48 protein-coding genes and 1 tRNA gene (1 of these 49 cut by a window edge) are annotated in these 57,671 nt (G+C 66.4%); 25 read left to right on the top strand and 24 right to left on the bottom strand.

What is annotated here, in order from left to right:
- Positions 1-5,431 carry the 5' portion of a PAS domain S-box protein gene (locus ACFR9U_RS02235; protein WP_247377121.1) on the bottom strand. 344 nt of this gene lie to the left of the window's left edge, so only the first 5,431 of its 5,775 coding nucleotides appear in the window; its start codon is at positions 5,429-5,431; its stop codon lies off the left edge, out of view.
- A gap of 695 nt (positions 5,432-6,126) precedes the next feature.
- Between ACFR9U_RS02235 and ACFR9U_RS02230 the strand changes: the two genes are divergently transcribed.
- Together ACFR9U_RS02230 and ACFR9U_RS02225 are read left to right on the top strand one after the other, a co-directional pair.
- Positions 6,127-6,387 carry a HalOD1 output domain-containing protein gene (locus tag ACFR9U_RS02230; RefSeq protein WP_247377123.1) on the top strand — a complete coding sequence of 87 codons (261 nt, stop codon included), beginning with the start codon at positions 6,127-6,129 and terminating at the stop codon, positions 6,385-6,387.
- 10 nt (positions 6,388-6,397) lie between these two features.
- Positions 6,398-6,541 (top strand): hypothetical protein, encoded by a 144-nt coding sequence (locus ACFR9U_RS02225; RefSeq protein WP_247377125.1) that lies wholly within the window; start codon positions 6,398-6,400, stop codon positions 6,539-6,541.
- Between the two features lie 45 nt (positions 6,542-6,586).
- On the opposite strand, the gene ACFR9U_RS02220 is transcribed toward ACFR9U_RS02225, so the two are convergent.
- Both ACFR9U_RS02220 and ACFR9U_RS02215 read right to left on the bottom strand, forming a co-directional pair.
- Positions 6,587-7,390 carry a TrmB family transcriptional regulator gene (locus ACFR9U_RS02220; RefSeq protein WP_247377127.1) on the bottom strand — a complete coding sequence of 268 codons (804 nt, stop codon included), beginning with the start codon at positions 7,388-7,390 and terminating at the stop codon, positions 6,587-6,589.
- Between the two features lie 303 nt (positions 7,391-7,693).
- Positions 7,694-9,322, bottom strand: a complete 1,629-nt coding sequence (locus tag ACFR9U_RS02215; protein WP_247377129.1) for a DUF255 domain-containing protein — start codon at positions 9,320-9,322, stop codon at positions 7,694-7,696.
- 748 nt (positions 9,323-10,070) lie between these two features.
- Between ACFR9U_RS02215 and ACFR9U_RS02210 the strand changes: the two genes are divergently transcribed.
- The 3 genes from ACFR9U_RS02210 (at position 10,071) to ACFR9U_RS02200 (ending at position 11,936) form a co-directional block, all read left to right on the top strand.
- Positions 10,071-10,595, top strand: coding sequence for an FxsA family protein (locus ACFR9U_RS02210; protein ID WP_247377131.1), 525 nt, complete (start codon positions 10,071-10,073; stop codon positions 10,593-10,595).
- Positions 10,596-10,710: 115 nt separating this feature from the next.
- Positions 10,711-10,784: transfer RNA gene (locus ACFR9U_RS02205), tRNA-Ile, on the top strand.
- A gap of 381 nt (positions 10,785-11,165) precedes the next feature.
- A complete protein-coding gene (locus ACFR9U_RS02200) occupies positions 11,166-11,936 on the top strand; it encodes an enoyl-CoA hydratase/isomerase family protein (RefSeq protein WP_247377133.1) in 771 nt (256 codons plus the stop codon).
- 28 nt (positions 11,937-11,964) lie between these two features.
- Here ACFR9U_RS02200 and ACFR9U_RS02195 read toward each other — a convergent pair whose 3' ends face one another.
- Positions 11,965-12,375 (bottom strand): GIY-YIG nuclease family protein, encoded by a 411-nt coding sequence (locus tag ACFR9U_RS02195; RefSeq protein ID WP_247377135.1) that lies wholly within the window; start codon positions 12,373-12,375, stop codon positions 11,965-11,967.
- A gap of 142 nt (positions 12,376-12,517) precedes the next feature.
- Here ACFR9U_RS02195 and psmA point away from each other — a divergent pair, with 142 nt between their 5' ends.
- Complete coding sequence (psmA, locus tag ACFR9U_RS02190) at positions 12,518-13,258, top strand: archaeal proteasome endopeptidase complex subunit alpha (RefSeq protein ID WP_247377137.1); 741 nt, start codon at positions 12,518-12,520, stop codon at positions 13,256-13,258.
- A 17-nt stretch (positions 13,259-13,275) separates the two neighbouring features.
- On the top strand, positions 13,276-13,977 hold the full coding sequence (gene psmB / locus ACFR9U_RS02185; RefSeq protein WP_247377567.1) for an archaeal proteasome endopeptidase complex subunit beta: 702 nt from the start codon (positions 13,276-13,278) through the stop codon (positions 13,975-13,977).
- A 182-nt stretch (positions 13,978-14,159) separates the two neighbouring features.
- On the opposite strand, the gene trmB is transcribed toward psmB, so the two are convergent.
- Together trmB and gfcR are read right to left on the bottom strand one after the other, a co-directional pair.
- The gene (trmB, locus tag ACFR9U_RS02180) at positions 14,160-15,209 is read right to left on the bottom strand and encodes an HTH-type sugar sensing transcriptional regulator TrmB (RefSeq protein WP_379813676.1); all 1,050 of its coding nucleotides are present in this window, start codon (positions 15,207-15,209) and stop codon (positions 14,160-14,162) included.
- A 39-nt stretch (positions 15,210-15,248) separates the two neighbouring features.
- Positions 15,249-15,887, bottom strand: a complete 639-nt coding sequence (gene gfcR / locus ACFR9U_RS02175) for a transcriptional regulator GfcR (protein ID WP_247377141.1) — start codon at positions 15,885-15,887, stop codon at positions 15,249-15,251.
- Between the two features lie 303 nt (positions 15,888-16,190).
- Here gfcR and ACFR9U_RS02170 point away from each other — a divergent pair, with 303 nt between their 5' ends.
- Entirely contained in the window at positions 16,191-17,447 is a 1,257-nt protein-coding gene (locus ACFR9U_RS02170; RefSeq protein ID WP_247377143.1) for an HAD family hydrolase, read from the top strand.
- Positions 17,448-17,498: 51 nt separating this feature from the next.
- Here ACFR9U_RS02170 and ACFR9U_RS02165 read toward each other — a convergent pair whose 3' ends face one another.
- Positions 17,499-17,792, bottom strand: a complete 294-nt coding sequence (locus ACFR9U_RS02165; RefSeq protein ID WP_247377145.1) for a ubiquitin family protein — start codon at positions 17,790-17,792, stop codon at positions 17,499-17,501.
- Between the two features lie 105 nt (positions 17,793-17,897).
- On the opposite strand from ACFR9U_RS02165, the gene ACFR9U_RS02160 reads away from it, so the two are divergent.
- The 6 genes from ACFR9U_RS02160 (at position 17,898) to ACFR9U_RS02135 (ending at position 24,898) form a co-directional block, all read left to right on the top strand.
- Positions 17,898-18,815 carry a dihydrodipicolinate synthase family protein gene (locus ACFR9U_RS02160; RefSeq protein WP_247377147.1) on the top strand — a complete coding sequence of 306 codons (918 nt, stop codon included), beginning with the start codon at positions 17,898-17,900 and terminating at the stop codon, positions 18,813-18,815.
- A 76-nt stretch (positions 18,816-18,891) separates the two neighbouring features.
- Positions 18,892-19,161: a hypothetical protein gene (locus ACFR9U_RS02155; RefSeq protein WP_247377149.1), complete on the top strand. Its 270-nt coding sequence runs from the start codon at positions 18,892-18,894 to the stop codon at positions 19,159-19,161.
- A gap of 72 nt (positions 19,162-19,233) precedes the next feature.
- On the top strand, positions 19,234-20,472 hold the full coding sequence (locus ACFR9U_RS02150) for a mandelate racemase/muconate lactonizing enzyme family protein (RefSeq protein ID WP_247377153.1): 1,239 nt from the start codon (positions 19,234-19,236) through the stop codon (positions 20,470-20,472).
- Between the two features lie 381 nt (positions 20,473-20,853).
- Positions 20,854-21,915 (top strand): chemotaxis-specific protein-glutamate methyltransferase CheB, encoded by a 1,062-nt coding sequence (gene cheB, locus ACFR9U_RS02145; protein WP_247377155.1) that lies wholly within the window; start codon positions 20,854-20,856, stop codon positions 21,913-21,915.
- Complete coding sequence (locus tag ACFR9U_RS02140) at positions 21,915-22,328, top strand: response regulator (RefSeq protein WP_247377157.1); 414 nt, start codon at positions 21,915-21,917, stop codon at positions 22,326-22,328. The genes cheB and ACFR9U_RS02140 overlap by 1 nt, the downstream gene beginning before the upstream one ends.
- The gene (locus tag ACFR9U_RS02135) at positions 22,325-24,898 is read left to right on the top strand and encodes a PAS domain S-box protein (protein ID WP_247377159.1); all 2,574 of its coding nucleotides are present in this window, start codon (positions 22,325-22,327) and stop codon (positions 24,896-24,898) included. Before ACFR9U_RS02140 ends, ACFR9U_RS02135 begins: the two co-directional genes overlap by 4 nt.
- Before the next feature lie 12 nt (positions 24,899-24,910).
- On the opposite strand, the gene gfo6 is transcribed toward ACFR9U_RS02135, so the two are convergent.
- Positions 24,911-25,993 (bottom strand): D-xylose 1-dehydrogenase Gfo6, encoded by a 1,083-nt coding sequence (gene gfo6 / locus ACFR9U_RS02130; RefSeq protein WP_247377161.1) that lies wholly within the window; start codon positions 25,991-25,993, stop codon positions 24,911-24,913.
- 50 nt (positions 25,994-26,043) lie between these two features.
- A complete protein-coding gene (locus ACFR9U_RS02125; RefSeq protein ID WP_247377163.1) occupies positions 26,044-26,622 on the bottom strand; it encodes a hypothetical protein in 579 nt (192 codons plus the stop codon).
- A gap of 243 nt (positions 26,623-26,865) precedes the next feature.
- Here ACFR9U_RS02125 and ppc point away from each other — a divergent pair, with 243 nt between their 5' ends.
- The gene (gene ppc, locus ACFR9U_RS02120; protein ID WP_247377165.1) at positions 26,866-29,562 is read left to right on the top strand and encodes a phosphoenolpyruvate carboxylase; all 2,697 of its coding nucleotides are present in this window, start codon (positions 26,866-26,868) and stop codon (positions 29,560-29,562) included.
- Between the two features lie 80 nt (positions 29,563-29,642).
- Positions 29,643-30,473 carry an aldo/keto reductase gene (locus ACFR9U_RS02115; RefSeq protein ID WP_247377166.1) on the top strand — a complete coding sequence of 277 codons (831 nt, stop codon included), beginning with the start codon at positions 29,643-29,645 and terminating at the stop codon, positions 30,471-30,473.
- Between the two features lie 31 nt (positions 30,474-30,504).
- Here the strand turns inward: ACFR9U_RS02115 and ACFR9U_RS02110 are convergent, their stop codons facing one another.
- From ACFR9U_RS02110 to glpA, 3 genes are read right to left on the bottom strand one after another with little or no spacing between them, the layout of a single operon-like run.
- On the bottom strand, positions 30,505-31,833 hold the full coding sequence (locus ACFR9U_RS02110) for an anaerobic glycerol-3-phosphate dehydrogenase subunit C (RefSeq protein WP_247377168.1): 1,329 nt from the start codon (positions 31,831-31,833) through the stop codon (positions 30,505-30,507).
- Positions 31,830-33,104, bottom strand: coding sequence for a glycerol-3-phosphate dehydrogenase subunit GlpB (gene glpB, locus ACFR9U_RS02105; RefSeq protein ID WP_247377170.1), 1,275 nt, complete (start codon positions 33,102-33,104; stop codon positions 31,830-31,832). The genes ACFR9U_RS02110 and glpB overlap by 4 nt, the downstream gene beginning before the upstream one ends.
- Positions 33,094-34,827: an anaerobic glycerol-3-phosphate dehydrogenase subunit GlpA gene (gene glpA / locus ACFR9U_RS02100; protein WP_247377172.1), complete on the bottom strand. Its 1,734-nt coding sequence runs from the start codon at positions 34,825-34,827 to the stop codon at positions 33,094-33,096. Before glpA ends, glpB begins: the two co-directional genes overlap by 11 nt.
- Positions 34,828-35,303: 476 nt before the next feature.
- On the opposite strand from glpA, the gene glpK reads away from it, so the two are divergent.
- The 3 genes from glpK to ACFR9U_RS02085 all read left to right on the top strand — a co-directional run bounded on the left by glpK (position 35,304) and on the right by ACFR9U_RS02085 (position 39,219).
- Complete coding sequence (gene glpK, locus ACFR9U_RS02095) at positions 35,304-36,842, top strand: glycerol kinase GlpK (RefSeq protein WP_247377174.1); 1,539 nt, start codon at positions 35,304-35,306, stop codon at positions 36,840-36,842.
- 2 nt (positions 36,843-36,844) lie between these two features.
- Positions 36,845-37,945, top strand: a complete 1,101-nt coding sequence (locus tag ACFR9U_RS02090) for a DUF7973 family transport facilitator (RefSeq protein ID WP_247377176.1) — start codon at positions 36,845-36,847, stop codon at positions 37,943-37,945.
- Between the two features lie 95 nt (positions 37,946-38,040).
- Positions 38,041-39,219: a Cdc6/Cdc18 family protein gene (locus tag ACFR9U_RS02085; RefSeq protein ID WP_247377178.1), complete on the top strand. Its 1,179-nt coding sequence runs from the start codon at positions 38,041-38,043 to the stop codon at positions 39,217-39,219.
- Positions 39,220-39,234: 15 nt separating this feature from the next.
- Here the strand turns inward: ACFR9U_RS02085 and ACFR9U_RS02080 are convergent, their stop codons facing one another.
- The 7 genes from ACFR9U_RS02080 to ACFR9U_RS02050 form a co-directional block, all read right to left on the bottom strand.
- The gene (locus ACFR9U_RS02080; protein ID WP_247377569.1) at positions 39,235-40,596 is read right to left on the bottom strand and encodes an NAD-dependent succinate-semialdehyde dehydrogenase; all 1,362 of its coding nucleotides are present in this window, start codon (positions 40,594-40,596) and stop codon (positions 39,235-39,237) included.
- Positions 40,597-40,934: 338 nt separating this feature from the next.
- Positions 40,935-41,903 (bottom strand): ROK family protein, encoded by a 969-nt coding sequence (locus ACFR9U_RS02075; protein WP_247377180.1) that lies wholly within the window; start codon positions 41,901-41,903, stop codon positions 40,935-40,937.
- A gap of 72 nt (positions 41,904-41,975) precedes the next feature.
- Positions 41,976-43,730, bottom strand: coding sequence for a pyruvate kinase (pyk, locus tag ACFR9U_RS02070; RefSeq protein ID WP_247377182.1), 1,755 nt, complete (start codon positions 43,728-43,730; stop codon positions 41,976-41,978).
- 113 nt (positions 43,731-43,843) lie between these two features.
- Positions 43,844-45,268 (bottom strand): aldehyde dehydrogenase family protein, encoded by a 1,425-nt coding sequence (locus ACFR9U_RS02065; protein WP_247377184.1) that lies wholly within the window; start codon positions 45,266-45,268, stop codon positions 43,844-43,846.
- A gap of 248 nt (positions 45,269-45,516) precedes the next feature.
- Positions 45,517-46,470: a bifunctional 2-dehydro-3-deoxygluconokinase/2-dehydro-3-deoxygalactonokinase gene (kdgK1, locus tag ACFR9U_RS02060; RefSeq protein ID WP_247377187.1), complete on the bottom strand. Its 954-nt coding sequence runs from the start codon at positions 46,468-46,470 to the stop codon at positions 45,517-45,519.
- Between the two features lie 120 nt (positions 46,471-46,590).
- Positions 46,591-46,761, bottom strand: a complete 171-nt coding sequence (locus ACFR9U_RS02055) for a DUF7331 family protein (protein WP_247377189.1) — start codon at positions 46,759-46,761, stop codon at positions 46,591-46,593.
- 107 nt (positions 46,762-46,868) lie between these two features.
- Entirely contained in the window at positions 46,869-47,111 is a 243-nt protein-coding gene (locus ACFR9U_RS02050) for a hypothetical protein (RefSeq protein WP_247377191.1), read from the bottom strand.
- A 121-nt stretch (positions 47,112-47,232) separates the two neighbouring features.
- Between ACFR9U_RS02050 and ACFR9U_RS02045 the strand changes: the two genes are divergently transcribed.
- Both ACFR9U_RS02045 and ACFR9U_RS02040 read left to right on the top strand, forming a co-directional pair.
- Positions 47,233-48,633, top strand: a complete 1,401-nt coding sequence (locus tag ACFR9U_RS02045) for an FAD-dependent oxidoreductase (protein WP_247377192.1) — start codon at positions 47,233-47,235, stop codon at positions 48,631-48,633.
- Positions 48,634-48,764: 131 nt separating this feature from the next.
- On the top strand, positions 48,765-49,280 hold the full coding sequence (locus tag ACFR9U_RS02040) for an HTH domain-containing protein (protein WP_247377195.1): 516 nt from the start codon (positions 48,765-48,767) through the stop codon (positions 49,278-49,280).
- Here the strand turns inward: ACFR9U_RS02040 and ACFR9U_RS02035 are convergent, their stop codons facing one another.
- Entirely contained in the window at positions 49,281-49,655 is a 375-nt protein-coding gene (locus tag ACFR9U_RS02035) for a winged helix-turn-helix transcriptional regulator (RefSeq protein WP_247377196.1), read from the bottom strand.
- A gap of 348 nt (positions 49,656-50,003) precedes the next feature.
- Between ACFR9U_RS02035 and ACFR9U_RS02030 the strand changes: the two genes are divergently transcribed.
- Entirely contained in the window at positions 50,004-50,411 is a 408-nt protein-coding gene (locus ACFR9U_RS02030) for a universal stress protein (RefSeq protein WP_247377198.1), read from the top strand.
- Between the two features lie 240 nt (positions 50,412-50,651).
- Here ACFR9U_RS02030 and ACFR9U_RS02025 read toward each other — a convergent pair whose 3' ends face one another.
- From ACFR9U_RS02025 to ACFR9U_RS02015, 3 genes are all read right to left on the bottom strand, one after another.
- Positions 50,652-53,114, bottom strand: coding sequence for an efflux RND transporter permease subunit (locus ACFR9U_RS02025; RefSeq protein WP_247377200.1), 2,463 nt, complete (start codon positions 53,112-53,114; stop codon positions 50,652-50,654).
- 117 nt (positions 53,115-53,231) lie between these two features.
- Positions 53,232-53,813, bottom strand: coding sequence for a response regulator (locus ACFR9U_RS02020; RefSeq protein ID WP_247377201.1), 582 nt, complete (start codon positions 53,811-53,813; stop codon positions 53,232-53,234).
- A gap of 93 nt (positions 53,814-53,906) precedes the next feature.
- Positions 53,907-54,482, bottom strand: a complete 576-nt coding sequence (locus ACFR9U_RS02015) for a response regulator (RefSeq protein WP_247377204.1) — start codon at positions 54,480-54,482, stop codon at positions 53,907-53,909.
- A gap of 168 nt (positions 54,483-54,650) precedes the next feature.
- Between ACFR9U_RS02015 and ACFR9U_RS02010 the strand changes: the two genes are divergently transcribed.
- The gene (locus ACFR9U_RS02010) at positions 54,651-54,848 is read left to right on the top strand and encodes a hypothetical protein (protein WP_247377570.1); all 198 of its coding nucleotides are present in this window, start codon (positions 54,651-54,653) and stop codon (positions 54,846-54,848) included.
- Between the two features lie 79 nt (positions 54,849-54,927).
- Positions 54,928-55,188 (top strand): hypothetical protein, encoded by a 261-nt coding sequence (locus tag ACFR9U_RS02005; RefSeq protein ID WP_247377206.1) that lies wholly within the window; start codon positions 54,928-54,930, stop codon positions 55,186-55,188.
- Here the strand turns inward: ACFR9U_RS02005 and ACFR9U_RS02000 are convergent, their stop codons facing one another.
- Positions 55,189-56,031, bottom strand: coding sequence for an NAD(+)/NADH kinase (locus tag ACFR9U_RS02000; RefSeq protein WP_247377207.1), 843 nt, complete (start codon positions 56,029-56,031; stop codon positions 55,189-55,191).
- 180 nt (positions 56,032-56,211) lie between these two features.
- On the opposite strand from ACFR9U_RS02000, the gene ACFR9U_RS01995 reads away from it, so the two are divergent.
- A complete protein-coding gene (locus ACFR9U_RS01995) occupies positions 56,212-57,444 on the top strand; it encodes a KaiC domain-containing protein (protein ID WP_247377209.1) in 1,233 nt (410 codons plus the stop codon).
- Positions 57,445-57,671 lie beyond the last annotated feature (227 nt).

The following is a 57,671-nucleotide window of genomic DNA, read 5'->3' as shown; positions in this document are numbered from 1 at the left end:
CGACGATGACGTCCAGTTCCCCGTTCTCGGCGATCATCGAGCGCGGCCGGACGCCGTGTGAGACGAGCGTCGAGGCGACGAGCCCTTCCGAGATGGTGGCCTCGAAGTGGTCGCCGTCGTCGGTCGTGCTGATGATCCGGTACTCGGACACTGTCACGAACCGGTCCAGAAGCGCTGTAATCTCCGCCGCGCGCGCGTCAGTCACGGTGAAAAACAGCCGCGTCGTCTCGCCGCTGTCGGCCGAGAGGCCGTCGAACTCGACGCGACAGTCGGCCTCGGTCGCGAGTTTCAACAGGAGCGACTCCTCGTTGAAAAAGCGGAGCTTCAGCTCCGTGGCAGTGTCCATGTAGAGCGCCTGCTTCGTCTGGACGGCGCTGATGGCGTTCCCGACGGTCTCACCGAGTTCGACGAACACGGACCGTTCGAGATCGCCGAACGCGTTCGGTTCGTCTGCGTAGACGGCCAGCACGCCGTAGGTGTACTCGTCGTGTCTGACCGGGACGCTCATGACCGACTGGAAGTCGTGTTCGAGGGCCGTTCTGCGCCACGGCTCGGAGCGCAGTCGCTCCAGGACGCTTCCGACGACCGTCGGCGACTCCGCGTCGGCAGTCTGCCAGGCGGGTTCGCTGTCCTCGCCCGTCAGGGCGACGCTGTCGAGGTAGCGCTGGCCCTGCCCAGCCCACGTCTGGGGGACGACGGCTTCGTCGGTGTTGTCGTGGCTGCCGATCCAGGCGAACGAAATCACGTCGCTTTCGGCGAGCTGCTCACAGACGGCGGTCTCGATCTCGGAGCGGGACGTCGCGTCGATCAGCGACTGGTCGACGTTCCGGATGATGTCGGTGATCTCGACCTGGCGCCTGAGGCGCTTGTTCTGTGCCTGGAGCTGTTCGTCTCGCTCTCGCAGGCTCGACTCGCTTTCGAGGCGGTCGAACGCCGCTTCCGTCGTCGCGACGAGCGTCTCGACGAGCTGTCGCGTCCGGCTGTCAACCGACTCGTCGGCCGATACCACCGTCACGACGCCGTGGTCTCCGACTGGCACGACCAGACCACTCTGTGTGGTCGCGTCGGATTCCGTCGCGGTCTCGGAGCGGTCTCCACGGCTCGTGTGGAAACGGTCCGGTTGCGTCTCGTCGTGGAGCAGCCACTGAAGCGATGCGCGGTCGTCGAGCGAGACGGTCTCCCCGTCGACGAACGCCTGCCAGGCCGCTGATTCGTCGTCCCCCATCGGGAGCGGCTGCACGCCGTCACACAGGCTGCCGTATCCCGTCGTCATCGCGATCGGCGCGAACGCGTTGGCCTCGCTGTCGAGCAGGTAGACGCCGACTCCGGGTACGTCGATGATCTCCTCGGCGATGTCGACGACGGTCTCAGAGATCGCGGCTTCGGACTCCGCGTGGAGCAACTCCCGGGTCGCGTCGTGGAGCGATTCGAGCGCTAGCTCGTACTGTTTGCGGTCAGTGACGTCCTGGAGGACGCCCTGGTACTTGACGACCTCGCCGTCCGCACGGACGGGCTCGCCCGAGGATCGCACCCATCGCTCGACGCCGTCCGCGCGTATGAGTCGGCACTCGAAGCTGTACGGTTCGCCCGCTTCGAGCGCGCCCTCGACGAGTTCGCGAAGCTCCTGCTGGTCGTCCGGGTGCGCGAACTCGATCCCCTTCTCCAGGTCGAACGACTCCTCGAGCGGGACGCCGTAGATGCGCTTGAGCTCGTCCGTGAACTGGAGGTCGTACGGCGGTCCCGCTGTGAGGTCGAGTTCCCAGCCGCCGACGCCGGCGAGTTGCTGGGCCTGTTCGAGGAGGTAGCGCTGCCGCTCGAGTTCCCGTTCGTGCTCCTTGCGCTCGGTGACGTCGAAGGAAACGCCGATGACCTCCGTGACCTCGCCGTCCTCGGATACCGGCTGATAGGTGCTCTCGAAGACGACGCCGTCGATCTCGCGGACCGAGTTGACGGTCTCGCCGTCGAGCGCCCGCGCGACGTCTTCGAGGATCTCGTCTCGCCCCTCGTAGACGTCCTCCACGGACTCGCCGACGACTTCGCCGGGTTCGAGGTCGAGCTTCTCCAGCCCTTTGCCGGAAGACAGCGTGAACGTGCCGTCATCGTCGAGTGCGTACAGGATCACGGGGATGTTCGACACGACGGAGTCGAGGCGCTCGGTCGTTGCCTCCAGTTCGCGCTCGCGCTCTTTGCGCTCGGTGATCTCCTGGAGTGCGCCTCGGAGCTTGACGACGTCTCCGTCCTCGTACACCGGCTCCCCGGCGGACCGTACCCATCGCTGGACGCCATCGGCGCCGATGAGGCGCGATTCCTCGGTGTACGGTTCTCCCTCCTCGATCGCGCGCGTGACGACTTCGCGAACGCCCGCCTGATCTTCGGGATGGTACATCTCGATCCCCGTCTCCAGGTCGAAGTTCTCGCCCGGAGAGAGTCCGTGGATGCGGTAGAGTTCGTCGGTGAGCGACACTTCGTACGGTGGTTCCCCCGCGAGGTCGACTTCCCAGCCGCCGACGCCGGCGAGTTCCTGGGCCTGTTCGAGGAGGGAGCGCTGGCGTTCGAGTTCCTGTTCGCGCTCCTTGCGCTCGGTGATGTCCTGGAGTGAGCCCCGGAGCTTGATGATCTCGCCGTCTTCGAGGACTGGTTCGCTGGTCGTCCGGACCCACCGTTCGTTGCCCTCGGCGGTGATGAAGCGTGCTTCGATGTCGTAGGGCTCGCCGTCCTCGATGGCACGCTCGATCGCGTCGCGGACGCGGGGGCGGTCCTCGGGATGGTAGAACTCGATCCCCCGCTCCATGTCGAACGACTCGTCGAGCGGAACCTCGTGAATGCGTTTGAGTTCGTCAGTGAGCTGGACTTCGTACGGCGGCTCTCCGCGGAAATCGAGTTCCCAGCCGCCGACGTGGGCGATCTCCTGGGCCTGTTCGAGGAGGGAGCGCTGGCGCTGGAGTTCGTCCTCGCGCTCTTTGCGCTCGGTGATGTTCCGCGTCGCCCCGACGATCTGTTCGACGGTGTCGTCGATAACGACGGGTGCGAGCCGGGTCTCCCAGCACGTCTCCGAGTCGCGGATCGACAGCTGGACTTCGTATTTGTGCGGGTCCCGCTGGGCGACGCACTCTCTGTAGTGCGCCAAGAGGGTCTCGCCGTCTTCGTCGCCGAAGACCGCTCGAGGGGTCTCTCCGCGGACCTCCTCGTTCGGGAACCCAGTGGTCGCTTCGTACGCTGGGTTCACGCGTTTGAACCGGAACTCGTCGGCGTCCTCGTCGACGTCGATCACGAAGAGCGCGTCCTGGGTGTTCTCGAACAGGGTCTCGGCGATTTCGAGTTCCTGTTCGCGCTGTTTGCGCTCGGTGATGTCGCGACTGAGTCCCATGACGCCGATGATCTCGCCGTCCGCGTCGCGGTAGGGGAACTTGTTGTCGAGGAACGTGATCTTCTCGCCGTCGATGAACCGAACCGCCTCGGCGTTGATCTGCTTGCCGGTCTCCACGAGCCGCCTGTCCTGTTCACGGAGTGCAGCCGCAGTCTCCTCGTCGAAGAGCTCCTCGTCGCGCTTCCCGACCACGTCTTCGGGTTCGAGGTCGAAGAGCCCGGCCGCGGCCTCGTTCATCAGTTCGTACTCGCCGGCTCTGTTCTTGATGTAGACGGCTTCAGCGGTGTTCTCGATGAGCGCGTTGAGCTGCCGGTTCGTCTTCCGGAGCTCCCGCTCGTGGCGTTTGCGCTCGGTGACGTCGAAGGCGACGCCGATGACCTCCGTGACCACGCCGTCCTCGAACACCGGCTGATAGGTGCTCTCGAAGACGATGTCGCCGATCTCGACGGTTTTGCTCACTCGCTCCCCGTCGAGTGCGCGCTCGATGGCCTCGACGACGTCCGTGTTGTCCGCGTAGACGTCTGTCACCGACTCGCCGACGACCTCGCCGGGGTCGAGGCCCAGTTTCTTCAGTCCGTTTCCTTCCGAGAGGGTGAACGTCCCGTCGTCGTCGACCGCGAACAGGATCACGGGGATGTTCGACACGATGGAATCGAGGCGCTCGGTCGCCGCTTCCAGTTCCCGCTCGCGCTGTTTGCGCTCGGTGACGTCCTGGAGCGTCCCTCGCAGCTTGACGACCGCTCCGTCGTCGATGACGGGTTCGCAGGTGGTCCGCACCCACCGTTCGTTCCCCTCGGCGGTGACGAGCCGCACTTCGATGTCGTAGGGCTCGCCGTCCTCGATGGCGCGCTCGACCGCGTCGCGGACGCGGGGGCGGTCCTCGGGATGGTAGAACTCGATCCCCCGCTCCATGTCGAACGACTCGTCGAGCGGAACCTCGTGAATGCGTTTGAGCTCGTCGGTGAGGGTTCCTTCGTACGGTGGGTCTCCACCGAGGTCGAGTTCCCAGCCGCCAACGTGGGCGAGTTCCTGGGTCTGTGTGAGGAGGGAGCGCTGGCGCTCGAGTTCTTCTTCGCGCCGCTTGCGCTCGGTGATGTTGCGCGTGGCCCCGACGACCCGCTCGACGGTGCCGTCGGTGACGACGGGTGCCATCCGCGTCTCCCAGTACGTCCCTTCCTCGGGGACTGCGACCTGTTCGACGAGTTCGATGGGTTCCTGCTGCTCGATACACGTGCGATGGTTTTCGATCATCGCGCTGGCTTCTTCCTCGCTGAAGACAGCTCGCAGATCTCGGCCCCGAATGTCCGCGTTCGAGAGGCCAGTCTCCTCCTCGAACGCGGGATTCACCCGTTCGAACCGGAACTCGTCGCTCTCCTCGTCGACGTCGATCACGTAGAGGACGTCCTGCGTGCTCTCGAACAGCTTGTCGGCGATTTCCAGTTCCTGTTCGCGCTGTTTGCGCTCGGTGATGTCGCGGACGACGCCGGCGGTTCCACGGAACTGGCCGTCCTCCGCCGGAAGCAGCGCCATGTGGTTTTCCGTCAGCACCTCGCCGCCGTCGGCAGTCTGGACCGCCATCTCGAAGGTGAGATACGGCGCTTCGCCGCGTTGGAGCACGTCCCGGATCAGTTCCTGTGCCGTCGCCAGGTCCGCCTCCGTCATCACCGTCGAGACGTGCTCGCCGACCAACTCGCTGGGGTCGTAGCCGGCCAGCTGTTCGATGGCGTCGTTGACGAACAGGAAGTTCCCGTCCGCATCGAGTGCGTACATGGGATCGCCGACCGCCTGGATGATCCCCTCGTAGCGCTCTAACTGCTGGGCCTTCTCCGACAGGTCGGTGATGGCCGTCGCCGCGTCCCGTCCGAGAGAGTACCCGACGAGCGCGACGAGTCCAACGCCGAGGAACGTCGCTGCGACCCCGTATCGGGCGCCGACGCTGAACGCCGCGCCGACTCCGAGCGCCGCTACCACGACCGCCAGGACGACCAGTGCCACCGTGAACTTCAACGCGAACCGCTCCCTGAGAACGTCGGGAACGAGCCACCGCAAAGCGGACCGAGCCATATCTTCAATTCGAAACGGTTCTGGCGGTAAAGAGCCCAACGGTAAAGTTTAGCCTACTTTCGGCGGGTGTGAGCGCTCCTCTTTCGCGCGGGCGTCGCCGGTCGTTGCGGCCGCTTCGTCCCTGTGGCGTTCGTTTTTAGTGCCTCTTCACAGGGTACTCCGCTGAGTAAGACGGACTTACGTCGCTGTGCGGTGCGGATCTCTCGATCCACAGGTAGCAATTGGGACGTGAAACGCACCACCTGTCCTCCGGCAAGCCGTGCTGGGAAGCTCCCCGACGCGGTGGTTTCGGGTGTTCTCTCACGGGTCGATCGCCACCGGCCAGTCGCGACAATCGCGTCCGGCGCCAGGACCGTTGCTGTGTCCCGTCTGAACCGAATGCCGTCGTGGCTCGGTTGCCAGTTGCTCGATTCCGATCCCGATCTTGCCTCCGACGACAGACATCGTTGTGGCGGCGGGCTTCGACTGGGGACCGTCCGCGCGCGAGCGACGAAGACGGAGTGCCGATGTGATCACCGCGACCACTGTCTGCCTGTTACCCCAGCCACACGGGCGGGCTCAGACTGCCAGTTCGGCGCCTGGGACGCTGCTGACGCCGTCGAGACCGGGCGGTGAATACAGTTACACCGCTAGCTGGCGGCTGTTTATACATATAGCGGGCAACCCCAGGCCGTTCTCTCCCCTGGGTTAGCGTAATGAACACGATAAAAGAACGGCAGCGTCCCGTCCAGCCAACCGATGCAGTCGTGCGCGCGGTCGCGTCGGTGCGCGACGTCGATCCAGTCGACCTCAACAGGCCGCTGTTCATGGCGGTCGATCCCGACGCACTGGATCGCCTGTTCGAATCACGGGCCGACGGTCTGTCCGTGACGTTCCGCTACCACGGGCACGACGTGGAAGTCCGCTCGGACCTGACCGTCGTCGTCGACGGTACTGCTGTCGAACCTGAGAGGTAGACCCCAGCAAATGAATACGGCCGACACGACCCCCGCGATCCGCGAACTGTACGAAGAATTCCCGATCGGTGCACAGACCGTCTCGATGATCTCCGACCCGGAGAACCCGAACGCGTGGATACAGTCGAACCAGGCGCTCCCGATCGAACAGTAGCGTTCTTTTCCCCTGCGAAACGGCTCGACCGACAGCGAGCAGCGCCTAGAGGTTCAGCGGCTCGGCGTCTTCCCACTTGGGGTCGAACTCAGACCTGACGTTCGCGGCGAACTCCCGGTCCTTGAGGTCGATCATGGCGAACGTCTCCTCGGCGTTGAGCGGGTGCGGCACCTCGATGCACACTTCGGCGTTGTCGATGAGTTCGAAGGTCCCCGTGACGTTCCCGGAGGTCCGCAGCGAGAACTGGTCGTGGCGGGCGAGATGTGTCCGGTAGTGCTCGCCGACGCTCTCGGGCAGTTCGCCGACCAGTTCCGGCCGCATCAGCAGCGACACGTCCACGCCGCGGTCGAGTGCGTCGCCCAGTTCCTCGACGATCAGGTCGCCGACCATGTCGATGTCGAACTGCTGGGAGAGCGTCGACGCGACCATGATGATCCGTTCGTCCGCGGCCGCCAGCCGCTCGACGAGCAGGTCGACCGTCTCCTCGGGGCCGACGGCAGCGGTCCAGAACGTCTCCTCGACCGGCTCGGCCGTCTCGAGTTCGCCCACGAGCTCGTCGACGATGTTCTCGTACTGACTCGCCTTCTCGTCGAGTTCCCGCTTTTTGTCTTCGAGCAGCCGGTCGAGCGCCGTCTGTGGCTCGACGGCGACGTACTTCTTCGGCCGGCTCGCGCTCTGACTCCGGACGAGGTTGTACGTCTCGATGCTGTTGAGGACGTCGTAGATCCGACCCATCGGCACGTCGCTCACACGTGACAACTCTTTGGCAGTCGTCGGCCCAGTCTTCAGCAGCGCGCGGTAGGCGCGCGCCTCGTATTCGGACAACCCCAAATCTCTCAGACTTGCCATTATTACGTTAGGTTGGTTCGGGGGCTTATAAACGCATCGCAGGTTTACCACTGTGTATTATGGTACTCGGGTCCGTCACGGCGGGAATTACCCGGGTATGCCGGGTTCTGTGCGCAGGTCCGATTCGGAAACCTGTCCGTCGGTTCGAGGCGGCGCCGACGGGTGTCGGTCTCCCCGACGACGCGGGGAGTGTCTGCCGAATGACCTGTCGATACTGTACGTTCACACAGTGATGTGTATATGCCCTGCGATTTCGCTGGTTTCAGCGAGGGACCGATGCGTGCGTTGGCGCGTCCACCGGACTCAGGCGTCGGTAGCGAGGTCCGCCAGCGAATCCGGGGTGTCGGCGGTGCCCACCTGTTCGCCGCCCTCGAAGAGGTGGACTTCGCCGTCCGGGACGTCGGCGCCCGGCACGACGACGGCCTCGTGATCGGCGATGCGGAGCGCTGCGCGGTGGAGGTCGCTGCCCGCTCGCGTTCCGACCCGGAAGGTTCGCGGGGACTGGAGTCGCGACGTGACCGCCGCGTAGCCGGCCACTTCGACGCCCATGCGGTCGGCCGCGCCGGCGAACGCAGCGACCGCGTCCCGGGCTGCATCGCGGTACCGCTCCTCGCCAGTCAGGGCTGCCAGGTCTAGCAGCGCGTCCGCGAGCTCGACGTTCGTATCCAACGGATAGAGGGCGCGATCACAGAGGCCTGCGCCCGCGGCCGGCCCGTCGCGGAACGCGCCGTCGGCGTCCTGTAATTCGTCGAGCGTGTAGTCCGCGATCGCGCGTGCGTCCTCGGCGTGGTCACCGGTGACCTGCCAGGCCGTGGTCAGTCCCTCCAGCACGCGGGCCTGGTCGAGCAGGAGTCCCGCCTCGCCGACCTCGCCGGTCTCGGGGTCCGCGAAGTGCAGCACTTCGCCGTCGTCGACGAGTTCGGTCAGCACGTGGTCGAGCGCTCGCTCGGCGTAGCGCCGCGCTCGCTCGTCGTCCGTGTACGCGTGGAGGGCGAGCAGTGCCCCCGCGGCCAGCCCGTTCCGGTCGGCCAGGACGGTTTCGTCGACGTGGGGCGCGTCGGCGTCCTCGCGGTCGGTCGGTTCGAGCTGGTAGTACTCCTCGGACCCGGCCTGGCTGGCGGCGAAGGCGTCGCCGGTCCACAGCGTCGTCGTGAGGTAGTCGACGGTCTGCTCGGCGGGCTCGCGATACCCCTCGTCGCCGGTGTAGCGGTACGCGCGAGCGAACGCGCGGATCAGCCCCGCGTTCTCGTCGAGCAGCTTCTCCCGACTGGCGCCACCCCAGTTCCGTTCCAGGGCGTAGCGGTAGAAGCCGCCGTCGTAGGTGTCGAGCAGGTGGGTCCGGATGGCTTCCAGCGTCCGGGTGGCCTGGTCGCGCGCCCGAACGAGGGCGAATTCGACGGTCCGGGGGAGCGGGAACTTCGTGTCCGTTCCCCAGCCGCCGAACTCGTCGTCGAACGCCGCGAGCAACTGTTCGACCATGTGCTCCTCGATGCGCGGCGTGACCTCGCCGGCCGGTGGCGTGCCGTCACGGAGCGCGCGCGGGACGCGGCCGCTCTCGGTGCCCTTCGCGTCCCAGGTCTGGCGCACCGACGTGAGGATGTCCCGGAACCCGTCGATACCCAGATAGCCCGCGCCAGTGATGATCTCGCCCTCGGGCGTGACGAACACGGTCGAGGGGAACCCGCCCATGTTGTAGCGTTCGCGGACGCGCGGGTGGCGGTCCACGTCGACGCGGACGGGGACGAACCCGTCGTTGACGTTGGCCGCGATGCGCGGTTCCGAGTACGTCGTCGCGTCCATCTCGTGACAGTGGGTACACCACGGGGCCGACAGCGAGAGCAAGACGGGTTTGCCACTGCGGTCGGCCACCGCGAAGGCCTCTTCGCCCCATTCGCGCCACTCCACTTTGGTGTCCGCCGCGTGTTCGTCCATACCGGGCGGTGGCCGTCGCCGGACAAGTATTCTGCCATCCCATCTTTTTCTTCTGCACCAGATACCGCCGGTTTCTGGTTGGCTCACGAGCGGTTCGCTCTCGCGAGCGCCGGGTCGCTGGCGGCGACCGCCCCGCGAACGGATAACCCAAAAAGAACGACGAGCCGACTTTCACCCTCACTGAGTTCGGGCGAATGCGCTGGTCAGTACCGCTCCCCCACTCGCCGAAGTGGCGTCATCCTTCGATAATCTCGTGAATACACCAGCTACATGCCCTCACGTCCTCGTCGCTGGTTGTCCCTGCTCGTGGGCCAGCCGTGATTGCCGCACGCGGGAGCGATTGCAGTTGATCGACTGCGTTTCCACACCGCGGACACCGAACCATGACACCAGTTACCACGCGGAGCGTACTAAGACTTTCTGACCGATAACTACGGTCAAAATCCGGAGCGGTCGACGTGCCGATCTATTCCCCGCAGGCGCTGTCGCTCGCAACTGTGCGGGTCAGCTGTTTGCTCTCTGCAATGGCGATCACGCACGTTCGGCCAGCGTGCATCGCTGTTGAGCACACTCGCATCCGCCGACCGGAGGGAGGCGGTTCACCGACAGCTTCGCCGTCGGCCTTTTTAGTCCGGGTTTTCGCTTCAGGGGGTACCCACAGCGAGCCCCCGGCTCGCGAGGATACCCCCTGACGAAAAAGTGGTGGCGAAGCGGTTCTATTTTGGGTGCGCGGCCACTAAAGGCGGGTATGCTGCGCATCATTGCGCTGTTGTTGCTCATTCCCCTGTTCGACGTCATGCTGCTCGTGGCGGTGGCAGCGTGGTTCGGGACTCTCGAGACGGTCCTCATCGTCGTCCTGACCGCACTGATCGGGATGCTGCTGGTCCGCGCCGAAGGCCGCCACACCATCCGGAAGATACAGCGCAAACTCGGTCAGGGTGAGCCCCCGACGAACGAACTCGTCGACGGTGGCCTCCTGCTGGTCTCCGGTGCCATGCTGCTGACGCCCGGCCTGGTCACCGACCTCATCGGCCTCCTCCTGGTGGTTCCGGTGACGCGCTATCCGATCCGGGTCGCGACGAAAAAGTGGGTCGTCTCCCCGTACGTCGACGCCAAGACGGGCGGATTCGCCTCCGGCAACGTCTACGTCGGCGGGTTCCCGGGTGGCGACTCGGCCGGCGGTACGGCCGACGACAGCTACGAGATGGACGACGACGTCTACGACATCGATCCCGACGGCGGCTCGAGTCGAGACGACGAGACCGACCGGTAACGGGCGAGTTCTGTCGACGCCAGCACGTCTTTTGGGGGATGTGAGTCACCCACAGCCCTCTGGTGAAAAGAAACGCTTAACATAACCAGGGGGATACACCCTAATGCGCTCACCTGGGCCAATAGCTCAGTCAGGTTGAGCGCTCGGCTGATAACCGGGAGGCCTCCGGTTCAAATCCGGATTGGCCCACCTGACTTTCGGGCGGTCTTTGACCGCTCGAAGACTGGGGCCTTATCTCCCCAGCCACCTAATTTCCGGCGATACTACTCATCCTGGAGCCACCGCTCAAAACGGAGTTGAGTTTGTTTCAAACCACACCCCGCTACCATCTGGTGATTCTACCGGCTGGTCCCCACGTACCTACCGGTCATGTCCACGTTCGTCGTTGGATTCGGTGTCTGGCTGGCTTGGTGACTGACGCATCCAACGGAGGAGAGAGCCGATGGTTCGGTGTCTCGGCTGTAAGAAGGGGTCCGAGACCTTCGAGGCGACCGTCCCGAACTGTCTCTGCATCGAGGCCTTCCATCCGAGGCAACAACTCTCTCCGGCTCCAGTACATCGGTGAGTGCAATGACAACCATCGACGTGACGCGAGAGGCAGACTACGCAACGATCACCATCTCGAACCCGGAGCGCAAGAACGCGATCAGCGCCGAGGCCTGCCAGGAGATGGCCGCGGAGCTCCGCTCGCTGGCGACCGACGACGGCGTCCGGTGTGTCGTCGTCACGGGCGCGGGTGAGGACTTCTGCTCCGGCCTCGATCTCACGGAGGGCATCGCCGGTGCGAGCGTGAGCCAGGAACTCGAAACCGGACTGAACGCCATCGCGACGGCCCTCCTTCGGATGGCGAAACCGACCGTCGCCCGCGTGAGGGGCGCGTGCGTGGGTGCGGGGGCGTCGATCGCGACGGCGTGTGACTTCGTCTACGCCGAAGCCGGTGCCCAGTTCGGCTGGGGCTTTACCGACATCGGCCTCGCGCCGGACACCGGTGCCACGTACGTCCTCCCGCGGTTGGTGGGCGTTCGGCGGGCACTCGATCTGCTGATGACGGGACGGCGGGTCGACGCCGCGGAGGCGGTCGAGCTGGGGATCGCCACCGAGGCGATCTCGAGCGAGGAGTTCGAGGACGCGGTCGCCGAGCGCGTGGCGACGCTCGCCTCGCGACCGACGCTGGCGCTGGGCGAGACCAAGCGGCTGGTGCAACGCAACAGTCACCGCCCGCTGGAGGAGGCACTGCGGGCGGAAGCCCGCGCGCAGGAGCGAATCATCACGACCGAGGACTTCAGCGAGGGCGTCCAGGCGTTCCTTCAGGATCGCGAGCCGGAGTTCGAGGGGCGGTAAGCCGGGCGGGCCCCGCTCAAACGAAGCGTCACTCGTGGGCACTACGTACTGCAGTCAACAACCTGTCTTTGGCAGTCGCGTGGTGGAGGTGGGTGTCACAGTCGCAATCGGACGCACCGAACCCCGTGACGACGGTCTCGCCCACGTCGGCGACAGCTCGGGCGACCGCGCACTCGACGTCGACCTCGGGCGAGCGGACGACTGTCTCGATCCGTGCGGGGGTATCACCGAGGAGGTAGTCGACGTGCCAGTGGCGGGCGTCGCGGTCGCCGGCGGCGATTTCCACGTGGCGATCGACGCGTGCGAACCCGCCGGGACCGAACGCGCTGCCCGTGTACGCGTAGTAGCCGGCTGGGAACGTTTGCTCGCCGAGTGCACCGACGGTGACAGTCGCCGCTTCCGGAAGATTCACGAGTATTGTGTACGTGCCCTTGACCACAACCGGGACTCCACCTCCTGCCACAATCGACCTTACGGTCTCGTCGACACGCGATCACGGTGTCACTTGCTACCATAAATGGGTTTAAATACGGGTGGCACTAACCGGAGGTGAAGGCCACTCCCGGCTTTCGATGCAAATCATGCAGGGAAACTCACAACAGCAGGCGTACGACCGGGGGATCACTATCTTCTCCCCGGACGGACGTCTCTATCAGGTCGAGTACGCCCGCGAGGCCGTCAAGCGCGGGACAGCCAGCGTCGGCGTCCGCACGACTGACGGCGTCGTTCTCGCGGCCGACACGCGCGTTCGCTCTCCACTTCTGGAGCGGTCGAGCGTCGAGAAACTCCACAAGATCGACGACCACGTCGGCATCGCCAGCGCCGGCCACGTCGCCGACGCCCGCCAGCTCATCGACTTCGCCCGGCGGGACGCGCAGGTCAACCAACTGCGCTACGAGGAGCCGATCGACGTCGAGTCGCTGACCAAGGACATCACCGACCAGATCCAGCAGTACACCCAGACGGGCGGCGCACGCCCGTTCGGTGTCGCGCTGATCGTCGGCGGCATCCAGAACGGCGAGCCGCGCCTGTTCGAGACCGACCCGTCGGGGACGCCCTACGAGTGGCAGGCACTCGCCGTGGGTGGCAATCGTGAAGATCTCCTCAGCTACTTCGAAGAGGAGTACCGCGAGGACCTGGATCTCGACGGCGGGATCGATCTCGCGCTGTCCGCCCTCGCCGAGGTCGGCGACAGCGAAGTCACTCCCGAGGGCGTCGCCCTGGGGACCATCGACGTCGAGACCGAGCAGTATCGCCAGCACACCGACGAGGAGATCGCAACGTACCTCGAAGACGTAGACACCGAAGGTGAGGAAGAATGACTGACTGGAACCACGGCATGGACCCGACGCAACAGCCCAGATTGGACGACGGCCTGCAGAGCCCCTACGAACCGGAACTCGGCACGCTGCCGTCCACGAGTGGCAAGGACAACGAGAAGGTGAACAAGACCGGGACGACGACCGTCGGCATCGCGAACGACGACGGCGTCATCGTCGCGACCGATCGCCGCGCCTCGCTCGGCGGCCGCTTCGTCTCGAACAAGAACGTCCAGAAGGTCGAGCAGATCCACCCGACGGCAGCTCTCACGCTCGTGGGCTCGGTCGGTGGTGCCCAGTCCTTTATCCGCTCGCTTCGCGCCGAGGTCAACCTCTACGAGGTCCGCCGCGGCGAGGACATCTCGATTCCCGCACTGGCCACGCTCGCCGGCAACTTCGCCCGCGGCGGCCCCTTCTTCGCCATCAACCCGATCCTGGGCGGCGTCGACGACGAGGGCAGCCACGTGTTCAGCATCGACCCGGCTGGCGGCGTCATGAAAGACGACTACACCGTCACCGGCTCCGGGCTCACCGTCGCGTACGGGACCCTGGAGAGTCGCTACGAGGACGACCTCTCGATGGACGAGGCGCGCGTCGTCGCCGCCGACGCGGTCAACGCCGCAGCCGAGCGCGACACCGGCTCCGGGAACGGACTGGTCGTCGCCGAGGTCACCGAGGAAGGCGTCGAGATCGACACCTACGAGTACGACGACATCCTGTAGCCGGGGACCCGAGTCGCGATTCGTTTTCCGTTTTCTTTCCGTCTGCTGACCAGCGACTGGTGCGCGCTCGACGCGTGAGCGTCGCTCGACGGACTGGATACCGCACTCCGCGAAAACGGCGGCGGTCAGAATCGCGACCGACTCGTGGACCTCCGACGCGCTCCCTGGTGTCTCGCGCGTCGTTACACGCCCGGGGGCTGGTCTTTCCCGACGCGGATCTCGTGGGCTTCGATGTCTTCTAAGGCGGCGACCTGGCCGCCGACTTCGACGGGGCCGTCGTCGGTCTCGACGATGAGGGTCGCGGTCTCGCGGCCGGCGCCGAAGGTCGCGTCGTCGATCGGTCCTTCGACGACCTCGCGGTCTCCCGAGCGCACGTCCCGGCCCTCGATGGAGGCGTAGAAGTCGCCCTCGGCGTGGCGCAGGTCGGATATGCACCGGCGGATGGTCGCGTAGCGGCGCGGGAACGGCCGGTCGTCCGGTCCCTCGGCGATGGTTTCGGCGGTCGTCCAGAGGACTGTGTTGAGGAACCCGGAGACGAGAAACCCCAGTTCCGAGCGGTTGAAGATGACGCCGTAGCGGTCGCGATCGCCGCGGAGGGCCTCCTGGGTGGCGTAGACGGAGTAGTCGCCGTCGGCGACGGCGACGATGGGGGTCGTGATTCCGCGGCGGGCGCGCACGGTCGTGGCGACCTCGAGGTAGTCGAACGACTCGGGGTCGGGCACCTCGGCGGCCGGCGACAGCAGGAGTTCGATGGCGACGCCGTCCTCGTGCTGGGCGATCAGCTCGTCCTCGAACCGTTCGAGGAGTTCGGGCGACAGCGAGGGGATGAGTTCGTACTCCGCGCCGGTGATGACCTCTTCGAGGTACCGGAGGATGGTCGAGCGGGACTTGATGAGCGAGACGGCCTCCGTGTCGCGGGCGGGGGCGGTGTAGCGCTGTTCGAGCCCGTCGACGAGGTCGTCCAGCGAGGACTGGATGTCGTCGAACGCTTCCTCGGGGTCGATCGCGAGGACGCGCATCGGCCGGGTCTCCTGGAGTTCGACGAGGCCGGCGTCGGCGAGGCCGCGGACGGTGTCGTAGACGCGCGGCTGGGGAATGTCGGTGTGGTCGGCGATCTCGGAGGCGGTCAGTTGTCCGTGTTCGAGAATCGAGAGATACGCCTGCGCCTCGTACTCGCCGAAGTCGAACCGCTCGGCGACGCGCTCGAGTGCGGCGTACAGGTCGTCGGCCATGTCGGAGGTGAGTCCGACGAGTCAAATCAACCCTTCCTTTCAGTCGTCGTTGCCGACGCGGATGACCTGAACGAGCGAGTAGACGGGGACGCCCTCGATCTCCTCGGTCCCCTTCTTGTCGACCAGCACGACGCAGGCCACCGGCTCGCCGCCCTGCTCGCGGATCGCCTGGACGGTCTCGGTCATCGTCGTCCCGCTGGTGATGGTGTCGTCGACGACGTAGCACTCCCGATCGCGAATCTTCGCGAAGTTGCGCGAGAACGTCCCGCCCAGTTCGTCCATGTCGTCGTCGTCCCACTGGTGTTTCCGCGGCGCGTAGGTTCCCAGGTCCGTATCCAGTTCGCGAGCGACGGCCGTCGCCAGCGGTGCACCCGCCTTCTCGATGCCGATGGTCAGGTCCACTTCTTCGCCCTGTTTCGAGAGCAGGTCGGCCAGGGCAGCACTGATGTGCCACATGCGGTTCGAGTCGCGACCGATCGTGTTCCAGTCGACGTGGATGTCGTCCGGGCCGCCGGTGGACTGCTGTGTCTGGGTCGTGGTCGTGCTCTTGCCGCTGCGCTCGACCAGCCAGCTCGCCGTCTCACGGGAGACGTTCAGCTCGTCAGCGATCTCCCCCTTCGAGAGCCCCCGATCCGCCAGCTCCGCCGCGCTAGTCATCAGGTCGTCGATATTCTTCATAGGTAGCCCGTTCGACGGCGTTCGTTATTGTCCTTTCCCCGGCCGCTCTGGACGACGGCCCGGGACTGGCGTCTGCCAGCTGTCCGCACCGTGCTCACCACACACCGAATAATTTATTTGGTAATGAGTAAATATTCGGATCGCAGGGTCGATACCGGCTGACTTGGACAGAAAGCACGGACAGATTCTCCCTGCATTCCCGGACCGCTCTCTCCGTCACTGCGAGTGGATTCGCCGGTCCGTCGTACTCGTCCCACCCCGCGGCCCCCGCAGTCTTTTGGTCTGACGCGTCCACACGGAGATATGGAACGCTACGACCAGCTCTACCGCCTCTACGACGAGTTCGACACCGGTCGACTCCGGGCCTATCAGGACTTCGTCGATCTCTTTCCGCCGGTCGACTCGCGGGTCGCCCTGGAACACTGGCAGAACGCCAGCGACGAACTCGCCGAAGGGAAAGACGAGATCCGCGACGCCTTCCCCAGCACCGGCGAGACCTTCGCCGCCATCGCGTCGAAGGCCACCCGGGAACAGGCGTTCACGGCGCTCGATCTGCTCTCGAAACACGGCCAGCCCGTCAACGCGCTGGTACTGGACGTCGACGAGACGCTCCGGTCGGCCGGCCAGACCGACAACGAGATCCCCCGCGACACGCTGCACCTCCTGACGGAGTTCTACGAGGACGGCATCCCCATCGTCGTCTGTACCGGCCAGACCCTGGAAAACGTCAAGGGGTTCCTCATCCAGGGCCTGGGTAACGAACTCGTCCACTCGGGGGACGTGAGCATCGTCTACGAGGCCGGCACCGGCGTGTTCACGCCCGGCCACGGTGGCGACACCAAACAACTGCTGTACGAGGACCTGGGCGCGGAAATCAGGAACGTCTTCGACGCCGTCCGCTCACGGGTCCTCTCGGACGCCCCGGACGACCTTCGACGGGGCTGTCACCTCCAGGGCAACGAGTTCAACGTCACGATGAAACCCAACTTCGAGACGGGAAGCAGCGACGCCCGGGCCGTCATCGACGAGGCGCTGATCTACGAACTCGACTTGCTCGGCGACACCGTCTGCGAGGAACTCGGGTCTGACGCCGACGCCGAGCTGGCCGGCCAGTGGGCGCGGGCCTTCTACGCGGCCCAGGACCCCGAGATTCGGACCGTCCTCGAAGAGCACGGCGAGTACCCGGACGCGACGGCCGACGACGTGCCCGCCGACGTCCGGGACGTGTTCGAGCGGATCGACGTCGCCTACTACGAGGCCGACGCCGCCGAGATCGGCAGCCTCGAACTCAACAAGGTCGTCGGCGTCGAGGCGGCCTTCGACGTACTGGACATCGACGAGCCGTTCAGCGTGGTGATGGGCGACAGCAAGAGCGACCTCCGGGTGATGCGGTGGGTCCAGGAGCACGACTACGGACTGGCGGCCGCGCCCGAACACGCCTCACGCGACGTGCTCGATCACGTGATGAACACGGACGAACTCGTCTTCGATCCCGGGAAGGCGACCGACGTGCTCCAGACCGTCTACGCGCTCAACAGGCTCGCGCGGTTGGAAGGCTGAGAAGACGCCGAGAAACGGCGAACAGGTGGAGAGCAGGAGAGTCAGCGGCGTTCAGGCGTGCGTGACCTTGTCGTGTTCGGAGGTCAGGTGGAACTCGAGCGTGTCACCGGGGGTGAGCGGCGAGGCCGCAGTGACCGGTTCGTGGTCGGCGTCGGGATTCCTGACTGCGATGACGTCCGAGCGGAGGCGCTCGCCGTCGAGCATCCCCGTCTGGACCTGCGTTCCGTACTCGGCCGAGAGCCGTTCGATGACGTCCTGTACCGTGTCTCCGTCACGGACGGCGACGTGCGCTTCGTGGGTCCCCACCCGTGCGGCCAGCGACCGGCTGATTTCTATCTGGCACATAGGTATCCATACCAATGCACTCTGGGTTCAAAAAGTTAACTCACTCTCGAAAAACCATTGGCTGATGGGAGAAACTATTACCGCCAGCCCGTGGCAAGCCAGGATATGGTGAACGCTGCTCCCGCGCCAGGGCGAGACGATCCGCTCTCCCTGCACGGCGTCGTCCCGCCGACCGTGACCGCCTTCGACGACGAGGAATCGGTCGACTACGAGGCGACGGCCGCGCACGCCGAGTTCGTCGTCGAGCACGGCTGCCACGGCGTGTTTCCGCTCGGGACCAACGGTGAGGTTCCGCTGCTAACGCCCGAGGAGCGCCACGGCGTCGTCGAGGCCGTCGTCGATGCCGTCGACGAGGTCCCCGTCGTCGCGGGGGTGGGCGCGCCGAGCACCTACGAGACGGTGCAACACGCCGAACACGCGGCAGCCGCCGGCGCCGACGGCGTCATCGTCGTCACGCCGTACTACTACCCGCTGGACCACGACGGGGCCGTCGAGCACTACCGCCGGGTCGCCGACGCTGTCGACGTCCCGGTGTACGTCTATCACATCCCGAGCAAGACGGGCAACTCTCTCTCGCTGGACACGCTGGCCGACCTCGCTGCCATCGACGGGCTGGCCGGCGTGAAAGACTCCAGCAAGAACGTCCCGTGGCTCGGGCAGGCCATCGACGCCCTCCCCGAGTTGACCTTCCTCTCGGGGTCGGACTCGCTCCTCTTCGCGGGCCTCGAAATCGGCTGTCCCGGGATGGTCAGCGCCGTCGCGAACGTGTTCCCGGAGCTCGTCGTCGACCTCTACGACGCCTACGACGCTGGCGACGAAGCGCGCGCTCGCGAGCTTCAGAGCACCGTCTACGACGTTCGCGACGCGCTCAAGCGCGGCCCCTACATGGCCGGCGTCAAGACCGCGCTCTCCCTCCGCGACGTGGCCTTCGACGTCGGGTCGCTCCGGAGTCCGCTGCGGACGATGGACGCGGACGACCGCGCGGCGCTGGAGACCGATCTCCGGGACCTGGACCTGTTGTAGTCCGGGTCACAGCGGGGCGCTGTTAGCGGCCGAAGCCGTCCCAACGTTGATAGCGGTGCCACGGTGAGAGTGAGGTATGCTGGGGTCGTTCACGGAGTACGTGGGGTTTCCGTCGGTCGTCGCGCTGGTGCTGGGCGGGATCGCGATCCTCGTGTGGGCGGCGACGCTCGGCGGTCGGCTGGGCCAGCTGGTCGCCGGCTTCGTCGGCGTCCTCGTCGTGCTCGGTGGGCTCGTGTTGATGTTTTTCGTCTGGCTCAAGCGGATGAACGCCGACATCGGCGGGAACCGTCACGACATCGAACGCGACTTGGACGACATTCTCGACGAGCGGGAGTCCGAGAAGTGAGCGACCGACGGCGCTGACGTCGGGCCCGCGCCGCGCTCAACCTTTACTGTCTGCTGGGTGCTAGAGCCGGGCATGCGTATCGACTATGCCGGCCTCCACGACCCGAACGCGGAGTACACGATGCGGGACCTCTCCGGGGAGACGATGGGCGTCGACGGCGCTCGCGGAGGCGGGCGCGACGTGGAAATCACGGACGTGCAGACGACGATGGTCGACGGGAACTTCCCCTGGACGCTCGTGCGCGTCTACACCGACGCGGGCGTCGTCGGCACCGGCGAGGCCTACTGGGGCGCTGGCGTCCCCGAACTCATCGAGCGAATGAAACCCTTCGTCGTGGGCGAGAACCCGCTCGACATCGACCGACTGTTCGAGCACCTCGTCCAGAAGATGTCCGGCGAGGGCTCCATCGAGGGCGTGACGGTCACCGCGATCTCCGGGATCGAAGTCGCGCTGCACGACGTGGCGGGGAAACTCCTGGACGTGCCCGCCTACCAGCTGCTCGGCGGGAAGTACCGCGACAGCGTCCGCGTCTACTGTGACTGCCACACTGAGGAGGAGGCCGATCCGGAGGCCTGTGCAGACGAGGCCGAGCGCGTCGTCGAGGAACTGGGCTACGACGCGCTCAAGTTCGACCTGGACGTGCCCTCCGGCCACGAGAAAGACCGCGCGAACCGCCACCTCCGGCCCGGCGAGGTCCGCCACAAGGTAGAGATCGTCGAGGCAGTGACCGAACGCGTGCGCGACCGCGCGGACGTCGCCTTCGACTGCCACTGGACGTACACGCCCAACAGCGCCGAGCGACTGGCGAGTGCGATCGAGGAGTACGACGTCTGGTGGCTGGAAGACCCCGTCCCGCCGGAGAACCACGACGTTCAGCGGAAGGTCACCCACGGTACAACGACGCCGATCACGGCCGGCGAGAACGTCTACCGCAAGCACGGCCACCGCCGCCTCCTCGAAGAACAGGCCGTCGACATCGTCGCACCGGACCTCCCGAAGGTCGGCGGGATGCGGGAAACCCGGAAGATCGCCGACTTCGCGGACACCTACTACATCCCCGTGGCGATGCACAACGTCTCCTCGCCCGTCGCGACGATGGCCAGCGCCCACGTCGGCGCTGCCATCCCGAACGCGCTGGCCGTCGAGTACCACTCCTACGAGCTGGGTTGGTGGGCGGACCTGGTGGAAGAGACGGTCATCGAGGACGGCTACATCGAGATCCCTGAAGAACCGGGGCTGGGGCTGACGCTCGACATGGACGCCGTCGCCGACCACATGGTCGAGGGCGAAACCCTCTTCGACGACGCGTGAGGCTCACGGGTCGCTGACTCCCCGTCCGCACCACGGCGCTCACTCCGGCCGCCCTCGCCCCCTCGCGACGGCTCGGTTCCGCCAGTAGCGGTCAGTACCCCTCTCGTTAGGTATCGCGCTTTTATATGCGAGTTGTGTTGGATCAGACACTGAACGCGTTCGTTCGCCGTGGCTCGCTGGGGTCCGCTGCGGGCGCTGTCGGGCCATGGACGCATCGGGATTCCCCCAACCCATGAGACAGACTCCGATCCGAGACGCCGTTCCAGGCGTGACTCGCATGCGCCTCCCACACCCTCACAGCAACAGATCGACCCGAATTCGCAGCGTCACGCAGCTACCAGCATTCGCTGGCAGTCTCCGAACGCCCAGACAGGATACCTTATGATACGAGTTCTCGTCGTCGACGATTCGCACTTCACGCAGTCACAGGTCGCCAGCTACCTCGAGGAGGCGGGCCACGAGGTCGTCGGCAAAGCGCGAAACGGTAAGCAGGCCATCAGCATGGTCGACGACCACGAACCGGACGTGGTGACGATGGACGTGAAGATGCCGGGAATGGACGGCATCGAGGCCGTCGAGCGCATCATGACCACTCGGCCCACGCCGGTCGTCATGCTCAGCCGCTACACCGAGGACGGGGCCGAGACCACCCTCTCGGCGCTGGAAGCCGGTGCCGTGGACTACTTCCACAAACCCGGTGAGGAGCCGTCGCTGGATCTCTACGAGTACAAGGCGGAACTGATCGACACCATCGAGGACGCCGCCAAGGTCCAGCCGGAACCGCTCGCCCCAGACGAAGACGAGCAGACAGATCGGGACGCGACGGCGGCGTCGGCACCCACCGCGATGCCGGACGCGAACCCGGTCGTCGTCATCGCGAGTTCGACCGGCGGGCCGCGGTTGCTCAAACAGCACCTCGCGTCCCTTCCGCGGGAGGCTGGCTTTCGCGTGCTCGTCGTCCAGCACCTCCGAGAGCGGTTCACCGCCCAGTTCGCCCGCAACCTCGACGCGATCAGCGAGTACACGGTCCGGGAATCCATGGACGGCGCGAGCCTCGGCCCGGGCGAGATCGTCGTCGCCAACGGCGGCTCACACCTCGCCGTCGCGGCCGACGACGGGACGGAACTCACGCTCGGCCACGTCGAGGCTGACGGGGACGTGACCGTGCAGCCGTCGGCCGACGTGACGATGCAGTCGGCAGCTGAAACCGTCGACGGACCGCTCGTGGGCGTCGTGATGACGGGACTCGGAACGGACGGGACCGCCGGCGTGGAGGCGATCAAGCGCGCGGGCGGGACGACCGTCGCGCAAGACGACGAATCGAGTCCGGCCCACTGGATGCCATCGAACGCCCGCGAGAGCGGATACGTCGACCACGTCACGCCCGCGGACGAACTGGTCGAGACGCTCCTCGGCGCCACGCGCCCGGAGGTCGGCCCGTAATGCTGGTGTCGTTCGACGCGACCGACCGTCCGATCAGAGTCCTGCACCTCGACGACGAGCGCGGTTCACTGGCGACGACGGAGAACTACTTCGAGCGGTTCTGGGAGGGCATCCGCATCGAGACGACGACCGATCCGAACGGCGCGCTCGACCGCCTACGGGACGACCCCGACGGCTTCGATCTGCTGCTCTGTGACTTCGAGATGCCCGCGATGGACGGGTTGTCCGTCCTCGCCCGCGTCAGGGACGCCGGCCTCGACATCCCCTTCATCCTCTACACCGGGAAGGGGAGTAACGCGGTCGAAAGCGAGGCCATCGACGCCGGCGTGACGGCCTACGTCGAGAAAGGCGAGGGGATGGATCACCTCGAATCGCTCGCCGAGCAGATCGAGGAGGTCGTTGCCGACACGTGACGCCGTACTCGGGATCGCCGGGGCCGACCGACGAGCCCCCGGCCGCGACCGCGGACGTCGAAGCGGTGTTCGAGCGCATCGACGACGGCGTCTTCGCCCTCGACGCCGACGACCGGTTCACGTTCCTGAACTCACACGCCGAGGAGTTGCTCGGCGTCACCGAGGACGCCGTCCTGGGTGAGCCCATCTGGGACGTGTTCCCCGGCGCGTCCGGGACGACGTTCGAGGCGAACGCTCGCCGCGCCATGGAGACACAGGAGCCGGTCATCTTCGAGGCCTACTACGAGTCGCTGGCGGCGTGGTTCGAGGTCAGGCTGTATCCCGACGACGCCGGCCTGTCGGCGTACTTCCGGGACGTCACCGACCGCAAGGAACGCGAGGAGCAACTGGAGGCCTACGAGACGGGGATCAACGCGGCCGCCGACCTCGTCTACCGCGTCGACCCCGACGGCCGGTTCACGATGGTCAACGACACGCTCGTCGAACGGACCGGATACGCCCGCGAGACGTTGCTCGGCGCGCACGTCTCGACCGTGATGAGCGACGACGACGTCGCGGCCGTCGAAGCCCACATCACGACCGCACTGAACGAGGGCGACGACTCGCCGGCCCCCATCGAGTTCGAGGTACAGTGCGCCGATGGCGAACGCGTCCCCGTGGAGACGAACCTCGAAATCCTCCGCGAGGACGGTGCCTTCGCCGGCACGGTCGGCGTCGGTCGCGACGTCACGGAACGCAGGAAACGCCAGCGCGAACTCGAACGGTTCGAGGAGACGATCAACGCCGTCGACGACGTCGTGTACGCTCTCGACGACGACGGCTGCTTCGAACTGGTCAACGACGCCGCCGCAGACCTGACCGGCTACGACCGCGAGGAGTTGCTGGGCGAACACGTCGGGATCATCAAAGACGACGCGACCGTCGAGTCGGCAGAGGAGAAGCTCCGGTCGCTGCTGGCGGGCCAGTCCGTCGAGACCACCTTCGAGTTCCCACTGCAGCCCAAGGAGGGCTCCGACATCCCCGCCGAGGACCACATGACGATCGTCTACGACGACGACGGTTCGTTCACCGGGACGGCCGGGGTCATCAGGGACATCACGGCCCAGCAGGAACGCCAGCGGAAGCTCTCGGGACTGGTCGAGACGACGCAGGACCTGATGGACGCGCCGGACCACCGGACCGTCGCCGAGACGACGCTGGCGGCCGCGCGCGACGTCCTCGGGTTCGAACTCAGCACCGTCCGGCTCTACGACGACGAGGCGGACGCACTCGTCCCCGTCGCGTCGACCGAGATGGTTCGCGAGCGGATGGACGACCGTCCGACCTACGCCGTCGACGAACCGCCGGTCGGCGACGCGTTCCAGACCGGCGAGATCCTGATGGCCGATGACCTCGCTGCGATCGACGACGACGCCGACCGATCGCCGGTGCAGTCAGCGATGTACGTCCCGATCGGCGAGTACGGGGTGCTGGTGCTCGGGGCCACGGAACCGGATCGAATCGACGATCTCGACCGCCAGGTCGCCGAGGTGCTCGCGACGAGCGCCGCAACCGCCTGCAATCGCGCCGAACGGGAGGCGGAACTCCGCGAGGAGCGCGCGTTTATCGACGGCCTCGTCGACTCGATCCCGGACATCATGTACGCGCTCGACGAGGACCTGAACTACATCCGCTGGAACGACCGGCTGCTCGAGGCGACCGGCTACAGCGAGCGCGAGATCGAGAACATGGGCCCGCTCGAACTGATCGCCGACGAGGACGTGGCGGCGATAACCGGGGCGATCGAGGCGATTCTCGACGGCGGCCGTGCGCGCGCCGAGGCCCGAATCGTCACCAGCGACGGCGATCGCATCCCCTACGAGTTCACCGGCGCACCCGTGACCGAGGCCGACGGCACCGTCGAAGGCATCGTCGGCATCGGCCGAGACGTCTCCGACCGACTCGAACGCGAACGGGAACTCCATCGCCAGAACGAGCGACTGGAGCGGTTCGCCAGCACCGTCTCGCACGACCTCCGGAACCCGCTGCGGATGGCCGAGTCGAACCTGGACATGGCGCGCCACGAGTGCGACTCGGACCTCCTCGCGGCCGTCGACGGCGCCCACGAGCGCATGGAAGAACTCATCGACGACCTGCTGGCGCTCGCTCGCCAGGGCCAGACCGTCGACGAAACCGAACCCGTGAGCCTGGCGACCGTCGCCGGAGACGCCTGGGAACACGTCGACGCGCCGACGGGCGAGTTGACGATCGACGCCGACGGGCGCCTCGACGCGGACCCCCAGCGGCTGCTCCAGGCCTTCGAGAACCTCTTCCGGAACTCCCTGGAACACGCCGGGCCGGACGTGTCGCTCCGCGTCGGGACGACGCCGTCTGGCTTTTTCGTCGCCGACGACGGTCCGGGGATTCCCGCCGACGAACGCGACGCCGTCTTCGAGTACGGGTACTCGACGACCGAGACCGGAACCGGGCTCGGGCTGGCCATCGTCGAGGAAGTGTTCTCCGCCCACGGGTGGGACGTCCGGCTCACCGAGAGCGACGCCGGCGGCGTGCGGTTCGAGGTGCAGACCTGAGCGTTCTCGACCTTACAACTCGACGCGTTCGGTGCGCTCGGCAGCCTCGTAGATGCCTTCGAGGGCACGCATGTCGACGAGGCCGTGGCGGCCGTCGCCGACCGGCTCCCGGTCGGTGTGCAGGCAGTCCGCGAAGTAGTCGAACTCTTCGCGCATCTGGTCGACCTGCTCGAAGGTGGTGTCGACGCGCGTCCCGGCGCGAGAGACCGTGAGTTCCCGAGGCTCCGTGGCGAAGAACGCTGGGTCGAGCGTCGCTGTTCCCTCCGTTCCGATCACCTGGAGGTGGCTCGACTGGACGGCGTTCTGGCTGGCGGTACAGGCAGCAAACACGCCGCCCGGGAACTCGATCGTGAACGCCGCCCGTTCGTCGGGGACGGCGTCGAAGGCGTCGCTCGTCGAGTCCATGCTCGCCTGGACCGCGACCGGATCGGCGTCGAGGACGTAGCGAGCGGTGTTCAGCGGGTAGAGGCCGATGTCGGTGACGCTCGCGCCCGGGCCTGCGAGGTCCGGATTCAGTCGCCACTGATCCGGATTCGGGATCATCTCCATGAGCCGCTGGGACATGTGCCCGTGGAGTTGCACGGGCTCACCGAGCAGCCCCTCCTCGACGAGGTCGCGGAGCCGTCGAACGGCCGGTTCCGTGTGCATTCGGTAGGCGACCATCAGGGTGACGCCGGCGTCCTCGGCGGCAGTCACCATCGCTTCGGCTCGATCGACGGTAGCTTCCATCGGCTTCTCACAGAGGACGGCCTTCCCGAACTCGGTGGCGGATTTGACGTACGGCAGGTGCGTGGCGTTCGGCGTCGCGACGTAGACGGCGTCGTAGATGTCCCGGGCGACCCCGTCGTGGAACTCCTCGTCCGTGATGCCGGCTTCGACGGATTCGACGCTGTCGGCGACCGACTGGGCCTTCTCTTTGTCGCGGCTGACGACGACGCTCGTCTCGCAGAGCGCCGAGTCGGCGACGGCGGGGATGGCCTCCTCACGGGTCCACCATCCCAGGCCGATCATGGCGAAGCGGACTGGCTCCTGGTCACCGCTCGTGGCCTGCCAGTCTCGCTCGGTGAACTCGTCGAAGTACCGGTGGATGTCCATACCGTGGGTTCACGCCGGACTGAAAAAGACGTTTGGCTGGCCCGGGGTGCTTAGCTCGTCTCGAAGTGCCTGACGACAGTGTGACGACAGGACTCGTGGGGGATCAGGTCCTCGGCGCGCTCGGGCGTGCCGCCGTCGTGATCGCTGGCCGCCTCGCGGATCAGTTCGCGCAGGCGGTCGGGCGTCACGGGGCCCTCCGCGTCGATCGCCGACCGGACGTCGGCACAGACAGGCGAGTCGTCCCTGCCCACGGAGTCGACCCAGCGGACGCTGACCTCGTCGTCGCTCTGTGCAGTGAACTTCCGGACGCGAGCGAGGTTGCGGATGGACCCGACTTCCGTGTCGACGATTGTCCGGGCGCGGTCCTCGTCGACGTCGACCTCGCGAACCAGCTGGTCGACGATCATCGTTCTGGCGTACCCGTCCTCGCGACTCACTGCCGCGTCGAGAATCTCGGCGATCCGCCGGGCGTCTTCGCTCGCCAGCTCGTAGTGTTCCATGATCGCTCCCGCGCGACGCTCGACGTCGACCTGCAGGTCCAGTTCCGCTGGCGCATCGGCGGCGCCGCCGCCGTCTCCCGACGCCTCGTCCGCCTCGAACAGCCCGGTGAACCAATTCAGAAGCCCCATGCCAACCGATACCGTGGTCTCTGTCTTAAACTCCGGGCGAATTTCGACGGCTGAGACGGCCTCGACCGTCCGGACCGTCCCGACGGCGCAGTGTTCCTGCGCGACTCGTTCCCGGAGTTCGACTCGCGACCGTCACTCACACTCACCGCGCCGCGCCGATATGTAATAGATATTTACTCGAGTATGAGTTGTAATTTGGGAATTTTCGTCAGTGTTTTACGTGGCGCTGTGTGGTGATATGGTATGGATTTACACGCCAGGGACGTGACCCAGGACGTGCAGGAACTGGGGTCGCTACTGGGAGAGATACTGGCGGCACAGGCGTCGACCGACGCGCTGGAGACCGTCGAGCGATTGCGGACGTCGGCGATCGCCTACCGGCGCGGTGAGGCGGCGTCGCGGGAGGCGGTCCACAGGGAACTCGACCGACTGGAGGCGGATCGCCAGGACGTCGTCGCGCGGGCGTTCACGACGTATTTCGAGCTCATCAACCTCGCGGAGGAACGCCACCGGGTGCGGGAGATCCGCGAGGGCAGCCAGCGAGGGATGCTCTCGGACAGCATCGAAGCGGCGGTCAGCCGACTCGCCGACGCCGACGCGGACCCCGAGACCGTCGAGCAGGTGCTGACGGACGTGCTGATCCAGCCGACCTTCACCGCCCATCCGACCGAAGCGCGCCGGAAGACCGTCAAGGCGAAACTCCGGTCGGTCGCCGACGATCTCGAAACGCTCGACGAAGTCCGACTGACCGACCGGGAGCAACGGGCCGTCGAGCGGGACCTCCACGCCGAGGTGACGAGCCTCTGGCAGACCCCGCAGGTCCGCCGGCGACGGCCGGAGGTGACCGACGAGGCGCTGAACGTCCAGTGGTACCTGGAGAACGTCCTCTTCGACGTCATCAGTGAGGTGTACGACGAACTCGAACGCCATCTCGACGAGCAGTTCGACGCCGACGTCGACGTCCCCAAGCTCTACGAGTTCCGCTCGTGGGCCGGCAGCGACCGCGACGGCAACCCCTACGTCACCCCAGAGATCACCGAGGAGACCCTGGAGCGCCAGCGCGAGACCGTCCTCCCGATGTACCGGAACGAACTCAAGGCGCTGTCCGGCGTCCTCAGCCAGGACGCCAGTCAGATCGACCCCGGCTCGGCCTTCGAGGACCGGCTCGCCGCCGACCGCGAGCGACTCCCCGGCGTCGCCAGCGGGGCCGAGGCGCGTTACCCCGAGGAACCGTACCGCCAGAAGCTCAAACTGATGCGCGAACGCGTCCTCAGGGTCGGGGACGTCCGCCAGGGTGGCTACCGGGACGCCGACGAACTCGCGACGGACCTGCGGGTCATCGCAGACAGTCTGCGCGCGAACGACGCCGCCGACGTCGCCGAGACGCAGGTCGACCCGCTCGTCCGCAAGGTCGAAACGTTCGGCTTCGCGATGGCCAGCCTCGACGTGCGCGACCACCAGGAACAGCACACCACGGCCGTTTCCGAGGCGCTCGCTCGCGAGAGCATCGACTACGCCGAGATGGACGAGGACGAACGGACCGAGGTGCTGACCGAGGCGATCCTCCAGGACGACGCCGTCGTGGACGTCGAGGACAGGGCTGACCTCGGCGACACGGCCAGTCGCGTTCTCCGGCGGTTCGAGAAACTCGCCGACTGGCAGCGGGAGTTCGGCGTCGACGCCATCGACACCTACGCCGTCAGCATGGCCGAGGAACCCAGCCACGTGCTGGAAGTTCTCTTCCTGGCCGATCAGGCCGGCATCGTGGACCTCCCGGGCTACTGCGGGCTGGACGTCGTCCCCCTGCTCGAAACCGAGTACGCCCTCTCCGGGGCGCGGCGCATCATGGGGACGCTGTTCGAGAACGAGGCCTACTCGCAGGCGCTCGAGGCGCGGGGCAACCTCCAGGAGATCATGCTGGGCTACTCCGACTCGAACAAGGAGAACGGCTATCTCGCCGCGAACTGGAGCCTTCACCGCAACCAGAAGCGCCTGGCCGAGATCACAGACGACTACGACGTGGAGATGCGCCTGTTCCACGGCCGCGGCGGGTCGATCTCCCGCGGCGGCGGCCCGATGAACGACGCGATGCTCGCGCTCCCCCGGGAGACGGTGTCGGGCCAGATCAAGTTCACCGAACAGGGCGAAGCCATCTCCGAGAAGTACGCCAACGACGACATCGCAGAGCGGAACTTAGAACAGATGGCTAACGCCCAGATCCGCGCGCGGTACGAAGCCCTCCAGGAGGGCGCCGAGACCATCCCCGACGAGTGGCTGGACGCGCTAGACATCGCGAGCGACGCCGCCCGCGCGGAGTACCAGGACCTGCTGGAAACCGAGGGGTTCGTCCAGTACTTCGAGCAGGCGACGCCCATCACCGTCATCGAGGACCTCAACCTCGGGTCGCGCCCGGCTTCCCGGTCGGAAGAGCGCAGCGTCGAGGACCTCCGGGCGATCCCGTGGGTGTTCTCCTGGACCCAATCCCGGTGTATCATCACCGGCTGGTACTCGCTGGCGTCTGGCCTCCAGCACTACCTCGACGAGGGCGGCGACGTCGAGACGCTCACCGAGATGTACCGCGAGTGGCCGTTCTTCCGGACGGTGCTCGACAACGCGTCCCAGGCGCTGGCCCGCACGGACGTGGAGATCGCCAGTGAGTACGCCGACCTCGCGGACGACGACCTCCGGGAGCGCATCTTCCCGCGCATCCGCGAGGAGTACGAAGCCGCCGTCGACTTAGTCTGCGAGATCACCGGTCGCGACAGCCTGCTGACCCGCGAGTGGCTCGAGGAGAACCTCCAGCGCCGAAACCCCTACGTCGACCCGCTGAACCTGCTACAGGTGCGCCTGCTCGGTGAGGCCGACCTCTCGCCCCAACAGGAGCGGACGCTCCGCCTGACTGTGCAGGGGATCGCTGCCGGGATGAAGAATACGGGGTGAGACGGCTGTTGTCGGCTGGTCACGACCGGCGTCCCGGAAGTCGGCAGCCCTTTAGACGACCCCTGTGAAGGCAGACTCGTATGTCTATTCCGACGCGAACGCTGCCCAGTGGCGACGAGATGCCGCAACTCGGCGCTGGGACGTGGAACATCTCCGGCGAGACCGTGACCGACGCAGTTCGGACGGCGCTCGACGCGGGCTACACCCACGTCGACACCGCCGAAGGCTACAAAAACGAAGCCGAGGTCGGCGCCGCGCTGTCCGAGTACGACCGCGAGGACGTCTTCCTCACCTCGAAAGTCCTCCCGAAGAACCTCCATTACGAGTCCGTGTTGGAGTCATGCGAGGCCAGCCTCGACCGGCTCGGAACGGACTACCTCGACCTCTATCTGATCCACTGGCCGAACCCGACGATCTCGCTCCGGGAAACGCTGGACGCCCTCGAACGCCTCCACGAGGAGGGGAAAGTCCGCAATATCGGCGTGAGCAACTTCAGCAAGTACCAGCTCACGTTCGCGCAGAAAGTGAGCGACGTCCCCATCGCCGTCAACCAGGTGGAGTACCACCCCTGGCTCAACCAGGACGACCTCCTGGCGTACTGTGAGGATAACGACGTCGTCCTCACCGCGGCCGCGCCGCTCGCCCGCACCGAAGTGCTCGACGATCCCGTCGTGCAGGACGTGGCCGCGTCCTACGAGAAGACGCCGGCCCAGGTCGTCCTCCGCTGGCAGATCCAGAAGGGCGTCGTGACGATTCCCAAGTCCTCGACGCCCGCACACATCCGCTCGAACTTCCAGGTGGCCGACTGGGAACTCGACGACCAGGACGTGGCCCGCATCGACGACATCGACACCGAAAAGCGCGTCTACATGATCGACCTCGACGACGAGACCTACGGCATTCCGCGCTGAGTGGCGTCGTCCCGAACGACGGTGGGGCAGCTCACCGCGAAACGAGCGCCGCCTCCAGCACTTCCAGCGGATGGCGAATCTCGTAGCCAGAGCCGTGTTCCATCTGCATCGCGCAGGTCGGGCACTCGGTCATGCCGGTCTCGCCCTCGGCTTCGTCCATGTGCTCGAACATCTCCTCGCCGATGGCCATCGACTTCTCGTACTTCTCGGACTTCCAGCCGTACGTGCCCGAAATCCCCGAACAGGACTCGCCCACGTCCTCGATCTTGACGCCGTCGAGGTCGCGGAACAACTCGACCGCCTGCCGATCGAGGCCCTGGCTCCGGGCGTGACACGGCGCGTGGTACGCCAGGTCCGGGAACTCGACCTCGGCGTCCGAGATCGCACTCCCCAGATCCTCGTGAATCCGGAGGTACTCGACGGCCTCGTAGGTGCTCGCGGAGACTTTCGCGGTACCCTCGAAGGAAAAGAGCTCCGGGTACTCCTGACGGAGCGCCATCGAGCAGGAGGTACAGGAACAGATGACGTCGTACCCTTCTTCGACGAGCTGTGAGAACTCCTTTATGTTGAGTTCGGCGTCGCGACGGGCGTCGTCTAACATGCCATTGGCGAACATCGGCGTGCCCGAACAGCCCTGGTCGGGGACCGCGATCTGGTAGCTGAAGTGCTCGAAGGTGCGGACCATCGCCTTGGCGACCTCTGGCGTGTTGTAGTTCGAATAACAGCCGTGGAAGTACGCGACGCGCTTGTCCTCGCTCTGCACTTTCGGGCCGCCGCGCTCGGCCCACCACTCGCGGAAGGTCTGCTCGGCGAAGGCGGGGAACTCCCGCTCGGCTGTGACGCCGAACAGTTTCTCGCCGACCTGCCGGACGAGCGAATTGCTCATCACCGCGTTGGCGAGGCGGGGCATCTTGCTCGCGAACCAGGCGCTGATGCGGTAGTTCGCGAGGACGCGGTTGCGCCAGTACTCGACGGACCACGTGTCCATCTGCTCGTCGACGTACTCGCCGCGGGCCTCGTTGTGCATCTGGCTGAGGGGCACGTCCGACGGGCAGGCGGTGTCACAGCGCATGCAGTTCGAGCAGTCCATGATCGAGGCGTCGATGTCCTCGTCGTCCTTGCGCTTGAGCCGCCACTGCTCCGGCCCCTGGAACTTCGGGCCGGGGAAGTCGTCGTCGACCTCCGCGACCGGACAGTTCGTATCGCACGTCGAGCACTTGTAACAGTCGTCGGCGCCCTCCCGGAGGTCGAGGTCGCTGTCCGGAAACACCTGGACCGGCTCGAACTCGTCGCCGGCGGGTATCTCGTCGTCGGGGACGGACGGTACGTCGTCGTCTGGGGGTGATTCTGCGTCGCTCATGTCGCCTCCTCTCCTGCCAGTGTGCCTGCGTGGTAGCCGGTCGCCAGCGAAACGCCGCTGCCTGATTTCTCCGCTGCGAAGTCGTAGTTGCCCAGCACTGCACCGGCAGCCCGGAGATTGTCGAACTCCGCTGTGCCGCCGGCGTCCACGGGCCGCAACTCCCGGTCGGGATCGACGCCGAAGCGGGCGAACGGGTGGTCGCCGAAGGCGTCGTCCCCGAACCAGTCGTAGCGGTCCGGTGGCTGTGCGATGTGGCAGTCGAAAACGGGCTCGCGGACGCCCTCGCGGTCCGAGTCGAGACCCTTCCCGACCAGGCCGCCGGTCGCCAGAACGTACTGCTCGGCCGCATAGGGGACCTCGTTGCCCGTTCGACTCACCGTGACTGACGCGACGGTGTCGCCGTCGCGCTCGAAGCCCACGACGGGGTTGCCGGTCTCGATGCTGACGCCGGCCTCGTCGAGGGCCGCGAAGAGTCGGTCTTCCAGCCGGATGCCCGGGAGACTCGGCGGCCCCATCGGGACCTCGAACACGTCGGCGCCGATGTACTCGGCCAGGTCGGCACGGACTTCGCGGGGATGGTCGTCGCCCAGCACTGCGGGGAAGCCGACCCGCTCGGCGCCGTCGAGGTGCCCTTTCACCAGCTCCGCGAGCGCACGTCGCACGCCACGGGTCCCGCCGTCGATGCCCTCGTCCTGATCGAGCAGGTGGGCAAAGCGGGTCACCTTCGGGTCCGCGCTGAGTTTCACCGGGAACTCGACGGTGACGCCCCGCGCCCGGAACGGCGCACCCGTCGCACCGAGGTGGGTCGCCGCCAGCGGCGCGTCGAACCCGGGCAGGCGCTCGAACCCGACGAGCAGTGCGTCTCGGCCGTCGCTGGCCAGTCCGGCGGCAGCGCTGTCTGGATAGCGGGCCGTGGGTTTGATCGTGCCACCGTGCGTCGGCACGAGCGCGTTCGCGTCGGTGTGGCTGCCTTCGTAGGTACCGGCCGTGATCTCGTCGAACAGGGCGAGTCCCGACGCGACGGCGTCGGTGCCGACGCGCTCGTATGGGTGCCCCTCCGGGAGGTCGTCGATGGCGTCGAACGGATCGACGAGCGGCCCCTCGCCGTCCGGCGTGTACCCGAGGACGTCGACGAGTCCACTGGCGTGGCGGAGCGTGGACTGCTTGTACGAGACCAGGCGCACGTGGGCGCCCGACCGCGCGGCCGAGATGGCTGCCGTGATTCCGGCGAGTCCGCCGCCCACGACGAGAACGTCCTGTTCAATCGCCACGCCGCTCACCTCCGTCCGTGGCCGCACTCGTTCGATTCGCGCTGGCACCTGCCCCCCTCCCGTCGTCGAACGCCGCGAAGTCGATGGTGTCCTCCCGCCGGGCGGGATCAGCGTCTCGGTTCATGGTGGTCGCGTGGAGCGCGTAGGTGAGCATGGCCTGCGAGAGCTGTTCGCCCCACAGCGCGTGGCGCTGGCCCTTCCACCGTTCCTGATAGAGTTCGTCCAGCGCCGCGTACGACTGCTCGGCGTCGTACTCCGGGTGGAGTTCCTGGGCGATTGCGTGGGTACAGAACCCGCCCTGACAGTTCCCCATCGAAGCACGGGTCCGAATGCGGACGGCGTTCAGGTCAGTGCCGGCCTGGCTGATGGCGTCCTGGAGTTCCGCGCGGGTGACGCCTTCACAGCCACAGACGACGGGGTTGGGGTCGGTCGTCGAGAGCACCTCGTCGGCCCGGTCGCCGAGGCGCTGGACGGATCGTTTCTTGATGGGCGAGGTCAGCCCGTAGTCGTCCATCGCGTCCTCCAGGACGCGGAAGTCCTCGCTGCCCGGCAGGGGAGCGTCTGCGGTTCGACAGGTGGCTGACACGCCGAGCTTTGCGCAGACGTGGTCGCTGATGTCCTCGGCCATCATCCGGTAGGTCGTGAACTTCCCGCCGACGATCGAGGTCATGCCCGGGAGATCGTCGCGCTCGGTGTGATCGAGCAGGAAGAAGTCCCGCGTGATGTCCTCGGGGTTCTCGGTGCCGGCGCCCGGCGGTTCGTACAGCGGACGAACGCCCCAGTACGACCGAATGGTTCGGGCCTCCTGGAGGACCGGGACGAGTTTCGAGAGTTCGTCGATCATCAGGTCGACCTCCCACTGCTCTTCCGGGTAGTCTTCGGGATCGTCGACCTCGGCGTCGGTGGTCCCGAGGATGGCCGTCGTCTCGTGGGGCACGATGATGTCGGCGTTGCCCTTCGGCTTACAGCGGTTGATGACGGTGTCCACCTGCCGGACGTTCATCACGGTCATCACGCCTTTCGAGGGGCGGACCTCGATGTCGACGCCGGCCATCTCGCCGATCTGGCCGGCCCACGCGCCCGTGGCGTTGACGACGTAGTCGGCCGCGATCTCTTCGGTCGTTCCGGCCGCGCCGTGGTCGCGCTTTCCCGGGCCGCTCCGGTGTCGAACCTCGGCGCCGACGACTTCGCCGGCCTCGACGAGCAGGTTGGTCACCTCGGCGTGGGTCTCGATGCGGGCGCCGTGGTTCTCCGCGCTGCGGGCGTTCGCGACGCAGAGCCTGAAGGGGTCGACGGCCCCGTCGGGGACGGCGATCGCTCGCTTGACGTCCTTCGCGAGGTACGGTTCGCGCTTGCGTGCCTCCCGCCCGGAGAGAACTTCCGTGGGGATGTCGCACTCGTCACAGCCCCGGAGCTTCCGCTCGAAGTACTCGTCGGAGTCTTCGGGGCGCTGGACGAACAGCCCGCCCGTCTCCTCGACGCAGTGGCTCGCGATGTCTTCGAGGACGCGCGTCTCCTGAATGCACTCTTTGGCACTGGCCTGGTCAGCGACGGCGTACCGGCCGCCGCTGTGGAGCAACCCGTGCATCCGCCCCGTCGTTCCGTGTGTCAGGTTCCCCTTCTCGACGAGGGTGACGTCGACGCCGCGCATCGCCAGGTCCCGGGCGATGCCACAGCCCGTCGACCCACCGCCGATCACGAGAACGCTCGGTGTGTCAGCCATCGCACTGTCCCCACATTGGACTGCGTATACATATTTTTACCGCAGGGGAATCACTATCAGTAAAATACTCTACTCACTCGTCATGATTGATCGCCCGCCAGCCACCAACCCAGCGCTGACGCGGCGGGGAACCGAGTCGCTCCGCGCGTCCCGAACTGTCCGCTTTTCTAAACGAGCGACGGGAATTCCGCCCCCGTGTCGGGTTCTGTCCCGGGCAGGAGATCACGCTTTCCGTGCTGTGGCTCACCGAGCTGCGGTGCTCGGTCTGTCCGGGTCCGGACCACCGCCTTCGAGCACTACTACCTGTTGGAACTTCGGGCCACTGGCATCACCTCCTCGTCACCTCTCTTTGCTTATATCCGGTTCTAGAGGTGCGTTACTGCGTAACACTTATCATCATAGACTATAATTTTTACCGCTAAGACGGCTTTGGCAGTAAAGAAAGCCGTCGTCGACACCAGAGTGGTGAACGCCATATGCCAACAGACACCTACGTCGGTGCGATCGATCAAGGGACGACCGGGACCCGGTTCATGGTCTTCGACCATAGCGGCCAGGTCGTCGCCAACGCCTACCAGAAGCACGAACAGATCTATCCGGAACCCGGGTGGGTCGAACACGACCCGATGGAGATCTGGGAGAACACCAAAGACGTCGTGACGACCGGTCTCACCGAGGCCGGTCTCGAACCGAGTCAGCTGGAAGCGCTGGGTATCACGAACCAGCGCGAGACGACGATCGTCTGGGACGCCCAGACCGGGAAGCCGGTCCACAACGCGCTCGTCTGGCAGGACCGTCGGACGACGGACCGGGTCGAGGAGATCCAGGAAGCCGGCAAGGTCGAGTGGATCCGGGAAAAGACGGGACTGGAGTGCGACGCGTACTTCTCCGCGACCAAGACGGAGTGGATCCTCGACAACGCCGATCCGATCAAGATGGATCGGTCTCGAACCGAGGACATCCGCGACCGCGCCGAGAACGGGGAGCTGATGATGGGGACGATCGACGCGTGGCTCATCTACAACCTCACCGGCAACCACATCACGGACGTCTCGAACGCCTCACGGACGATGCTGTTCAACATCCACGACCTGGCGTGGGACGCCGAACTCCTGGAGGAGTTCGACGTCCCCGCGTCGATGCTCCCGGAGGTACGCCCGTCGTCCGACGAGGACTACTACGGGTACACCGACGCCGACGGCTTCCTCGGCGAAGCCGTTCCGGTCGCGGGGGCGCTCGGCGACCAGCAGGCCGCGATGTTCGGCCAGACCTGTTTCGACGAGGGCGACGCGAAGAACACCTACGGGACGGGCTCGTTCTACCTGATGAACACGGGCAACGAGGCCGTCGAGTCCGATCACGGCCTGCTGACGACGATCGGCTTCCAGCGCTCGGGGGAACCCGTCCAGTACGCGCTGGAGGGCGCGATCTTCATCACCGGCGCCGCGATCGAGTGGCTCGAAGACGTCGATCTCATCGACAACGCGGCCGCGACCGCGGAGATGGCGCGCTCGGTCGACTCCACGGACGGCGTCTACCTGGTCCCCGCCTTTACCGGCCTCGGCGCCCCCCACTGGGACGGCCGCGCACGCGGCACCATCGTCGGGATGACCCGCGGCACGCGCCGCGAACACATCGTCCGCGCGACCCTGGAGTCCATCGCGTACCAGACGCGCGACGTGGCAGAAGCCATGGAGGCCGACTCCGGCGTCGAGACGACGAGTCTGCGCGTCGACGGCGGGGCGGTCAAGAACAACTTCCTCTGTCAGCTCCAGTCGGACATCATCGGCACGGAGATCGTCCGGCCGGAAGTCGACGAGACGACCGCGCTGGGGTCGGCCTACGCGGCCGGCCTCGCCGTCGGCTACTGGGAGACGCTGGACGAACTCCGGGACAACTGGCAGGTCGACCGGGAGTTCGCGGTCGAGAACCCAGACGGGTACGACGAGAAGTACGAGCGCTGGGCCGAGGCGGTCGAGCGCTCGAAGAACTGGGCCACAGACGGAGGTGACTGAGGATGGCCGTCGAAGCGCTCGTCGAAGCGCTCAGCAATCCGGCGCTCTGGATTGCCGCGTTCGCCGGTGGCGCGTTCGGCGCGGCACTGGGCGCGCTCCCGGCCTTCTGTTTCACCGGGTTCATGGTGATCGCCGGCGAGGCGTCCAACCTCGCGACGAAGGCGATCGCGGGCGAACTCGGCGCGATCCAGGGCCAGATCGGGACCGGCATCACGGGTAGCGTGGCGTTCGGGCCGGTGTTCGGTCCGCACATCTCCTTTGCGGGCGGTGCGGCCGCGGCTGCCTACGCGGCGCGGAAAGGGTACATGGACTCCGGCTTCGACTATCACGAGGCCAAGAACATCGCCTACGCGCTCGGCACCAAGCCCGACGTGCTCGCGGTCGGCGGCGTGTTCGGCATTCTCGGAATGCTGATCCGGCAGGTCTCGTTCAACTTCGGCGTCCCGTGGGACCCGATCGCCATCGGCGTCGTGCTCTCGGCGCTGTTCCACCGCCTGGCCTTCGGGTACCCGCTGATCGGCGAGGTTCGGGGCGACAGCATCTTGGACATGACGCCGTTCGCACGCGAAGAGATGCGCCCTGCTCGTAGCACGGCCGCCGCGGCCACCGACGGTGGCACGGTGAAAGAGCGACTCGCCGTCGAGCCGTGGCTCGGCCACCAGTACAAGTGGGCCAACGTCGCCATGATCGGCCTCGTCGCCGGAATTCTCGGTGCCTACACGGCCGTCGTCACTGGCAGCGCGTTCCTGGCGTTCGGCATCAGCGCAGCGACGCTGACCTTCCTGAACCTTGGCGTCGAGCAGATCCCGGTCACGCATCACATCACTCTGCCGGCCAGCACGGCGACGCTCGCAGTGATGGCCTCCGGGGACGCCGCACTCGCCGGGCAGGGCGCTGCGGTCGCCGTCCTCGTCGGCGCTGCCTTCGGCGTCATCGGAGCACTGTTCGGCGAAACGTTCCAGCGCGTCTTCTACGCTCACGGCGACACGCACTGGGACCCGCCGGCCGCAGCGATCGTCTTCTGTACCTTCTTGATCGGGGTCCTGACGATCGCCGGCGTGTTCCCGACGAGCGTCTGGGTCCCGCTCCCGGCCGGGGTCTGACCGAATCACATCACTTTCCTTACTGTACTGCCAACCGAACGTTACGTCCGGTCGTCGCTTCCCCGACGAATGATCGTTCACCGAACACAACGCCGATGGATCTGAAAGCTCGCATCCGCCGACGCCGTCGCACCGGTAACACTGCTCCCCTCGTGCTCGACTACGAGGCGATCAGTCCGATCGCCCACGTGTCCGAGCCGACCGGCCGTGGTCCCGTTCTCGAACGCCTGTTGGATTACCTCGATCCGGTGTTCGACGGCGGCCTGCCGCCGAATGCCTACGTCTGGGGACCGATGGGCGCCGGGAAGTCGGCCGTCGTCACCGCGCTGTGGTCGAACCTCTCGGCACAGCTCTCGGAGTCCCAGTCGGTCATCCACACGACGACGCGCTCCCAGCCGACGAACGCCCCGCAGTTCGTCTACGTCGACAGCCGCGAGGCCGCGAGCGCCTTCGCACAGTACCGCACCATCCTCGACGCCGTCTCCGCGGAGTCCATCCCGGAGAAAGGCATCGGCACCGACACCCTCCGCGCTCGGCTCGCAGACTCGCTCCGACCGCCGGGCGAGAACGTGATCGTCGCCATCGACCACGTCGGCGAGCCCGAGACCTGTGAACTGGCGACGATCGCCGAGCGACTCGCGCCGCTCGATTCGTCGCTCACCTGGGTCGCCATCGGCCGGCCCGACCCGGACGAACTGTCGGCGGACCTCCCGCCGGAACGCATCGAGGTGCCGGCGTACCGCCGCCACGACCTGGTCGACATCCTCACCGGCCGCGCGTCCGAGGGCCTCTCCGAGCGAGCGCTCCAGCACGAGCAGACCCGCGAGATCGCCGACTGGGCCGAGGGAAACGCCCACGACGCCCTGGCGGCCCTGTTCGGGGCCGCCGACCGCGCCGCGAGCCACGGTCGGTCGCGAATCCACAGCGAGGACATCACTGCGGGCATGATGGACGTCCCGCGGCCCTGTAGCTCGCTGGGCCGCGTCGTGGCACTTCCGCAGAACCGCCAGCTCGTTCTTCGCACGCTCGTCGACCTGGACGACGACGCCCGTGAATCCGTCGAGCGCACGACTGACGCCATCGTCGAGACGGCCTCGGTCGATCTCACTTCGGGCACCGTCAAGCGGTTCCTCTACGAACTCGCCGAGACCGGCATCGTCGAACGCGTTCGGCAGGAGGCCGCGAGCGAGGGGCACGGCCGCCCGCCCAGCCGCGTCGAACCCCGGTTCCCCACCACCGTGTTCAAACGCCTCTACGACACCAGGGCGGACTGACGCCGCCGCTGGCGATCACTCGATCCAGACGGTTTTCCGGTTGACGAACTCCTGGATGCCGATCGCGGAGAGTTCCCGACCGTACCCCGAATCGCCGACGCCGCCGAACGGCACTCGTGGGTCCGACTTCACGAGCTGGTTGACGTAGACGCAGCCGGCGTCGATCTGGCCGGCGAGTCGCTCGCCGCGCTCGCGGTCGGCGGTCCAGACGCTCGCGCCCAGACCGAACCGAGTGTCGTTGGCGACCTCGAGAGCCTCGGCCTCGTCGTCGACGCGGTAGACGGTCGCGACGGGACCGAACAGCTCTTCGGAGTCGGCCGGGCAGTTCGCGGGCACGTCCGCGAGGACCGTCGGCGGGTAGTACGCTCCATCGCGGTCGAGTGGTTCACCGCCCGTGAGGACCGTCGCCCCGGCCTCGACGCTGGCGGTGACCTGCTCGTGGAGCTCTTCGAGGAACCGCTGGCGCGCCTGTGGCCCGACGTCGGTCGACTCGTCCATCGGGTCGCCGACGGTCAGCGCCTCGACTTCCTCGACCAGTTGGTCGACGAACTCGTCGTAGACGGCGTCGTGGACGACGAACCGCTTGGCGGCGATGCACGACTGGCCACCGTTCTGGTTGCGCGCCCACGCTCCGCGCTCCGCTGCGTGCTCGACGTCGGCGTCTTCGAGGACGACGAACGGATCGCTGCCGCCGAGTTCGAGCACGGTCTTCTTGAGGTGCTCGCCGGCGGTCGACGCGACGGCTCTCCCGGCCGGGCCGCTCCCCGTCAACGTCGCTGCCTCGACGCGCTCGTCGGCGATGATGTCGTCGACGAGGCTCGACGGCGCCAGGACGGACTGGAAGACGCCCTCGGGATAGCCGGCCTCCCGGAACACGTCCGCGATGGCGAGCGCACACCCCGGGACGTTCGAGGCGTGTTTCAGCACCCCGACGTTCCCCGCCGTCAGATACGGCGCGGCGAACCGGAACACCTGCCAGAACGGGAAGTTCCAGGGCATCACCGCCAGGACGACCCCGAGCGGATCGTACGCCGTCTTGACGGTCGAGCCGGCCGGACTCGGGTAGTGGTCGTCGGCGAGGTACGCGCTCGCGTGCTGGGCGTAGTGCTCACAGCCCCAGATGCACTTCTCGATCTCCGCCGTCGCCTGCGAGATCGGTTTCCCCATCTCTCGGGTCATCAACTCGGCGTACTCCGCCTTGCGATCCCTGAGCACGTCCGCAGCGTTCAGCAGTAACTGCTCGCGCTCGCGCATCGGTCGCTGTCGCCAGGACTCGAACGCGTCCGACGCCCGGGCGAGCGCCGCTTCGACGTCGTCCTCGTCTGCCTGCTCGTACGCGTCGATCTGTTCCCCAGTCGCCGGATTCACTGGTCTGATCTTCTCCATGAATTGTCGAACTCTGTACTACAGTCTCGGCCTTTGTCGAAATAAATCTAACTCTGGATGCAAACGGTTATAGTAACGTCTGGGTTGGGTGCGTCGTCACGTCTCTCGGCCGCGCGATGTCGTTTTGGACGTGATATGTCTCGAATTCGGCATCGCTGACAGTCGCGAAACTGTAACGTAAATCGGTTACTCTGGGGTGTGGCCACGTGCGCGCAGCCGGTCGCGAAATGGTAGTGCGAGGAATGCCGCGAAAACCCACTGGAGAAGCGCTCACCTGCGGATTCGGGACCGGTCGCCTGTACCACCTGCGGCGGCTCTGCTGCGGTCCCTCACCGACGGATTCGGGACCGGTCACCAGTTCCCCCAGTCCGCGCGCTCGCGAGCGCTCCCTTCACCCCGACGTCGTCGCCCAGATTCGTCAGCTGCAGGTCTGGCACGTTCGACACGACCGCGTCGTCCAGCCGGTCGCGAACCGGATCGAGGACTTGCTCGGGGTTGTTCAGGGCGACCGCGCCGCCGACGTAGATCGCCAGCGGCGCGTACGCGTGGACGACGTTCGCGACGCCGATGACGTTCCACTCTGTCACTCGCTCCAGCACCAGATCGGCCAGCGGGTCCCCGCCCGCGGCGGCGAACACGTCCGCAGCGGTGAAGTTCGGGTCGGCGACGGCCATCTCGGTCTCGACGCCTTCGGTCTCGGCGAGGAACTCGGCGTAGTGCGGGATGTTCGACCCGGAACAGTACGCTTCCCAGTGGCCGGCGTGGCCGCAGCCACAGACGAGCCGTCCCGCGGGGTCGACCGTCAGGTGGCCGACTTCGCCGGCGTTGCCGTCCCAGCCGGTGAGGACGTGGCCGTCGACGCAGACGCCAGCGCCGATGCCCGTCGAGATGGTGAGATACACCATGTCGTCGGGGTTGCGGTCGCTGTGGAACCGCTCGCCGATGACCGCGGCCGTGGTGTCGTTGTGGAGGTAGACCTGGTCGCTCTCGACGAGGTTCTCGACGGGGCCGGTCAGCGGGATGCGGTCGATGGTTTCGGGGAGGTTCGCGGGGTCCTGGACTTCCCCGGCCGCCAGGTCGAGCGGGCCGATGGAACCGATGCCGACCGCGCGGATCTCGGTCGGGTCGGCCCCGGCAGTCTCGCAGGCCGTTCGGAGCGAGTCGAGGACGGCCTCGGTCACGGCGATGCCGCCCGGTCCCTGGGGGGTCCCGCGTCGGTCCTCCCCGAGAATCGTCCCGTCGTCGTCCGCGACCACGGCTCGGACGTTCGTCGCGCCGAGGTCGACTCCCGCGTACATGCAGGGCACTGAGGGCGCTGGCACACTTAAGCCCGTTCGCTGGACGTGAGTGCACGCGGAAAATGGTGGCTGCTACTCCGTCGCGTCCGCTCGGTCGCCGACCGTGTCCTCGTAGACGACGCCGCGTTCCGCGTCGAGAGTGACGACGGTCCCGTCGCCGACGTCGGGCAGGTCGGCGTCCGAGATCATCGGCACGTCGATCTCGCGGGCGACGATGGCGGCGTAGCCGGTGACGCCCTGATGGCCGTCGATGATGCCCCCGAGTTTCGAGACGTCCCCGTCGAACTCCCCGTCGAACTCGTCGGGCACGGCCAGGATCGCGCCCTCGGGCACCGCCGAGAGGTCGCCGTCGCCGACGCGGACGAGCGGCCCGGAGACGAGCCCCTCGACGACCGAGCGGCCGGACGCCAGCGTCTCGGCGGCGACGTGGACTTTGAGCATGTTCGCGGTGTCGAGCCCTTCGAGTTCGGTCATCATCCCCGAGAGGACGACGACGGTCTCGCCGGCCTCGGCCACGCCGGCGTCGAGCGCCGACTGGACTGCCGTCTGGATGACCGCGTCGGCGCCGCCGTTCGTGTAGGGCACGTATCTGGGCTGAATCCCCCACGAGAGTGCCAGTTGCCGTCGAACGCGCTCGCTGGGCGTGGCGGCGATCACGGGCATGTCCGGGCGGTACTTCGCGGCTTTCAATGCGGTGTACCCGGACTCCGAGGCGGCGACGATCGCGCTGGCGTCGACGTCCCGCGCGAGGTAGCGGGCCGACCGCGCCAGGGCGTCGGTGCTGGTCTCGCCCGCGGCCGGGACGCGCTGTTCCCGTGACTCGGCGTACTCCTCGCTCCCCTCCACGTCGCGGATGATGCGGTCCATCGTCTCGACGACGCGGGCCGGGTGGTCGCCGATGGCCGTCTCCCCGGAGAGCATGACCGCGTCGGTGCCGTCCAGCACGGCGTTGGCCACGTCGGAGGCCTCCGCACGGGTGGGGCGGCGCGCGTGAACCATCGAGTCGAGCATCTCCGTGGCGGTGATGACCGGTACGCCCTCGGCGTGGCACTGCTTGATGATGCGCTTCTGGATGAGCGGGACTTCCTCCATCGGGCACTCCACGCCCAGATCGCCCCGGGCGACCATGATGCCGTAGGCCTCGTCGATGATCGAGTCCAGGTTCTCGACGGCGCCCGACCGTTCGATCTTGGCGATGATGGGGACGTCGCCGCCGAGGTCGTCGATGTGTTTGCCGATCTCGTAGACGTCCTCGCCGTCGCGGACGAAACTCGCGGCGACGAAGTCCACGTCCTTCTCGACGGCGACTTCGAGTTCCCGGCGGTCCTGGTCGGTGATCGTCGGGAGGTCGAGGTCGACGCCGGGGACGTTGACGCCTTTTCTCCCCCCGAGTTCGCCGCCGTCCTCGACGTGGGCGACGACGACGTCGTCCGCGACGGATTCGACGGTGGTCTCGATGCGACCGTCGTCTAAGAGCACGCGGTCGCCAGGTTCGACGGCCGAAATGGACATCGACAGGCCGATCTCGTCGGACGTGGCGTCGTTGCTGGCGACGAACCGGACGGTCGAACCGGCGTCGACGTGGATCGGCTCGTCGATCGGTGCGGTCCGGACCTCGGGGCCGGCGATGTCGTGGACGACCGGGATCGGCGCCGACAGTTCGCCGCTGACCTCGCGGACGCGGTCGATGAGATCGGCGCGTTCCTCGGGCGTGCCGTGGCTGGCGTTCATCCGGACGACGTCCATGCCGGCCTCGATCAGTGCCCGTAGCTGTTCGCGCGACTCCGATGCCGGACCGATCGTACAGACGATTTTTGCGTTTCGCATACAGGATTCCTCCGGGACTGGGCCGCTGGCGAACGGCCCAGGCGCGTTTGCTGGTGATTGAAACTACAGGGGGATACGTCTGTCCGAATCCGGGAGAACGCCGGGGACTCGGACTACAGGACGATGCTCTTGGTGGTGACGAACGCCTCGATGCTGTAGCCGAGGCCTTCCCGACCGATTCCCGAGTCCTTGACGCCACCGAAGGGGATGTCGCCGAGACCGTGGGACGGCGCGCCGTTGATGCGGACCGCGCCGGCCTCGATGCGCTCGGCCACGTCCATCGCACGGTCGTAGTCCGCCGTGAACACTGCCGCGTCGAGTCCCATGTCACCAGCGTTGGCGAGTTCCAGGGCCTCGGCCTCGTCTTCGAACTTCGTCACGACGGCGATCGGCCCGAACTGCTCCTCGTGGATGAGGCGGGCGTCGTGGGGGACGTTCGCCAGCAGCGTCGGCTCGACGAACTGCCCCTCGCGCTCGCCACCGCGCACGAGGTCGGCGCCCTTCTCGACGGCGTCCGCGATGAGCTCCTCGACGTAGTCGGCCTGCTCCTCGCTGATGAGCGGGCCGAACGTGGTCTCCTCGTCGAAGAGGTCGCCGGCCTCCCAGTTGTCCATCTCCGCGTCGAGGAGGTCCACCATCTCGTCGTGGACGTCCTCGTGGGCGAGGACGCGGCTCACGGCGGAACAGCGCTGGCCGGCGTACTTGAACGAGCCCTTGGCACACTGGCCGACGGCGTCGGTGAGGTCGGCGTCGGGGAAGATGACGGCCGGCGCGTTGCCGCCCAGTTCCATGTGGAGGTTCACCATGCCGCTCTCGCGGGCGACGTGTTTGCCCGCCGCCGAGGAGCCGGTCATGGCGATAGCGTCGATGCGGTCGTCGCCGGCCAGCACGTCACCGATGTCGCTGGCCCGGCCGGCGACGTAGTTGAACGCACCGTCGGGAAGGTCGGCCGCCTCGATGCAGTCCGCGAGGACGGCTGCACTGACGGGCGTCTTCGTCGCGGGCTTGAGGACGACGCTGTTCCCGCCGGCGAGCGCGGGCGCGACCTGGAGCGCGGTCGTCGCGAGAGGGTAGTTGTACGGCGTCAGCGCGAGCACGGTCCCGACCGGCTGGGGCTTGACGATGGCCTTCCAGCCTTCGTGGCCCGCGGTCGTCCCTTCGAGGAACTCGCCCTGGAGGTCGTGGACCTCCTCGACGGCGCGGCGGAACCGCTCGACTGCCGAGTCGACTTCGCCGCGCGCGCTCGAAATCGGCTTGCCGGCCTCGCGGACGATGATGTCCGCGAGTTCCGCCTTCCGGGATTCGATCTCGTCGGCGATGGTTTCGAGCCACTCGGCGCGCTGGACGAGCGTCGTCTCGCGCATCTCCCGCTGTGCGCGGTGCGCGGCGTCGATCGCGTCCCGCGCCTCGTCGGGTCCCGCCGCACCGACCTGCGCGAACGTCCCGCCCGCTGCGAGGTCCGTGACCTCGAGCACCTCGTCGGTCTGGAACTTCCCCTCCACGAAGATGTCGTCCGGATACTGTCGTGACGTGGCCATACGTACCCGTACGGGGTACTCCTGTAAAGAGTTTACTCAATATCGAATTAATATCTATCAATTTGGTGTGGCAAGTTTTATCACACTATTGTCGCGGGAAATGTGGGCGTGGATCGACCGGTCTGGGCCCGCCGCAGTGGCGTATCGGACACCCGGCCGTGCGACTCTGCAGCAAGTGTCCGGAGAAGTGATCGGTTCGGCGTCGCCGGTGCGGTTTCGCGGCGTCGTTGTCTCTCCCTGGAACGCGGCTATCGGGAGATGTCGGTGTCGTCGCCGGCGACCACGCGGTCGACTGCTGCCGGCGTGACGACCGCGACGTCGCCGGGGATGGTGCGCTTCAGCGCTGCCGTCGCCGCGCCGTACGTCAGCGCGTCGGCGACAGTTCCGTCCTGCAGTCGCTTCGCGAGGTATCCCCCGACGAAGGCGTCCCCCGTGCCGACGGGGTGGGAGTCCCCGGCCGTGAACGCCGGCTGTTCGAGGAGTTCGCCGTCGTGGAGCGCGACTACGCCCTCGCTGCCCGTCGTGACGATGGTCGTCTGGAAGTCGTACTCGCCGGCGAGGTGCCGGGCCTGCTCGTCGGCCGGCCCCGACAGTCCGAGCACCGTCTCGGCGTCCCGCTCGGCGACGACGAGCACGTCGACGTGGGGAAAGAGATCGGTCAGCGTCTCCCGCGCCTCGGCCGGCTCCCAGAGCTTCGACCGGTAGTTCAGGTCGAACGTCGTCGTCGTGCCGGCTTCCCGTGCGAGCGTCAGGAGATCGCCCGTCGTTCGCGCGAGCGTGTCCGAGAGCGCCGGCGTGATGCCGGTCGTGTGGAAGACGCTGGCCGATTCGACGCGGTCGGTCGCGAGTTCGTCGGGCGTGGCCGTCCGGACGGCCGCGTGGTCGCGGTCGTAGACGACGGTCGCGCCACGGGGCTGGTCCCCGGATTCGAGGTAGTAGGTCCCCTGCCGGCCGTCGTCGGTCCAGACCACTGCTGGCTCGACGCCGTGGCGTCGGAGTGCACCTGTCACCCGCCGGCCGGGCGGTGAGTCCGGGAGTTTCGACAGCCAGGCGGCGTCGGCGCCGAGTCGGGCGGCCGCGGCGGCGACGTTGCTCTCGGCTCCGGCGGCGTGGACGTCGAACGAGTCGGCCGTCTCGATCGGCGTGTCTCCCGGTGGCGAGAGCCGGAGCATCGTCTCCCCGAAGGTCACGAGGTCGGGCATACGACTACGCTGGTGGTCGACGCTCATAAAAGACGAGGCGGATCGCGTCGCGTGACACGTCTCGCCGCTCGGCCGGGAAAACGGGCTGCGGTCGAAGTGGCTCCGTGATTGGTGGGTGGGCTACCGCCGGTCTGTGACGATGACCGCGTCGTCCGCCTGGACCCAGGCGCGGTGATTCTGTCGGTCGTAGATGATGACGCCGTCACCGGTTTCCAGTTCTGCGAATCGATCGTCTTGCTCAGCGACTCCGGCGGTCTGGGGATTCGTATCGTCCATTGGTTCTACTGACATGGGATGGGCTGTTTTCGTCCGACGATGATACCTACACGCCACGACATTGTTAAGTGTTACCACGTATCGTGGATGGCCCTCGGTCCGTCCCCATCGGTCGTTTGGGGTCACTCTCCCGTCCGGCCGTACCCCTGGTTCTCGATGCACTGGCGCATTTCCGCTTCACTCTCGTGTTTGTGGAGTCGGGTGGGCGTGTCGCAGTAGAACACCTCGCCGTCCCACCGAAGCGTGACCTCCTGCTCGGTTCCGAGGAGTTCCGTCCGGACGACGACGCGGCGGCCGTCGGTGAGCGCCTCGATGAACTCGTCTGCGTGTAGCTCGCCCGCCTCCACGTGCAGTGGTTCGGTCATTACGCTCGTCTTCCACTGCGTGGCCAATCAGTCTGTGGCTGGTCGATCAATACGTGGCGACTGTGTGGCCCGGAAACCAGAGCGGGACAACACTGAATGGGCCGGTCATGGTGTGGTGGATATGGACGTCCTCATCATCGGCGCGTACGGGAGCGCGGGCGTCGCCGTGGCTACTGACCTCGTCGACGCCCCGGAAATCGACCGGCTCACGCTCGTCGACGACGGCGACCCGGGTGGCGGCCTCTGCATCCTCGACGGCTGCATGCCGTCCAAGGAGGTGCTCTCGGCGGGCGCCCATCGGTTCCAGGCCCGCGCGGACCACCGGGTGACCGACGCGCCCGACGTCGACCTCGACGCGGTCGTCGGGACGAAAGACGAGCACATCCACAACTTCGCCGAACACCGACGCGCTGCGGTCGAGATGCTGACCGAGCGCGACCACGTCGAGTTCGTCCACGACACCGCGCGCTTCGTCGACGACCGGACCGTCCGCGTCGGCGATCGCGAGTACGTCCCCGACTACGTCGTCGTCGCGACCGGTTCGGTGGTCAACGTCCCCGGCCTCCCCGGGATCGACGACGTCGAGTTCATGACCAGCGCCGACGTCCTCGACGCGACCGCGTTACCCGACTCGGGCGTCGTCATGGGCTTCGGGTACGTGGGGATGGAACTCGTCCCGTACCTCGCCGAGGCCGGCGGGATGGACCTCACCGTCGTCGAACACGACGCGCGCCCGCTCGACGAGGCCGACCCAGCGTTCGGCGAGGCGCTCCTCGACATCTACCGCGACGAACTCGGTATCGAGATCCTCACCGAGACCTACGAAGAGCGCGTCGAGCCGACCGACGACGGCGGCGTCCGGCTGCACACGGATCGCGACGACGAACGCGCCACCGTCGACGCCGACCAGTTGTTCCTGTTTACCGGCCGTCGGCCGAATCTCGACGGGCTCGGGCTCGAACACACGCGACTGAATCCCGATCCCGGGTGGGTACTGGACACGATGCAGGCCCGCGACGACGAGCGCGTCTTCGTCGCGGGCGACGTCAACGGGAAGGAACCGATCCTCCACGTCGCCAAAGAGCAGGGGTTCACCGCGGCGGCGAACGTCCGTCGCCACGCCGCTGGCGAACCGCTCGTCCCCTACGAGAACGTCCATCACCACGTCGTGTTCTCGGCGCTCGGCGTGTACCCGTACGCCCGCGTGGGCTACTCGGCGGCGGCCGCCGAGGCCGCCGGCCTCGATTTCGTCGCCGTCTCCCGAGAAGCGAGCAGCGACGGCGTCTTCAAGACCAAAGACGCCGCTGCCGGCCGGGCGTCGCTCGTCGTCGACGCCACCGACGGAACGGTACTGGGCTACCAGGGGCTGCACTACCACGCGGACGTGATGGCCAAAACGATGCAGGTCGTCGTCGAGACCGGGATGGACGTCCGCGCGGTCCCCGACCGCGCGTTCCATCCGACCACGCCCGAAATCCTCGACGGGTTGTTCAGAACCGCTACCGAGAAACTCGACGGGTAACTGAAACCGGTTCGTGGTTGTCAATTTCACGACTGAAATCGGGGAGTATCACCGAGCAGTCCGGCGATTCCTACGAGCGCACAAAATCTTTATCGTTCATCATCAAGTCTATCTCAACAGCCGGGGTCAACATGAACGCAGACACCTCACAGGAGGCGGTGACCGTCGATCTGCACGTCCGCTCGCTCGCGCCGCGGGCCGGCCACGCCCAACAGAACGTCGCCATCGAGCGACTCGACGACCTCGAGTCGGCGGACCGGATCGAGGCTTTCAACGTCCACGTCTGGGGCCATCAGATCAGTCTCTCGACTGCTGCCGCCAACACCGACGCCGGGCAGTTCGTCCTCGACCGCGTCGAGCAGTTCCGCTCGTGGGCCGCCGAGACCGGTCGGTCCGTCGATTCGTTCTTCGAGACGCGACGCGTCGAATCCGAGATCATGGACGAGGAGTACGCCGCGCTGGTCCTCCCCAGTCTGACTCTCGCCGAGTACCGCGACGGTGACCTGGCGTTCGTCGCCCCCTGCTCTGACGACGGCTCGGTGTGCACCGTCGAAGACCGCATCGACGTGCTCGCTGCCAGCGGCGTCACTGACGTGCTCCAGTCCGACGACCCCGAACTGCCGTCGGCCGTCGTCGAAGAAGAGTAGTTACGACTCTCTTTCGTCTGCCGGGACGAGGTGGGCCTTCCCCCACGTCCGCATCGCGTCGATGACCGGCCCGAGATCTCGACCCCGTTCCGTCAGGTCGTATTCGACGCGGAACGGTTTCTCACTGATTACCTCCCGGGTGACGATGCCGCGCTCTTCTAAGTCTTCGAGGCTGTCCGAGAGCACCTTGCTCGAAATCCCGTCGACGGCCTCTTTGAGCGCGTTGAATCCCAGTGGGCCGTTCGTGAGCAATCGGTCGACGATGACCGGATGCCACTTCTTGCCGATCAGCGACGCCGTCGCCGTCACCGCACACCACTCCTCGCCCGCACACCAGATCTCCACTGGGTCGCCTTCCTGTCCGTCCTCGCTCATGGCGTGCCGTTCGACAGCCGGCGGTATATAGTCACCTTCTCGAACCTGATTACTCTCCGTTACCTGTCCGTCGTCGGTTTCCTGCGGTACCCCCCGCGACAGACTCGCGTGCGTCGACCGCACACAGTCGCCGCCAGGTTCTTCCTGCGTCGTGTGGTAGTTTCGCCTATGGACCGAGACGACGACTACCGATGTGACGCCTGCGGTGTGACGTTCGAGACGGAAAGAGCCCTCACGCGCCACGTTCACGACGTCGGGTTAGTCGACTAGGCGACGCTGCCGGCCAGTCGTTCTCCACAGTTGGTAACTGACGTGGGAATTTATGAGACGTGCCCTCGACCACCGGGTATGTACGAGGTACTCCTCCCGGTCGACGAGAGCGACGAGCGCGCAACTGCACAGGCAACGGCGATCACGGACCTTCCGGGCGATGCGGACGAGATCCACGTGACGATCTTCCACTCGTTCACCGACAACCCCTCCGGGGCGTCGGTTTCCCAGCTCCAGTCCGCTCGGCGCGCGCGTGACGTTCTGGAGGAGGCAGGCATCGAGTACACGATGGACGAAAGCAGCGGGCAGCCTGCCACCGAAATTCTCGACGTCGCCGAGGAACTGGACGCCGACCTCGTCTGTCTGGGCGGTCGCAAGCGCTCCCCGGCGGGCAAGGTCCTGTTCGGGAGCGTCACCCAGAGCGTCCTGCTTGATACGGACCGATCGGTTCTGATCGCCCACACCGACGAAGAAGACGAGGACTGAGCCGGCGACCGCCAGGCCTGTCGCTTTCTGACAAACTTAAATCCCCACGTATCACCGGGGCAATTTTCATTTCCGTTTTGTGTGAAGTATCTGGTGCCGGTGGGTGGGTGGTACATCGCTTCCGGTCTCTCACCGGCGGGAGACGAGCCCACGTCTCCTCAACGGCCGTCCCGCAAGCACCACGTGCCAGCTTAACCGCGATGCCGTTCCTCAGGCGGCATCCCGCGGTGCTTTTCGGCCTCAGTCTTCCGTGAGCGATTCGTGTGGCGTGGACGTACTGGACTCGCCGCCTGCCATCGGGTCGGCGGATCGTGAGCTGTTGGCCACCCGGTCCCACAGCACCAGCGTCGAGGGCAGCACGAACAGCGAGGCGAGGTAGGCGTAGACGACGCTCAATGCCGTGAGGATGCCGAACACGCCGATCGCGGGGTTCAACGAGAGCCAGAGCACGCCGACGCCGAACACCGTCGTCAGCATGCTCCCAGTCAGTGCGCCGCCGGTTCCGACGATGGTTCGCGTGAGCGCGGGCATGAGCGGTCGCTCCTCGAACTCGTCGGCGAAGCGGTGGACGACGTGGACGGAGTAGTCGATCCCCAGGCCGATCGTGATCGCCAGGATCGTCCCGTTGAAGGCGTTGAACTTCACGCCCAGCACTCGCATCGACGCGACGACGAACGCGACGCTCACCGCGATGGGGACGACGTTGGCGATCCCGAGCGACGGCCGTCCTTCGAGCACCCAGTAGATGAAGATCAGGAACACCGACGCTCCCAGCAGCGAGAGCGCTAAACTCTGGACGACGCCCTCGAACAGCACGGCCGTCGCGTCCTGGAAGATGACCGCGAAACCGGTGGCCGACGCGTCGAAGCGGTGATCGGCCGCGACCGCCCGCGCGTCGACGGTCGTCGCCACGTCGTCGGCGCTGTCGTCGACGGTGTAGACGACGCGGGCGCTCCGGCGGTCTTCACCGATGAACGACAGCGCCTGCTCGCGCGCGGGTGAGTCGAGCAACGCGTCGTAGATCTCGTCGAGATTGTCGTCCGGCACGCCGTTGTCGTTGCGGTCGTTGCGCGCGACCAGCCGCGCGAACTCGGGATCGGCCGCTGCCCGTGACTCGATGACCGTGACGATGCTCTGGGACTTCGCTCGCCGATCGTCGCGTCGGAACGTCGGCGGTGGGTCTGCACCCGCCCGATAGATGGACTCCAGGGCAGTGTCGCGTGTCATCGGCCCCTCGACGTACAGCAACACCTGGCCGTCCTGGTCGAACTTCTCCTCGCGGAAGTTGTAGTTCTCGACGTACTGGTACGACGCGGGCGGGCGGAACGGCTCGGGGAGCGACTGGAGCGGCTCTGGCGTCTCCTCGGCGGGCATGAAGTCCTCCGGCGAGAAGCCGGTCCCGATCCCCGTCGCGTAGTAGCCGACGCCGCCGGTGACGACCAGGACGACGAGCATGAACGCCAGGGGCGCGCGCTTCGCGATGGTGACGCCGCCGCCGAGTGCTCGGCCGAGTGCGGAGTCCGCCGCCCCGAGCGGTCGCTCGCTGATGGTCGGGAGTGGGTACTTTCGGCGGAGCCGGTCGACGTACACCTTCTGGGCCGGCAGGAACACGCCGAACAACAGGAACGTGAACACGATGCCGATGGCCGCGACCAGCCCGAAGTCCTGGGTCGGCGGGAACGCGCTCACCAGGTTCGAGAGGAACCCGATGACGGTGGTCCCGGTGACGATGAAGAAGGCGACGAGCAGCTGGTCGGTCGTGATGCGCATCGACCGCTCGATGTCCTGGTCCTGGGCGCGCTCCTCGCGGTAGCGATTGACGGCGTGAATGCCGAAGTCGATTCCCACGGCGATCAGCAGCGGCGGCACGGCGACGAGCAGCGGGTTGAAGGCGATGCCGGCCAGGCCGAGGAAGCCGAACGTCCACAGCAGTGCGATGACGATGGTCGCGATGCCGAGCAGCAGGTCCACCAGGTCGCGGTAAGCGACGACGAGGAAGACGACGATGAGGACGAACGCCGCCGGCAAGACCAACACCAGCGAGTCCGAGATGGTGTCCGGCTGGCTCCCGAGCACGCGAATGTCCTGCCCGGCGGTCGAGACGACGCGTCGAACCCGGTCGGCCCGGTCCGGGATGTCGCTCGTCCCGTGCGTGATCGTCGCCTGCGCGGCCGCGGCCGACGCTGCCCTGCGATTGAAGTCGTCGCTCAACTGGTTCGTAAAGCCGGGGTTCCGCTCGGCGGCGGTCCGGACGGCGGCGTCGATCTCCGCCGGCGTCGCGCCCTCGATGGCGTCGATCTCTTCCTGCAGGGTGGTCGCGTTCGGGTCGAGCGTCCGCGCGACGACGCCGGCCGGACTCGACGTGGACTCGACCCGCATCCCGTGTTGGTTCTCGACCCGCTCCTGGGCCCGTAATAGCCGCACCATGGTCGGTTTCGAGAGGACGTTCTGACTGTCCTGCAGCAGCGTCGTGCTCGACGTGCTCCCGCTGGTGAAGCTCGCGCCGAAGTCGCGCTGGATGTCTTCCAGCGCCTCGAAGGACTCTAAGTCCTCGATGAACTGGTTCTGTCCGGTCTCGGTCTCGATGTTCCCGAGCCCGCCGACGAACAGGACTGTCAGCCCGAGAAAGAGGAGGATGATTTTCCCGGGGCTGTTGACGATACGGTCGTCGACCCAATCGATCACTCGTTGGTACGCGTCCATGGAGGTCCCCCACCAGCGTTCGGGCGGCAACTGGTATGCCGACCCTATTGGCCGCTCTCCGCTTAACCGGTTTGTAAACTCTAATAAACTAGCTAGAAATTCACTCTGCTCCGCACGTCAGCGTCCGTCGTCGCCGGGCGAGCGGTCGATGTTCCGGTAGGTTTCGACGAGCGACTCGAAGTCGTCGATCTCCTCGCGGAGTTGTTCGGTCATCTCTCGGGCTCTGCGCGCGGTTCGTTTGAACTCGTCGCTCTCCTGGAGTTCGGCGCCGGACAGTTCCGCTTCGAGCACCTCCAGTTTCGAGAGCAGCGAGAAGTACTCCTCGACGCGCTCGGAGTCTGCGACCGGATCGACGTGCCGTTCGAGCGTCGACTCGAGGGTCTCCTCGTCGACCGGCTTCGAGAGGTAGTCGTCGAACCCCATGTCGAGAATGTTCAGGTCGGGATCGACGGCGGTCACCATGATGACTGCGCAGTCCATGCCCTGCTCGCGAAGTTCGGCGAGCACCTCGTCACCCGACATATCGGGCATGCGGCGGTCGAGCAACACGGCGTCGACGCCGTCGTCGATCACGTCGAGCGCTTCCTCGCCGCCGTACGCGACGGACGTCTCGTAGCTCCCCTCGAGGTTCTTCGCGTAGATGTCGGCGATGTCACGCTCGTCGTCGACGATTACGACGTGTGGACGAGAACGACCCACGATACTCCGAGTTCGGAGGCTCGCTGAGTTATAACTTGTGTCACGGGTCGATGCTCACCGGTGGTCTCTCCCAGTGCAAGCGCCCGCACGTCGTCAGCGTCCGGGATGGCGACCGATCTCCCGGAACGCCATCTCGAAGTCGTCGAAGTCCGTCAGCGCGTCGTCCATCTCCGATTTCAGCTCCTCGGCGCGCTCGCGGAGGGCGACGACGTCGTCGTTCGTCTGAAGTTCCTGTGGGGTCTTCTCGGCTTCCAGGAGCGCCAGCTTTGAGGTCACCTCGTAGTACTCGCTGAGACGGTCGTCGTACTCGCTCGCGCTGAGTTGCTGTTCGACGGCACCGAGCAGGTCGTCGCTCTCGACGGGTTTGCAGAGGTAGTCGTCGAACGGCATCTCGATGATGTCGAAGTCCGGGTCGACTGCCGTGATCATGATGACCCGACAGTCCAACTCGCGCTCCCGGATCTCCTCGAGCACGTCGTCGCCCGATTTATCCGGCATCCGACGGTCGAGCAAGACCACGTCGACCTCGTCGTCGACCTTTTCGAGGGCTTCCTCGCCACCGTACGCGACGCGAACGGTGTACTCGCGCTCTAGCTTGAGCGCATAGACGTCTGCGACCTCCTTCTCGTCGTCGACGACCAGGAGGGTAGCCTCCGAATCGTTCGCCATGCATCCCTGTTTTTGTGGCGACGGGTTATACTTTGCGCGCGACGAATCACATCGCCGAGGGGTGGTCGGCCGGCCGCTGGCGGTCGGTTGCCGAACTGAAACCGCACCTTTCTCCCCGGTCCAGCCCGTTCCACTCTGTATGATCGACACGTCCGGAGGTGGGCGGTGATGGCGCTGTCCGAACGGCTGAAGTTCGCGCTGGTACTGGCTGGCGGAATAATCCTGCCAGGGCTGGCGGACTACGCCCTCGCACAGGCGGGCTACGAGCTGCTGGGCATCGTCGTGTGGGTCAGCGGCTATCTCGGCGCGATGGTGCTCATCTGGTACGTCTGGCTGCGCCCGCTGGACATGACGGGCCCGTCGTGACCGCGCCGTGGGGTCGTTTTCGCTCTCGAACGCGTAACGGAAGTTTTTAGGCTGCTACAGGAGGACTCTCGCAATAGGAATGTACGCGTTACCGCTCCAGGTGATCGACAATTTCCTGCTCCAGTACAACATCGGGCAGGCGATCTTCCTGATTCTCGTCCTTGGGTTCCTGGCAGCGCTGCCGCTGAAATCGCGCAAAGTCATCGCACTCCAGTTCATGACGTTCGGGGTCATCTACCTGCTCACCCCACAGAGCATGCTAGCAAAGCCTCACTGGAAGTTCTTCGGCATCGCACTGCTGGTGATCGGTCCGATGGTGTACGTGACCGCTCGCAAGTAGTCAGTCCAGTTTCCCGAGTCCAGCAAAGAAATCCAACGGCGGTCCCGCGACGTGGACCGGTTCACCTGCACGCCGCAGTTCGATGGTCGCCGGCGGCGTGACAGTCTCATCCTCCCGTCCGTCGCTCACCACCACCGCGTGGTCCGCCTCGGACACCGTCACCTCGATGGTGCGTTCCTCGTCGACCACCAGCGGCGGCATGGGCTCTTCGCCCGCCATCTCCGTGATGACGAACCCGTCCACGCCCGGATGAACGAGCGGGCCGTCTTCGCTCAGGTTGTAGGCCGTGCTCCCGGTCGGCGTCGCCACGAGGACCCCGTCCGCGTGCCCGCTCGTGTACATCGCCCCGTCGACGGTCACCTCGAGGTCGAGCCCCTGGCCGTGGCCGCGCTGGGGTCCGAGGATAGCGATCTCGTTGATCGCCGGGGAGAGCGTCCAGTCCTCGCCGCCGGCCGCCAGCCGACTCATCGCCCGTGTGGCGGCCGGCCCCTCCTCGCGGAGCGTGTCGACTTCGTCGCTGACGGCGCTGACGGCGTCGGCAGGTGAGACGGCGTTCAGGAAGCCGACTTCGCCGAGGTTGATGCCCATCACCGGCGTCGTGCCGGCCCCGCGGGCGGCAAAGAGGAAGGTGCCGTCGCCCCCGATGGAGACGACGAGGTCGCAGGTCGCCATCTCCTCGATCGCCACGCCCGGCACCGAGTGGTCGGTTTCGGCAGCCAGATGCGCGGCCGTCTCTCTGTCGACCACGACTGCGCTGTCGTCGGCCCGCAGTCGCTCGACGATATCGCCCGCCAGCGTCGCAGCGCGGGGATTGTCCCGCTGGGCGACGATCCCGACTTTCATCTCGTCGGGCTTTGCCCCCCCGAAAGTATAAACCCACTCGAATCCGCCCACGAGCGGCGTCCGTCCCGCGATTCCTGCCAGTCAGTTCGGCACTGTGACGACGTCAAATACAGGCAACCTTAATTTATCCGCATCCCAACTGCTATCCATGGCCCCCCGGCCGGGAGCGAGTGTTGTTCGATGAGCGAGGACGAATCCGCCGACGACGACTGGTTCGAGAGCGCGCTCGGCGACGACGACGAGCCCGAGGCCTCGGCCGACGACCCGCAGTCTCCCGAGAACGGTGACACTGACGCTGGGGACCCAGCCGACGATGCAGACGACAGCCCGTTCGGCGCAGCGGACACTGACAGCGACAGCCCGTTTGGTACTGGCGACGGGGAGAGCCCGTTCGGCAGCGACGACGCGAACGGCGACAGTCCCTCCGCCGACGATGCAGACGACAGCCCGTTCGGTGCAGCGGACACTGACAGCGACAGCTCGTTCGGTGATACTGCGGACGGGGACACGGACAGCCCCTTCGGTGGGGGAGACGGTGACGCTGGCAGTGACAGCCCCTTCGGTGGGAGCGACGGCGGCGACAGTCCGTTCGGCGGTGGCAAGAGCGGTGACGGCAACGGCGACCTGTTCGACGACGATTTCGCCTCTGCGTTCGGCGGTGGCGGCGGTGACAGCGGTGGCGGCGACTTCGACGACGAGGACTTAGATTCCGACCTCCCGCGGATCAAACTCGGGATCGAAGGCCTAGACGACATGATCCAGGGCGGCATTCCCGAACGCCACCTCATCGTCACCATCGGATCGGCCGGGACCGGCAAGACCACGTTCGGCCTGCAGTTTCTCCACCACGGCCTCCAGAAAGACGACCCCGAGAAGGCCGTGTTCATCACGCTCGAACAGAGCCGCGACGCCATCATGGCCACCGCGGCCGAGCGCGACTGGAACTTCGAGCAGTACGAGAAAGAGGACAAACTCGCGATCGTCGACTTGGATCCCGTCGAGATGGCGAACAGCCTCGACAACATCAGGGCGGAACTTCCCACCCTCATCGAGGATTTCGGCGCCGATCGACTGGTCCTGGACTCGGTCTCCCTGCTGGAGATGATGTACAACGACCAGGCGAAACGGCGCACTCAGGTGTTCGATTTCACCCGGTCGCTGAAGAAATCCGGCGTCACGACGATGCTCACCTCCGAGGCCAGCGAGGACCACGAGTACTCGTCCCGCCACGGCATCATCGAGTACCTCACCGACGCCGTGATCCACCTCCGGTACGTCCGCGAGGAGACCCGCGAGACCCGTACTGCAGTCTCCATCCAGAAGATCCGGAACGCCAACCACTCCCGCGAGACCAAACCCTACGAGATCACCGGCGACGGCATCTCCGTGTATCAGCAGGCGAATATTTTCTAACCACCTTTTTTGCGGTCGGGTGCGCGAAGCGCACCACTCCCGCAAAAAATCTGGACCAAAAAAGCCGGACGCGCCGACGGCGCGTCCGGTGTCTTCGTGAGTGACCGCAGGGAACGAGCGAATGGCTCAGAAGACGAGCAAAGCGAGTCTTCTGGTGAACCGCTCGCTTCGTCGTCACCAGAACGCGAAGCGTTCTGGTTGGCGCACGAGAGCGTAGCTCTCGTGAA

The sequence above is a fragment of the Halorientalis brevis genome, assembly GCF_042678165.1.
Taxonomy (GTDB): domain Archaea; phylum Halobacteriota; class Halobacteria; order Halobacteriales; family Haloarculaceae; genus Halorientalis; species Halorientalis brevis.
This window is presented reverse-complemented; position numbering and strand designations above follow the sequence as displayed.

Coding starts and splice junctions, on each gene's coding strand:
- gfo6 (WP_247377161.1), bottom strand. CDS start 25,993: ATGGACATCCACCGGTACTTCGACGAGTTCACCGAGCGAGACTGGCAG.
- ACFR9U_RS02210 (WP_247377131.1), top strand. CDS start 10,071: ATGCTGCGCATCATTGCGCTGTTGTTGCTCATTCCCCTGTTCGACGTC.
- ACFR9U_RS01995 (WP_247377209.1), top strand. CDS start 56,212: ATGAGCGAGGACGAATCCGCCGACGACGACTGGTTCGAGAGCGCGCTC.
- ACFR9U_RS02075 (WP_247377180.1), bottom strand. CDS start 41,903: ATGTACGCGGGAGTCGACCTCGGCGCGACGAACGTCCGAGCCGTGGTC.
- pyk (WP_247377182.1), bottom strand. CDS start 43,730: ATGCGAAACGCAAAAATCGTCTGTACGATCGGTCCGGCATCGGAGTCG.
- ACFR9U_RS02085 (WP_247377178.1), top strand. CDS start 38,041: ATGGATCTGAAAGCTCGCATCCGCCGACGCCGTCGCACCGGTAACACT.
- ACFR9U_RS02160 (WP_247377147.1), top strand. CDS start 17,898: ATGGTGAACGCTGCTCCCGCGCCAGGGCGAGACGATCCGCTCTCCCTG.
- ACFR9U_RS02170 (WP_247377143.1), top strand. CDS start 16,191: ATGGAACGCTACGACCAGCTCTACCGCCTCTACGACGAGTTCGACACC.
- ACFR9U_RS02110 (WP_247377168.1), bottom strand. CDS start 31,833: ATGAGCGACGCAGAATCACCCCCAGACGACGACGTACCGTCCGTCCCC.
- ACFR9U_RS02225 (WP_247377125.1), top strand. CDS start 6,398: ATGAATACGGCCGACACGACCCCCGCGATCCGCGAACTGTACGAAGAA.
- ACFR9U_RS02090 (WP_247377176.1), top strand. CDS start 36,845: ATGGCCGTCGAAGCGCTCGTCGAAGCGCTCAGCAATCCGGCGCTCTGG.
- ACFR9U_RS02030 (WP_247377198.1), top strand. CDS start 50,004: ATGTACGAGGTACTCCTCCCGGTCGACGAGAGCGACGAGCGCGCAACT.
- glpK (WP_247377174.1), top strand. CDS start 35,304: ATGCCAACAGACACCTACGTCGGTGCGATCGATCAAGGGACGACCGGG.
- ACFR9U_RS02045 (WP_247377192.1), top strand. CDS start 47,233: ATGGACGTCCTCATCATCGGCGCGTACGGGAGCGCGGGCGTCGCCGTG.
- ACFR9U_RS02140 (WP_247377157.1), top strand. CDS start 21,915: ATGCTGGTGTCGTTCGACGCGACCGACCGTCCGATCAGAGTCCTGCAC.
- gfcR (WP_247377141.1), bottom strand. CDS start 15,887: ATGAAGAATATCGACGACCTGATGACTAGCGCGGCGGAGCTGGCGGAT.
- ACFR9U_RS02230 (WP_247377123.1), top strand. CDS start 6,127: ATGAACACGATAAAAGAACGGCAGCGTCCCGTCCAGCCAACCGATGCA.
- ACFR9U_RS02025 (WP_247377200.1), bottom strand. CDS start 53,114: ATGGACGCGTACCAACGAGTGATCGATTGGGTCGACGACCGTATCGTC.
- ACFR9U_RS02050 (WP_247377191.1), bottom strand. CDS start 47,111: ATGACCGAACCACTGCACGTGGAGGCGGGCGAGCTACACGCAGACGAG.
- ACFR9U_RS02055 (WP_247377189.1), bottom strand. CDS start 46,761: ATGTCAGTAGAACCAATGGACGATACGAATCCCCAGACCGCCGGAGTC.
- ACFR9U_RS02115 (WP_247377166.1), top strand. CDS start 29,643: ATGTCTATTCCGACGCGAACGCTGCCCAGTGGCGACGAGATGCCGCAA.
- ACFR9U_RS02040 (WP_247377195.1), top strand. CDS start 48,765: ATGAACGCAGACACCTCACAGGAGGCGGTGACCGTCGATCTGCACGTC.
- ACFR9U_RS02035 (WP_247377196.1), bottom strand. CDS start 49,655: ATGAGCGAGGACGGACAGGAAGGCGACCCAGTGGAGATCTGGTGTGCG.
- ACFR9U_RS02200 (WP_247377133.1), top strand. CDS start 11,166: ATGACAACCATCGACGTGACGCGAGAGGCAGACTACGCAACGATCACC.
- ACFR9U_RS02125 (WP_247377163.1), bottom strand. CDS start 26,622: ATGGGGCTTCTGAATTGGTTCACCGGGCTGTTCGAGGCGGACGAGGCG.
- ACFR9U_RS02215 (WP_247377129.1), bottom strand. CDS start 9,322: ATGGACGAACACGCGGCGGACACCAAAGTGGAGTGGCGCGAATGGGGC.
- cheB (WP_247377155.1), top strand. CDS start 20,854: ATGATACGAGTTCTCGTCGTCGACGATTCGCACTTCACGCAGTCACAG.
- glpA (WP_247377172.1), bottom strand. CDS start 34,827: ATGGCTGACACACCGAGCGTTCTCGTGATCGGCGGTGGGTCGACGGGC.
- ACFR9U_RS02010 (WP_247377570.1), top strand. CDS start 54,651: ATGGCGCTGTCCGAACGGCTGAAGTTCGCGCTGGTACTGGCTGGCGGA.
- trmB (WP_379813676.1), bottom strand. CDS start 15,209: ATGGCCGACGACCTGTACGCCGCACTCGAGCGCGTCGCCGAGCGGTTC.
- ACFR9U_RS02015 (WP_247377204.1), bottom strand. CDS start 54,482: ATGGCGAACGATTCGGAGGCTACCCTCCTGGTCGTCGACGACGAGAAG.
- ACFR9U_RS02165 (WP_247377145.1), bottom strand. CDS start 17,792: ATGTGCCAGATAGAAATCAGCCGGTCGCTGGCCGCACGGGTGGGGACC.
- ACFR9U_RS02065 (WP_247377184.1), bottom strand. CDS start 45,268: ATGGCCACGTCACGACAGTATCCGGACGACATCTTCGTGGAGGGGAAG.
- ppc (WP_247377165.1), top strand. CDS start 26,866: ATGGATTTACACGCCAGGGACGTGACCCAGGACGTGCAGGAACTGGGG.
- psmA (WP_247377137.1), top strand. CDS start 12,518: ATGCAGGGAAACTCACAACAGCAGGCGTACGACCGGGGGATCACTATC.
- ACFR9U_RS02155 (WP_247377149.1), top strand. CDS start 18,892: ATGCTGGGGTCGTTCACGGAGTACGTGGGGTTTCCGTCGGTCGTCGCG.
- psmB (WP_247377567.1), top strand. CDS start 13,276: ATGGACCCGACGCAACAGCCCAGATTGGACGACGGCCTGCAGAGCCCC.
- ACFR9U_RS02000 (WP_247377207.1), bottom strand. CDS start 56,031: ATGAAAGTCGGGATCGTCGCCCAGCGGGACAATCCCCGCGCTGCGACG.
- kdgK1 (WP_247377187.1), bottom strand. CDS start 46,470: ATGCCCGACCTCGTGACCTTCGGGGAGACGATGCTCCGGCTCTCGCCA.
- ACFR9U_RS02220 (WP_247377127.1), bottom strand. CDS start 7,390: ATGGCAAGTCTGAGAGATTTGGGGTTGTCCGAATACGAGGCGCGCGCC.
- ACFR9U_RS02005 (WP_247377206.1), top strand. CDS start 54,928: ATGTACGCGTTACCGCTCCAGGTGATCGACAATTTCCTGCTCCAGTAC.
- ACFR9U_RS02150 (WP_247377153.1), top strand. CDS start 19,234: ATGCGTATCGACTATGCCGGCCTCCACGACCCGAACGCGGAGTACACG.